This window comes from Leifsonia poae (assembly GCF_027921845.1).
Lineage (GTDB): Bacteria > Actinomycetota > Actinomycetes > Actinomycetales > Microbacteriaceae > Leifsonia > Leifsonia poae.
The window spans coordinates 1-55,658 of sequence record NZ_BSEN01000004.1 but is presented as its reverse complement, the minus strand read 5'-3'; the positions used below and the strand labels follow the sequence as shown (position 1 = coordinate 55,658).

Below are 55,658 nucleotides of genomic sequence, written 5' to 3'. Positions count from 1 at the left end.
AGCGAGGCGGCCGGCGCGGCGCTCAGGGCGTCGGGGAAGTTCGCACCGCTCGCCACGTAGACGACGGGGACCGAGCCGGCCGGGTACGCGGCACGCGAGATCGACACCGCGACGGCGTAGCGGTCGGCCCCTGACGCACGCGAGACCGAGGGCGTCCTGCCGGCGATCGTCGACCCGAACCAGCTGGTGTACGTCCCCCAGAAGTTGCGGTTCCCGTAGCTGGAGCACTTGTCTCCGGTGCCGAAGAAGTTCGCGAGCGCCGCCGCGTTCGGCTGGTAGGGCGTGTAGTAGTAGAGGGCGGCCGTCGCCTTGCTCCAGATCGCGACGGGCGCAGAGCCGCAGTTGAGCGAGGCCTTCTCGGAATAGAGGACATTGGTGACCTTGCCCACCGGAAACCACGTGAAGTAGTTCGAGGTCCCCGCGGGGTTCGCGTAGCGCTTGAACTGCCAGGCGGCTCCGTAGACCTGCGCGAAGAACCCGGCGGTGTCCGGATCGCAGCCGATGCCCGGATCGTCAGGGCACGAGTAGCCCGTGGCGTACGCGTACTGCGTGGCGGAGGGCCAGTCGTCGGTGACGAGGCCCTGCTCCTTCTGCAGGAGGGAGACCAGCACGCCCGGGTTGATCCCGCACGAAGCGGCGACCTTCGTGATGATCACCGATGCCAGTTCGCTGCTGGCCGCCGTGTATCCCTTGCACATCGCGTCGGCGCTGCGCGCCGCGGTGGCCGCCTTGTAGCTCCTCAAGCAGACGTAGCCCGTCTTGCACGTCGGTACCTGCGTGTCGAAAAGGCCCTGGATCTGCCCTTGCGAGAACGCCGTTCCGTTGTAGAACACGGCATCGGTCATCAGGTTGCCTGCGGCGAAATCTGACGCGACCACGGTCGCCGCGGCGGAGAACCGCGAGGAGCCGTCGGGCGCCGCCAGCTCGGGCGCTGTCTTGGCCGCTCGGGTCAGCCCCGTCGCCGCCTCCGCCTTCGCCACCCCGGCGTAATAGGCCTGCGCGGCCGCCGACGACGCGCCGTCGCCCTGATCACCAGGCGAGGCGACCGCTGGCAGCCCTCCTGCGATCAGTGCCGCCCCCGCGACGAAAGTTCCGATGACAATGCTCAGCGCCGAGCGCTTCCCCCATTTGCTCACCCGCCGATCCTAGCGACAGATTCGTGCAGGGGTGCATGATTCGGGAGGTTTGCGCGAAAATCTCTCGGCTAGACTCGTTGCCGATTCTGTCGACAGAAAGCACCCATCACCACATGAAGATTCTTGTCACCGGCGGTGCCGGTTTCATCGGCTCCAACTTCGTCCGCCGCACCCTCCAGGATGCGTACCCCGGGCTCGAAGGCGCCGAGGTCGTCGTCCTCGACGCGCTCACGTACTCAGGAAACCTCGAGAACCTCGCACCGGTCGCCGACTCCCCTCGGTACACCTTCATCAAGGGCGACATCCGCAACGGCGGTCTCCTCGACGAGCTGTTCCCCACGGTCGACGCCGTGGTGCACTTCGCCGCCGAGTCCCACGTCGACCGGTCGGTGCGCGATGCATCGATCTTCGTCGAGACCAACGTGCTCGGAACGCAGCAGCTGCTCGATGCTGCGCTGCGCAACAATCTCAAGCGCTTCGTGCACGTCTCCACCGACGAGGTCTACGGCTCGATCGCCGAGGGATCGTGGGCGGAGGACCGCCCGCTCGAGCCGAACTCCCCGTACTCGGCGTCGAAGGCCGGCAGCGACCTGCTCGCTCGCAGCTACTTCCGCACGCACGGCCTCAACGTCTCGATCACGCGCTGCTCGAACAACTACGGCCCCTACCATTTCCCCGAGAAGGTCATCCCGCTCTTCGTCACGAATCTCATCGACGACAAGCATGTGCCGCTCTACGGCGAGGGCAACAACATCCGCGACTGGCTGCACGTGGACGACCACACGCGCGGCATCGCCATGGTGCTGGTCAACGGCCGCGCCGGCGAGATCTACAACATCGGCGGCGGCACCGAGCTGACGAACAAGGAGCTCACCCAACTGCTCCTCGACGCCACCGGCAAGGACTGGTCGTACGTCGATCGCGTCGCCGACCGTCTCGGCCACGACCTGCGATACTCGGTCGACATCTCCAAGATCCAGAAGGAGCTCGGCTACGAGCCGCTCGTCCCGTTCCAGCAGGGACTGGCCGACGTCGTGCAGTGGTACCGCGACAACCGTGCCTGGTGGGAGCCCCTGAAGGCCCGCGCGGCGCTGGACAACTGAGCGCGATGACCCGCTATCTCATCGCCGGAGCGGCCGGCATGCTCGGTCAGGACCTGCAGCGCGCCCTCGCCGGCCGCGACGTCACCGCGCTCGGCCGCGCCGACCTCGACGTGACCGACAGGGATGCCGTGCTCGCCGCGGTCGCCGGCCACGACGTCGTGATCAACGCGTCGGCGTACACGAGGGTCGACGATGCAGAGACGCACGAAGACGAGGCATACGCGATCAACGCGACAGGCGTGGAGAACCTCGCGGTCGCTGCGCACGAACACGGTGCGAAGCTCGTCACGGTCTCGACCGACTACGTGTTCGACGGCTTCGGAACGTCGCCGTACTCCGAGGGCGCCCCGCGCGACCCGATCAACGCCTACGGCCGCACGAAGGCCGCCGGCGAGGAGCTGGCTCTCGCCGCGCATCCGGACGGCACCTACGTGGTGCGCACCGCCTGGCTGTACGGGGCGGGCGGCGCGAACTTCGCGAAGACGATGGTGAAGCTCGCCGGCAGCCACGAGACCGTCTCGGTGGTCGCCGACCAGCTCGGGCAGCCGACGTGGACCGGTGACCTCGCCGCCCAGATCGTCGCGCTGCTCGATGCGGATGCCCCGGCAGGCATCTATCACGGCACGAACGCCGGGCAGGCGAGCTGGTACGAGTTCGCCAAGGCGGTCTTCAGCCGGGCCGGTTTGAACCCTGATAGGGTCACACCGACCGACAGCTCGCAGTTCGTGCGACCGGCACCTCGGCCCGCGTACTCGGTACTCGGTCACGAGGCCTGGCGTGCCGCCGGCCTCGAGCCCATGCGGGAATGGCAGGATGCGCTGGCCGACGCCGCGCGACACGGAGTTCTGGAGCAGCATGACAACCCTGAGAGTGGTCGTTGATGAGCTCATCGGCGACGCTCCCGGTGGGGCCCGCCGCTACGCCGAGGAACTGACCAGGCAGATCATCGCCACGGCGCCCCCCGGCTGCGAGGTCGAAGGCATCGTCTCGAACGTGCCGCAGGAGACGTTCGACGACGTCGCGTCCCGTCTGCCGGGGCTCGCCCGGCTGATCAAGCTCCCGCTCGCGCGTCGCGAGCTCACCATGGCCTGGCAGTCCGGACTGGCGATGCCGGGCGCGGGCGGCATGATCCACGCCCCGAGCCTCTTCGCGCCGCTGCGCCGCCACGACCGTCTCAACGACGGCGAGCAGATCGCGGTCACCATTCACGACGTCCTCCCCTGGACGTTCCCGGAATCGCTGTCGTCGACGAGTGTGCTGTGGCAGAAGGCGATGGTCAAGCGCGCGCGCAAGCACGCCGACGCGATCGTGGTGCCGACGCACGCCGTCGCGAACCAGCTGTCCGAGGTCGTCGACCTCGGCGATCGCGTCCGGGTCATCGGCGGCGCTCCGGCCACGACGCTGCGGCTTCCGTCGGACGCCGACGAGAGGGCGCACCGGCTCGGGCTGCCCGAACGCTACGCCCTCACGCTGGGGTCGATCATGCCGCGTAAGGGCCTGACCCCGCTCATCCGGGCCATCGCTCGCCCGGAGGCGCAGAGCATCCCCCTGCTGATCGCCGGCCCTGATCGTTTCGGCGACGGCTCGGCGACGGGCGTCGCCGCGGCGGCGGGACTCCCCGAGGATCGCGTGCGCGCGCTCGGCCATCTCGACGACCCCGACCTCGCGGTCGTGCTCGACCGCGCGACCCTCTTCGTCTATCCGAGTCTGGCCGAGGGCTTCGGGCTGCCGATCGTGGAGGCCTTCAAGTTCGGCGCCCCCGTGATCCACTCCGACGATCCCGCCCTGGTCGAGGTAGCCGCCGGCGCCAGCCTGATCGTCGAGCGACCGGAGACGGCCGCTGACACCGACGGGTACGCCGAGCGGCTCGCCGCGGCGATCGGCCGCGTTCTCAGCGACGATGCTCTGCGCACCCGGCTGGGAGTGCTCGCCGCCGACCGCGCGCGGGCGTTCAGCTGGCGCGACTCCGCCGAGCGGGTCTGGCAGCTGCACGCCGACCTGTAGGCGGCCCAGCCCTATCCGGAAGCGCGCCGCGGAAGGCCGATCGGATCAGCTCCGCGCGTCGGCCTTGGCGCGCTCGACCGCCGGCCGATCGGCCGTTCGCTCGGTCTCCGGACGCTCGCCCGGCTCCGCGCGATCCGCCACGACCTCTTCGCGGCCGAACCACGACGCGTAACGCTCCGACGCCCACGCCCCGACCGCGCGCGACCAGCCGTGACTGCGCTTCTCGACGAGCCAGGTGAAGCCGACGGCCACGAGGATGGCGACCGGGACGCCGAAGAGCAGGGGGACGAACCACGGCTGACCGGCGAACAGGTAGGTGCTGAAGATCAGGATCGGCACGTGCACGAGGTACAGGCTGAACGAGATCGTCCCCGCGAACTGCAGCGGGCGCGACTCGAGGAGCAGGTGCAGCGGCTTCCAGCCGATCGCCGCGACGACGATGGCGGCGGCCGCGAGCGGGGCCAGGCCCTTGAGCGCGAAGACGAGCTCCGGAGCGTCTCCGGAGTTCTGGCCCATCAGCCACGGGGCGATCATCAGCATCGAGCCGCCGAAGGCCATCAGGAACCACAGCGGGTGACGCCACCGGCGCCGGTTCATGCGGTCGGCGAACTGGCGCACGGCGTCGAGGCGAACCGCGACGACGGCGCCGACGAAGAAGGCAGGCAGGTAGCTCAGGGCGCCCGAGTCGGTCCGCACCCCGAGCCAGGTGAGCACGGAGGCGGCGATCAGGCCGGCCATCCACCACTTGCGCACCGCGATCGCGGCGATCGCGATGACGGGCAGCGCGAGCGAGAAGACCAGCTCCCAGCGCAGCGACCACAGGGGGTTGTCGATCTGTCCATCGCCACCGAGAAGGTCCCAGGCCTTGACGATGTACTCCCACGAGAAGTTGGGCGTCGAGGAGTCGCTGAGCCAGGTTCCATCGGGCTGGGTCGAACGCTGGGGGATGGCGACCACGAAGGCGGCGGCGACGAGCGCCGCACCCATCACGGGGACCATCAACCGCACCACTCGGCGCGGGAAATAGGCGACCCAGTCGAATCCACGTGAGCGGACGACGGGAAGCGAGACCACCAGACCGGACAGCACGAAGAACACGATCACCGACTCCCAGCCGGCCGTCGCCAGCTTGAGCGGGGTGTAGGTGATCCACCACATCGGCGAGCCGGTCTGAACGTTTCCGGCGCCCGGTGTTCCGGGGAAAGTGGGGTTCGTGTACATGGCGTGATGGGCGAGCACGATCAGCGCCGCAAGGCCGCGCAGGCCATCCAGTGCGGCGAGCCGCCCACCCGTTTTCGTCTTCACATTCACACCAGTACTCGACATAGGCCGACCACGGTAGCCCCGGTACCTCAGAAGATCCTGTGACCTGTTCAGGGGACAGCTGAAGGCGGGTGCCCGATGGCGGCGCTATTTGCCGGTCGGCTTGGGCGTCGCGGGCGCGAGCGACTGCTGCACGAGTTTGTGGATCTGGCCGTAGTCGGGAGAGGTCGGCTCGATCAGAGGAGGCACCAGCTCGAGCTGCTTGACGGGGAGCTTGCGCGTCTTCATCCCGAGATCGACGAAGTAGCCGAGCATCGACTGCGGGATGTCCGTCTTGACCACCTGAGTGCCGGCGTTCGCGATGCCCTGGAACTTCGACACCACGTTGACCGGGTTCACCTGCTTGAGGATCGCATCCTGCAGCTGACGCTGGCGGGCCATCCGGTCGTAGTCGCTCGTGCCGTGGCGCGACCGGGCGTACCACTGGGCGGTGTAGCCGCTCATGTGCTGGGTGCCCGGCTTGATCCACGAGGTCACGTGGTTGAGGTTCTCGTCGCCGCCGATGGGGAGGCGTTCGGAGACCGTGATGTCGACGCCGCCGAGCGTGTCGATCAGGTCGGCGAAGCCCTGCATGTCGATCAGCACGTAGTACTGGATCGTCAGACCGGTCGCACCCTCGAGGGCGTCCCGCATCGACTCGATGCCGGGATCGCTGTGCTCTGCCTTGGCCTTCGGGTACAGCTGCGACTTGTAGAGCGACACCTCGGTGTAGATCGAGTTGAGCTGGCAGACGTCGACGTCGCAGTGGTCGTCGTAGCCGTAGCCGTCGGGGTAGAGCGCGTGCAGCGGGGACGAGGCCGGGAACGGCACGGGATTGAGGTCGCGCGGCAGGCCGATGGTGACCGCCTGGCCCGTGCTGGCGTCGATGCTGACGACCGACATGCTGTCGGGGCGCAGACCGTCCCGGTCGGGGCCGGCGTCGCCGCCCAGCAGCATGATGTTGTACCGGCCGTCGACGGGTGGCTGCGACGGGCCGGCCGAGAAGATGTCACCGAGAGCACCGCGGGCCGATCCGGCGACCAGCGAGGCGTAGCCGGCCGTGCCGGTGATGCCGACGAGCACGATCACGGCGAAGGCGGCGATCCAGCCGCGCGCAGAGGCGCTCGTCTTCACGAGACGAACCAGGCGCAGCGTGTCGAGGGTGAGCACGACCCAGAGCACCGCGTAGGCGATCAGCACCAGCTGGACGACCCAGAGGCTGGCCGCCTGCGTGAACAGGGTATAGAGGGTCTGCGGCGTGACCAGAGAGATCACCAGGGCCGCGATCGCGGCGAGCCACAGGAGCAGGGTCGCCACGATGCCGACCCGGCCGAGGCGGCGGTCGCCGGCGAGCACCTGGGCCGAACCGGGAAGGAGCACGTTGCAGACGACGAGCCACCAGCCGCGCTTGGTCATGGTGTGCGCGGAGGCGGTGTCGGGATGACGGAGGGGGCGGGCGATGGTCATAGGCGGGCTTTGAGTGCGGCGTTCTTCTGTTCGACGGTCGCCTCGAGGTCGGTGGCGTACCGGGCGAGGGCGGCCGTGAGCTCGTCATCGGCCGTCGCCAGGATCTTGATGGCGATCAGCCCGGCGTTCGTGGCGCCGCCGATCGAGACCGTCGCCACGGGGACTCCGGCGGGCATCTGCACGATCGACAGCAGCGAGTCGAGCCCGTCGAGGCGCGAGAGGGGTACGGGCACGCCCACCACAGGGAGCGTGGTGACCGACGCGAGCATCCCCGGCAGGTGTGCCGCTCCTCCGGCGCCGGCGATGATGACCTTGATCCCCCGCGCGGCCGCCTGCTTGCCGAATGCGATCATCTTCTCCGGCGTGCGGTGGGCGGAGACGACCTCGACCTCATGGGCGACGCCGAACTCGGTGAGGATCTGCGACGCGTCCTGCATCACGTTCCAGTCCGAGTCCGACCCCATGACGACGGCGACGCGTGGCTGTTCGGGGGTGGCGGGCATGGCCTCAATGGTAGGGCGCAGCCGGCGGGGAACCCGGCTGCGGCACGCGCCGGACGGGGATCAGCCTTCGAAGAACGCCGCGGCCGCCCTGGCCCGGTAGACCACGTCGTCGAGGTCGTCGCCGGTGACGGTGACGTGCCCGACCTTGCGACCGGGTCGCGGATCCTTGCCGTACCCGTGGAACTTGGCCTCCGGATGCGCGGCGAGCGCGGCCGGATACCGGTCCTGCAGGGTGCCCTCGCTCGGTCCCCCCAGGATGTTCACCATCACGGACCAGTCGTCGCGGGCATCCGGCGCCCCGAGGGGCAGATCGAGCACGGCGCGCAGGTGCTGCTCGAACTGGCTCGTCACAGCACCCTCGATCGACCAGTGGCCGCTGTTGTGCGGGCGCATGGCCAGCTCGTTGACGAGCACGCGCCCGTCCGTCGTCTCGAACATCTCGACCGCGAGCACGCCGGTGACGCCGAGTCCGTCGGCGATGCGACGGGCGATCTCCGCGGCCACCTCGACGACACGCTCGCTGGAGCCCGGCGCCGGGGCGATGACCTCGGCGCAGACACCGTCGCGCTGCACCGTCTCGACGACCGGCCAGACCGCGGTCTGACCGGAGGGCCGCCGCGCGATGAGCTGAGCGAGCTCACGCTGGAACGAGACGAGTTCCTCCACCAGCAGGGCCCCGCCGCGACCGTCTTCGGCGAGCGCGAGGAACCAGTCGTCGGCGCCGGCCGCATCGCTCACGACACGAACCCCTTTGCCGTCGTAGCCGCCACGGGCCGTCTTCACGACCGCGCGACCGCCGTGATCGTCGAGGAAGGCGCCGAGGTCCTCGGCCGATTCGACAGCGGCCCAATCCGGAACCGGGAGGCCCAGCTCGGTGAGCTTGGCGCGCATCTGCAGCTTGTCCTGGGCGTAGAGCAGCGCATCCGGGCCGGGGTGGACCTGCACGCCCCGGTTCACCAGCTCGCGCAGGATGGCGGGCGGAACGTGCTCGTGGTCGAACGTGATCACGTCGACCGTCTCGGCGAAGGCGAGAACGGTGTCGAGGTCGCGGTAGTCGCCGACGGCCGTGGCCGCGAGCTCCGCGCTCATGCCCTCTGCCTCCTCCAGCACCCGGATGTCCACGCCGAGCTCGATCGCCGGGGGGATCATCATCCGTGCCAGCTGGCCCCCGCCGATGACGCCCACCGTGTTCTTTGCCATCTACCGTCCACTCCTCGATGTTCTTCAGGTTAGGCCGGGACAACTCCCAGACTGGGGCTCTTTTTCTCGCGTAAGCTCACGAGCGCATTCTCTATCTTCGCGCATTCGATCCGATTGGAAGCATGAGCATCGACACCCCTGCCGCTCACCGCTCGCGGCTTCTGCCGCAGCTGGTGAAGTTCGGCGCCGTCGGCGCCGTGGGGTTCGTCGTCAACTTCGCCGTGTTCAACGGATTGATGCTCACGGTGTTCGCCAAGCTGCACCACGGCACGATCTTCGCGACGATCATCGCCACGGTCGTGGCCATCGCCACAAACTGGGTCGGCAACCGCTATTGGGCGTTCGCGGCCCAGCGGCAGAGCAACACGGCGCGCGAAGGCATCGAGTTCCTCATCGTGAGCCTGGCCGGAATGGGTATCCCGCTGCTCTGCGTGTGGGTGTCCCACTACCTCCTCGGGTTCACCTCGCTTCTGGCCGACAACATCGCCAACAATGTGATCGGGCTCGCGCTCGGAACGCTCTTCCGTTTCGCGTTCTACCGCTGGTGGGTGTTCTCGCCCGAGCGTGCGGAGCGCACCCGGCTCGCCCGCCAGGCGCGTGAGGCCACGACGACGACCACGTCCATCGACTCAGCGCCGGTCATGGCCACCACGACATCCACGTCGCCCGTTCAGGCGGTCGCGCAGTCGCTACCGCGAACCCCAGACCGTGGTCTCATCGGAGACTGACTCGGTCTGCTGCCGTCGCACCCCGACGACCGTCTGCGAATTCTCCATCAGGTCGTTCAGCGCGCGCTGAACGAGGTCGGCTTTCGGCACGTCCTTCAGCACCACCGGGCGTTCGAGGCCCGAATTGATGCGCACATCCCCCGAGCGGAATGCACTCTGCAGCCAGTTGCGCTTGAGCGAGATGTCGTAACCGCGGCTGTGCAGCAGCTCCTGACGCACCCGGATGAAGAAGCCGTGACGCAGGATGATGCGGCGCGTCGTGATCGTGTAGCGCGTGCTGAGCCAGAAGGCGAGCGGCAGCAGGAAGAGGAGCAGCACGAGTGCGGCCGCCGACGACCAGAGCAGCACGTTCTCCCAGACCTCGTCGAACTGGCCGACGAAGTATCCGAGGGCACCGCACGTCGCGATGAGCACGATGCTCGGCCAGAACAGCGCGCGGGCGTTCGGGCGCAGACGCGCGACGATCCGCTCGGGAGGTGGGGCCGGCACTCCCTCAGGCGTGTTGCTCATGACCCATTAATACCGCAGGTGCGTCACGTCGCCGGCCGCGACAGCCGTGATGCCGGCATCCGACCGCACGATCAGCCGGCCGTCCTCGTCGATCCCCGTCGCCTCGCCGAGAAGCGTCTCCCCGGAGGGCAGCTCGACGCGCACCGCTCGCCCGACCGTGTGGCACGCCTCGACCACCTCGTCGCGCAGTGCGCTGCCCACAGGATCGCCCCCCGCGGTCAGGAACTCGCGGTAGAGCAGCGTGAAGGCGGTGAGGTAGCCGGCGAGCACGGCATCCGGATCGAGGTCGGCGGGAGCTCCGGCGAGTAGCAGCGAGGTCGACGTCTCCGTCGGGAGCTCGTCGCGGCTGAGGGTCAGGTTGAGGCCCGCACCGATCACGACGCCGGAGAGGTCGGGCAGCAGCTCGGCGAGCGTGCCGCTCACCTTGGCGCCGTCGATGAGCACATCGTTCGGCCATTTCACCTCGACGCCGGCCGGGACGACCGTGGCGAGGGCCCTGCTCATCGCGAGGCCGGCGAGCAGCGGGAACCAGCTGTAGCGCTCGAGAGGGAGGCCGACGGGCTTCAGCAGGATCGAGATCGCGAGGGACTTGCCGGCGGGCGACACCCAGGAGCGGCCGAGTCGCCCACGGCCGCCGGTCTGATGCCCCGTGACGATGACCGAGAGATCGGGGAGCCCGGATGCGCGTGCGACCAGCACGTCATTGGTCGATCCGGCCTCCTCGAGGTATTCGAGGACGGGGACGACGGCTCGACTGCGACGGAACTCCATTGCCTCAGTCTGCCAGCGCCGGCCGTCGTTTTTGTAGGGATTCCTCAACGGCACGCCCCAACTTCTGGCCGGTAGAGTGAACGGCGTGACCGACACTGAACCACGCCAGACCCCCGATCTGCATACGACCGCCGGCAAGCTGGCCGACCTGAAGGACCGCTTTCACGAGGCCGTGACGGCGAGCGGACAGGCCGCCATCGAGAAGCAGCACGCGAAGGGCAAGCTCACCGCCCGCGAACGCATCGAGCTGCTGCTCGACCAGGGCTCGTTCGTCGAGTTCGACGAGTTCGTCCGCCACCGCACGCATGCGTTCGGCATGGAGAACAAGCGTCCCTACGGCGACGCCGTTGTGACCGGCGTCGGCACCATCCACGGCCGCAACGTCGCGGTCTACAGCCAGGACTTCACCATCTTCGGCGGTTCGCTCGGCGAGGTCGCCGGCGAGAAGATCATCAAGGTCATGGACCACGCCCTCAAGACCGGCGTGCCGATCATCGGCATCCTCGACTCGGGTGGAGCGCGCATCCAGGAGGGTGTCGTCGCGCTCGGCAAGTACGGCGAGATCTTCCGACGCAACACCGCCGCGTCCGGCGTCATCCCCCAGCTCTCGATCGTGATGGGCCCGGCGGCCGGTGGAGCGGTGTACTCCCCCGCTCTCACCGACTTCGTCATCATGGTCGACAAGTCGAGCCAGATGTTCGTCACCGGCCCCGACGTCATCAAGACCGTCACCGGCGAAGACGTCGGCATGGAGGAACTCGGCGGTGCGCTGACGCACAACAAGATCTCCGGTGTCTCGCACTACCTCGCCAGCGACGAAGAGGACGCCCTCGACTACGCGCGCGCACTCCTCAGCTACCTGCCCCAGAACAACCTCGCCGAGCTTCCCGTCTACGAGGCGGAGCCGGAGCTCGAGACCACGGACGCGGATCGCAAGCTCAACACGATCATCCCGGACTCGCCCAACCAGCCGTACGACGTGAAGTCGATCATCGAGGGCATCGTCGACGACGGTGAGTTCCTCGAGGTGCAGCCGCTGTTCGCCCCCAACATCGTGATCGGCTTCGCGCGCGTCGAGGGCCGCAGCGTCGGCATCGTCGCCAACCAGCCGAACGCGATGGCCGGCACGCTCAACATCGACGCGGGCGAGAAGGCGTCGCGGTTCGTGCGTTTCTGCGACGCGTTCAGCATCCCGATCCTGACGCTCGTCGACGTCCCCGGCTACCTGCCCGGCACCGACCAGGAGTGGACGGGTGTCATCCGCCGTGGCGCGAAGCTGCTGTACGCGTACGCGGAGGCCACTGTGCCGCTCGTCACGATCATCACGCGCAAGGCCTACGGCGGCGCCTACATCGTGATGGGCTCCAAGCAGCTGGGCGCCGACATCAACCTCGCGTGGCCGACGGCCGAGATCGCGGTGATGGGCGGCCAGGGCGCGGTCAACATCCTGTATCGCGGCGAGATCAAGCGCGCCGAGGAGGCGGGCGAGGATGTGGCCGCCGTTCGCACGAAGCTGGCCAACGAGTACACCTACAACGTCGCGAGCCCGTTCCTGGCCGCGGAGCGCGGAGAGCTCGACGGCGTGATCGAGCCGGCCGCCACGCGTGTCTCCGTCATCAAGTCGCTGCGGGCGCTGCGCACCAAGCGCGCGTCGATGCCGCCCAAGAAGCACGGGAACATCCCGCTGTGACCGAGGCCTCGTTCGATCCGGCGCAGCTGCGCATCGTCACGCCGGGCGTGACGCCGGAGGAAGTCGCGGCGCTGACCGCGGTGCTGACCGCGGCGATGGCGGAGCACGAAGAGGCCGCCCGGTCGGCGCGCACGACCGGCGACCCGGATGGCTGGGCTCGCAGCCAGCGCGCCCTCCGCGGGCCGCTCGATGCCGGCAGCGGGGCCTGGCGGTCGTTCTCGGCGTGAGCTCCGCGGCGGATGCTGCGGTGAGCACTGCGGTGGATGCTGCGGTTCGCCCGTGTGGCCTTCGCGATGTGCCCCGGATGGGTGTTGTACCCCGGCTGCGCTGTACCCCGAAAGCGGGGGGCGCGTCAATTCGCGGCAGTGTACGACAGGGATTCCCGCGATTGTCCCCCACGTGTCCTCCAAAATGACGACTTTGCAATTCGAAAGCCCGACGCCAATATTGTTATTGCTAGGTGTCTCTCCTCGTGAGTTACACCGCCAATCACTCGCCGACTAGGGTAAGCGGGCGAGTGTTTTGGGGGCGAGTCAGGGCGATATTCGGGTTGTCGCCCTGACTCGGGGTTTCAGACAGGGGCCGGCCATTCGGGTGCCGGCCCCTTCTGCATGTCCGGGGGACGTCGGGGCTCGGTCGACGGGCGAAGGGCGTGATCGAGCGTCAGTGCTTACGCGTGAGAGCTAGCGCGTCAGGGCTTACGCGTGCGAGCTTGCGCGTCAGTGCCCGCGCGTCAGAGCTCGCGGATGGGGCGCGGGATCTCCAGCCAGAGGTCGACCTCGTCGTCCTCCGTGTCCGCGCCGAGCGCGTTCGCGCTGCCGTCGTCCGACATCCGAAGCCCCACGACCGTCACCGCGGTCTTCGACGATCGGGGAACCGTGCGGACGATGAGCTTGTCGGTCGTCGTCCCCCGGATGGCGTCGGCGAGGCGCTTGAGCACGACCGTCAGCGACCGCTCGTCGAGGTCGTCGATGCCGCCCTCGTCGAGCAGGCTGACGACGACGCCGCGGCGGCGGGCATCCATCACCTGGCGGCGCACATCGTCGTTGAGCAGCCGGCGACCGCGGATCTCATCCCGGATCGCGCCCTCGAGGTACCGGCACTCGCGCCGCTCCGCCTCGGTCAGGTCTCCGCCACGACGCACGATCTCGGCGAGCATCGGGGCCGCGACGCGGTAGGTCTGCCGCAGCCGCATCTGACGCTCCATCACGTGCGCCTCCTGAGCGGCCTGCCACTCGGTGGCCTCCCGTTCGGCGCGGGCGAACTGGAGGGCATCCCGGCCGGCCTTGGCCAGCGACCCCGAGATCACCACGGCGACTCCGACCCAGACGACCGACCCGATCACGCCGAGCCCGGCGAGGGCGGCCACGCCGGCCCAGACGATCGTCTGCACGGCGAGGTAGCCGACGCCCACCCAGGCGGCGAACTGCTGACGGCGAACGGCGACGATGGTCATCAGTGTTCCGACGGCCGCGACGTACCAGGTGGCGTAGCCGTTGTCCTTGGCCGGGTCGAGCTGACTGGTCACGAGGATCGGAATGGCGACGCAGACCGCGAGGTCGAAGGCCGCCAGCCAGAGCGGCATCTTGGTGGGACTGGTCGGCCAGAGGCTGATCACGGTCGCCACCGCGTAGAGGATCATCGCCGCGATGGCCGGTCCGGGGTTCTGCGGGATGGAGAGCGACGAAAGCCCGAGGAAGAGGTGGTAGGCCGAGAACAGGGCTCCGAGGCCGAGGAAGAGGAACCGCGGAAGGGTGATCACGTGAGCACCTCCGGGTCGGTCTCCGACGACGGCCAGAGGATCGTCACGGTGGTTCCGTGTCCGATCTCCGACTCGATGCGGGCGTGCCCGCCGACCTTGGCCAGGCGTTCCCGGATGCTCACCCGCAGCCCGAGCCGCTCCGCCGGCACCTCGGCCGCATCGAAACCGCGACCTTCATCGCGCACGACGATGTGCACCGTCGCCAGCGGGCTGCCGCCTCGGATCGAGAGCGACCGGGCGACCTCGACGCCGCCCGCGTGCTGCATGCTGTTGACCATCGCCTGCACCGTGGCCGAATAGACGGCCTCGGCGACGTTGACCGGAAGGGTGTGCACCTCGATGTCGCGCACGTCGAGTTCGAACGGCGACGAGAAGGCGTTGGCCGCGGTGGTGATCCGCTCGCTGAGGCGGTCGAGCCCGACCAGGCTCTGATCCTCGGGGCTCGAGGCCTCGGCGGCATGCAGGTGGCCGATCGCATCGGAGGCCATGCGCGCGGCAAGCTCCTTGGCCTCCGGCGTGCGGGCGCTGGCGGCGGAGAGCAGTGTGGTGAGGACGCTGTCGTGCACGATCGCGTCGACCTGCACACGCTCCACCTCGGTGGCGTGCTGGCGTACCGCGTTCGCGTACTTGGCCAGGGCCTGGCTCTGCGCCGCGTCCACCGCGGACGCGGCCTGGCGCAGCATGGCGATGATCACGAGGATCACCCCGCCCAGGATGATCGCATAGAGGGCATCCAGGCCGGCGATCTCGGCGCCGACCCCGCCACCGGACGGCAGGGCGCGGATCACGCCGTAGGCGATCGGGACCAGGAACGTGTATGCCGTCGCGAGCCACAGCGGGAAGGCGACCGCCGCGAACGCGGTGAAGACGGAGCAGAGGAACCACACCCACGGCTTCGGTCCGATGGCGTCCGGGTCGATCGCCAGCAGAGGCCACGTGACGATGGCGAAGAAGAACGCCACGGCCAGGAACCCCATCGCGGGCCGCACGAACTTCTGGATGATGGCCAGCAGCACGATCACGGCGAGCCCGACGAAGATCACCAGCACGGTGATCAGGCCCCACGGCTCCTTCACCCCCGACAACTGCGCGAGCGCGGCGGGGAGGGTCTGCAGACCGAACACCAGCCCGAAGGCCGACACACTGCGGCCGGCGATCCTCTCGAAGCGCGCCCGGCTGATGGGGTTGCGCGGCTGGGACGTCCCGGGATGGGGCGGCCGGATGCTCGCGCTAGTTGCGCTCATTGCCCGTTTCCGGGTCGAGACCCGGAAGGATCCCGTCCTCCACAGCACGGCGCAGCAGGTCGACCTTCGTGGGCGCCGGGCGTCCGACCTCCACATACTTCACCCGGATGCGGTCGAGGTATTCGCGGGCGGTCGAGTTGGCGATGCCGAGCTGCGCCGCGACGGCCTTCAGCGGGAGGCCGGAAGCGTAGAGGTGGAGCACGTCGCGCTTCCGGCGGCCGAGCTGCGCCTTCGCGAAGTCGCTGTCGGCGTCGATCGCGGTCGCCCACTCGAGGTTGTTGAGCACGTCGCCGCTCGCGACCGTCTTGATCGCGTTCATGACCGTCGTGGTCGGCGACGATTTCGGGATCACTCCCGCCGCGCCGGCCGCGAGGGCCTCGCGCACGCTGGCCACCCGATCGGCGATGCTGTGCACCAGCACGGCCGCGCCCGTCGCCTGCGCGCGCTTGACGTTGTCCGTCACGCGCGAGCCGTCGCCGAGCGACAGATCGAGCACCACCACGTCGCATTCCTGGCTGCCGAGCAGCGTCACGAATTCGTCCACCGTGGCCGCGGTGACGAGCACCTCGTAGCCCGCGTCCTGGCAGGCTGCCTTCAGCCCGAGACGAACGGACTCGTGATCGTCGACGATTGCCACCCTCACCATGTTCCCCATCGTAGTGGGGCGCGGATTCGTCACGGAGTTCACGGCGCCAGCGTGGCGACGGCCTCGACGTGGTGAGTGTTCGGGAAGAGGTCGAAGGCGCGGAGGGTCCGGAGCGGGTAACCGCGCTCGGCGAACAGGGCGAGGTCGCGGGCGAGCGCCACCGGATCGCAGGCGACGTAGACGATCTGAGCCGGTGCGAGCGAGGCGATCGCCTCGACGACCTGCCGGCCAGCCCCCGATCGCGGCGGGTCGAGGATCACGGTCGCCGCCCGGAGGCGGGCACGCTCGACCGCGGACGACTCCGCCGCCAGCGTGCGCACGTACCGCTCGACTCGCTCCGTGACCGCAGAAGCGCCGAGCCACTCCGCCAGGTTCTCTGCGGCGTTGTCCGTCGCCCCCTCGTCGCTCTCCACCGAAGTGATGCGCAGCGTGCTTCCGAAGCGATCGCCGAGCGCGGCCGCGAGCAGGCCGACGCCGCCGTACAGGTCGAGGTTCGCCGCTCGCGGGTCGAAGAGCGCCTCGTCGACGGCCGACTGCACCGCCTGGGTCAGCGTCGCCGCCGCCTGGCGGTGCACCTGCCAGAAGCCGCGCGCATCCAGCCGGAACTCGCGGTCGCCGACCACTTCGCGGATCGGCACGGGACGCTGGCGCGGACGGATGGTGCGCCGCCCGCGCTTCACTGGCGCCTCGTTGACGAGCACATGTCCGGCGCCGGTGCCCGTCGCGACGACGTCGATCGACTCGGCACCGGGGAACGTCTGCCCGAACGGCGTCGACTCGTTGACCAGCTCGGTCGCGAGCGGAAGGTCGGTCACGGGGACGACGGTGTGCGAGCGCGGCGCGAACGGGCCGATAGTGCCGTCGCGCCCGACCTGGAGACGCACCCGCGTGCGCCATCCCGTGCCGTCGGCGGTCTCGCCCTCGACCGCCTCGACGAAGACATCCCTGTCGAGCTTGGCCATGCGCTGCAGGGCGTCGACGATCACCTGGCGTTTCAGTTCACGCTGGTGTTCGAGCCGGATGTGCCCGAACTCCGCGCCGCCGGCGCGGCTGCCGGGCTCGCGGTCGATGGATGCGGCCGACCAGACGTGCTCCTGCCGCTCGGGGGCGGCATCGAGCACTTCGAGAGCGTCGGCTCGCCAGAAGCTGTCGTGCGTGCGGTCGGTGATGCGGGCGCGGATGCGCTCCCCCGGCATCGTGTCGGGCACGAAGACCACGCGGCCCTCGTGACGTGCGACGAAGACACCGCCGTGGGCGACGTTGGTAATGTCGAGGTCGACCTCATCGTTCTGGGGCATCCGTCGAGCATCCCACAGGAATTCATGCGCCTCTACTTAGCGTCAACCTCGCCCGCTCGGCTCGCGCTCCTGCGTGCCGCCGGCATCGAGCCGATCGTCGTCCCCTCCCACGTCGATGAGACCGCCGCCGTGCTCGCCGCCGAGGCCGAGCACGGCCCGCTGTCGGCGGATGCCATGGTGCAGCTGCTGGCGCGCCTCAAGGCCGAGGCCGTGCGCGGCACCCTCGACGGGGAGCAGCTCGACGGCTTCATCTTCGGTGGCGACTCCGCCTTCGAACTCGACGGTGCGATCTACGGCAAACCCCACGAGCCGGAGGTCGCACGCGAGCGCTGGCTCGCGCAGCGCGGCCGCACCGGCCACCTGCACTCGGGGCACTGGCTGATCGACCACCGGAACGGCGTCGAGAACCAGGCCGTCGGCCGCACCGCTGTCGCCGCCGTCACATTCGCCGACGTCACGGACGCGGAGATCGACGCCTACATCGCAACGGGCGAGCCGCTCGAGGTCGCCGGCGCGTTCACGATCGACAGTCTCGGCGGTCCTTTCATCACGCGGGTCGACGGGGATCCGAGCACCGTGGTGGGCCTCTCGCTCGCGACACTGCGTGTACTGTTCGGTGAACTCGGCGTCGAGTGGCCGAGTCTCTGGAACCGTGCTTTGTAGGCATCCCGTTCCGCCGACCATCCATTTTTGTGGGGTTCGCCCAAAAGGCCGTCCCCACCGAGCAATAGGCTAGAGAACTGTGCCACGTATCACCAAGGTCCTCATCGCAAACCGGGGCGAGATCGCCGTCCGGGTCATCCGTGCAGCGAAGGACAGCGGAATCGCGTCCGTCGCCGTCTATGCAGACCAGGATCGCGACGCCGTTCACGTGAGACTCGCCGACGAGGCCTACGCCCTCGGCGGCACCACGAGCGCCGAGACGTACCTCGTCATCGACAAGCTGCTCTCCGTCGCGCGCCGTTCGGGCGCCGACGCCGTGCACCCCGGATACGGGTTCCTCGCCGAGAACGCCGACTTCGCGCGCGCCGTGATCGGAGCCGGGCTGACGTGGATCGGCCCGTCGCCCGAGGCCATCGAGCGCCTCGGCGACAAGGTCTCCGCCCGTCACGTCGCAGAGAAGGTGGGCGCTCCGCTCGCCCCGGGCACCCTCAACCCCGTCGCCGACGCGTCCGAAGTGCTCGAGTTCGTCGACCAGTACGGCCTCCCGGTCGCCATCAAGGCGGCGTTCGGAGGCGGCGGCCGCGGCCTCAAGGTGGCCCGCACCCGCGACGAGGTCCCCGAACTCTTCGAATCGGCCACCCGCGAGGCCATCGCGGCGTTCGGCCGCGGCGAGTGCTTCGTCGAGAAGTACCTCGACCAGCCCCGCCACGTCGAGACGCAGTGCCTGGCCGACGCCTACGGCAACGTCGTCGTCGTCTCCACCCGCGACTGCTCGCTGCAGCGTCGCCACCAGAAGCTCGTGGAAGAGGCGCCGGCACCGTTCCTCTCCCCCGCCCAGACCGATGCCCTCTACAGCGCGTCCAAGGCCATCCTCAAGGAGGTCGGCTACCAGGGCGCCGGCACCTGCGAGTTCCTGATCGGCAAAGACGGCACCGTCTCCTTCCTCGAGGTGAACACCCGCCTGCAGGTGGAGCACCCCGTCTCTGAGGAGGTCACCGGCATCGATCTCGTGCGCGAGCAGTTCCGTCTCGCCGAGGGTGGCGAGCTCGACTACGACGACCCGATCGCCCGGGGTCACTCGTTCGAGTTCCGCATCAACGGCGAGGACGCCGGGCGCGGGTTCATCCCCTCCCCCGGACCGGTGCACGTGTTCAAGCCCGCCGGCGGCCCCGGCGTGCGCGTCGACAGCGGCATCCAGGCGGGCGACGTCATCAGCGGATCGTTCGACTCCATGCTGGCCAAGCTCATCGTCACCGGCGCCAGCCGCGAGGAGGCGCTCGAGCGCTCCCGTCGCGCGCTGGACGAATTCGAGGTGGCCGGTCTCCCCACCGTGCTCCCCTTCCACCGCGCCATTGTTCGCGACTCCGCCTTCGCGCCGCAGGACGGCGAGCCGTTCTCCATCTACACGCGCTGGATCGAGACGGAGTGGATCAACGAGATCGAGCCGTGGTCGGGCGAGCTCGGCGACGCCTCCCCGGCCGAGCGCCGCAACAGCGTCGTGGTCGAGGTCGAGGGCAAGCGCATCGAGGTCTCCCTTCCTTCCAAGCTCCTCTCCGGCGGAGCCGATACCGGCGCCGCGACCAGCCCGGCGCCGCGACGGCGCGGTGGCGCCCACGCCGTGGACACCGCGACGGGCAACTCGGTCACGGCGCCCATGCAGGCGACCATCGTCAAGCTCGCGGTCTCGGACGGCGACGAGGTCGTGAAGGGTGACCTGGTGCTCGTGCTCGAGGCCATGAAGATGGAGCAGCCGCTCACGGCTCACAAGGACGGAACCATCGCGGGGATCAACGCGAACGTCGGCGAGACCGTCTCGTCCGGTCATCTGCTGCTCAACATCGTCTGATCCCCCGAGGCGCGAAACCGCGGGGTCGCCAGGCTACTTCGCGTCGGAGTTCTCAATCGAGCGCGCTCTTTCGGTGTGCGGTCCGCGAGTTCCGGCTGCACGAATGGCTGGCCGGTCCGCGGACCGGTCACGTCCGGTGCCGCGAGCACGGTTTCGATGATCCGGCCGACGTCGGGCCAGTGCTCGAGCACGTCGCGCGCAGGAAAACGCAACCGGAGAAATCCGTACATCGCCAGGCCGGTGTCTCGCGCACGATCCCGCTCGAATGCTCCGCGGTCGCTGTGCCAGGCATAGCCGTCGATCTCGATGTACAACCGGCCGTCGACCCGCAGGTCGACCCTTCCGACGCCCGCGACTCCGATCTGCTGCTCCACCAGATGACCCGCCTTGGTCAGCCGCTGACGCACGATCGACTCGACACCCGAATCCGATCCGGGACGTGCCTTGGCCGCGACGGCGCGTGCGCGCACGGATTCGCCCGCGAACAGTTCACCGATCGCCTGAAGCGACGTCAGGCCGGCCGAGATCGCCGTATCGAGCACGGCGACCGCCGTCTCCTCGTCGGCGCAGTGCACGACCGAGACCAGACAGTCGTCGATCGAATCGCGCCAGATCTCGCGGCCGGGGCGTTCCGCGGGCATCCAGTGCCGGACAGCGAGGGTGTACGGCAGGCGAGTCGCATGACGCGCGACCCGGATGTGCGTGCGCTGATCGGTCCCCGCCCAGAGTCCGTAGCTTCGCGCAGCACTCACGCAGCACAGGCGTCCGCCCGATCGCGCCGCCTCCAACGCTGCATCCGACGCGGCGAGCGACGCGTAGCTGCCACGACGTGGCCGGAAGAGAAGGCCGGCCCGGACCGCCTCCGTCAATGCGTCCGATGTGGCGCCGGCCGCGAGGAGCTGACGCCGCGAAGCGACGCCACCCAGTGCTGTGAGCTGTTCCATCCAGTGCATGGGACGAGTCTTCCGTCGCCCGGGCGCGCTCGGGCCCGACCAGCGCGATCTGTGGAGAACAGCGGCCTGTGGAGAATACGCAACCCCTGTTGCGGGCGGCACAACTCCGGAACCCCGAGCCGACACGCCGCCGCCGGCCGCACAACTCCGGAACTCCGCGCCGGATCCGGCCGAACATCCGGAATTGCGGACGCGCGACCGGCGAGCAACCGAGCTGCGCCCAGCGACGGCCACCCGCACAACTCCGGAACCCCGAGCCGACACGCCGCCGCCGGCCGCACAACTCCGGAACGCAGCCGCAGATGCGGCTCAGAGCTCCGGAGTTACGCCGGCACGCAGAACCAGCGCCTACAGCAGCGCCCTACAGCACGATGTGCATCGCCCTCGCCGCGTCCGAGATCGACCCGGACAGCGACGGGTACACCGTGAACGCCCGCGCCACCTGGTCGACCGTGAGGCGGTGCTCCACGGCGAGCGCGAGCGGGAAGATCAGTTCCGACGCGCGCGGCGCCACGATGACGCCGCCGATCACGGTGCCGGAGCCGGTGCGCGCGAACAGCTTGACGAACCCGTCTTTGATGCCGAGCATCTTGGCGCGCGGGTTGGACTTCAACGGAAGCTTGTAGATGTCGCCCTGGGCGATGCCGTCCTCGATCTGCTTCTGGTTCCAGCCGACCGTCGCGATCTCGGGCTGCGTGAAGATGTTCGACGTCACATTGCGGAGCTCGAACGGGTTCACCGCGTCGCCCATCGCGTGGAACACCGCCGTGCGGCCCTGCATCGCCGCCACCGAGGCGAGCGGGAGCAGATCCGAGCAGTCGCCTGCCGCGTAGATGTTGGGGATCGAGGTGCGCGCGACGCGGTTCACCCGGATGTGGCCCGACTCCGTCAGCTGCACACCCGCTTCCTCGAGGCCGATGCCGGACGTGTTCGGCACTGAGCCGACCGCCATGAGGCAGTGGCTGCCCTCGACCGTGCGGCCGTCGGACAGCGTCGCCACGACGCCCGTGTCGGTGCGCACCACCGACTGCGCGCGAGATTTGGATAGCACCTGCATGCCGTTGCGCTTGAACACGTTCTCGATGACCCGGGCCGCGTCGGCGTCTTCGCCGGGGAGCACCTGGTCGCGGCTGGAGATCAACGTCACCTTCGAGCCGAGTGCGGTGTAGGCCGAGGCGAATTCGGCGCCGGTCACGCCGGATCCGACCACGATGAGGTGCTCCGGCACGTGGCCGAGGTCGTACAGCTGCGTCCAGGTCAGGATGCGCTCGCCATCCGGTACAGCCGAGGGCAGGATGCGCGGCCGGGCGCCGACCGAGACCACGAACGTGTCGGCCTCGATGCGGTCGAAGTCGGTGCCGGTGTCGCCCTGGGCCGTCGACACGATGATCGCGTTGGAGCCGTCGAGCCGTCCCTCGCCGGTGACGATGCGCACGCCGGCCCGCATGAGCTCGGCCTTCATGTCCTCCGACTGCTGCCGGGCGAGGCCCATCAGCCGCTTGTTGACGGCCGCGAGGTTCACTGCGATGTCGGGACGGACCGGCTTCCCCGACTCGCCGCGGGTGAAGAACTGCACGCCCAGGTCGGCCGCTTCGCCGATGGCGTTGGCTGCCTCCGCGGTGGCGATGAGGCTCTTCGACGGCACCACGTCGGTGATGACGGCCGAGCCGCCGACCCCGGTGCGTTCCACCAGGGTGACATCCGCCCCCAGCTGGGCACCCGCGAGGGCGGCCTCGTATCCACCTGGCCCACCTCCGAGTACAGCGATCCTCTGCTTGCGCTCGAATTCATAGGCCATGCTCCTATTCTCTCGCACCTTGATCGCTCGTCGGTGCACCGATGCGCATCCGCCGGTCGGCCCGCGCACAGGGCGCTCTCACTAGAGTTGGTCCATGCCAGATTCCTTCCAGAACCCGCTCGACGACCCGGCCACCGACCCGTTCGCGGTCGCGAAGCAGGCGGCCGAACAGCTCGCAGAGAAGACCGGCGTCGACCGGCACGACATCGCCCTCACGCTGGGCAGCGGCTGGGGCCGCGCGGCCGATCTCATCGGTGAGACGACCGCGACCGTTCCGGCGACAGAGATCGTCGGCTTCGGCGCTCCCGCGCTGGCGGGCCACGTCGGCACCCTGCGCTCGGTGCTGCTCCCGTCGGGCAAGCGCGCCCTCGTGATCGGCGCCCGCACCCACTACTACGAAGGCCACGGCGTCCGGCGGGTCGTGCACAGTGTGCGCACCGCCGCTGCTGCCGGCGCGACGACGATGGTGCTGACCAACGGGGCCGGCGGCATCAAGGAGACCTGGAAGCCGGGAACGCCCGTGCTGATCAGCGACCACATCAACCTCACCGCCGACTCTCCGCTCGAGGGCGCGACGTTCATCGACCTCACCGACCTGTACTCGAGCCGCCTGCGCGAGCTGGCGAAGAGCATCGAGCCGAGCCTCGACGAGGGCGTGTACACGCAGTTCCGCGGACCCCACTACGAGACACCGGCCGAGGTGCAGATGGCGAAGACGATCGGCGGCCACATCGTCGGCATGTCCACCGCTCTCGAGGCCATCGCCGCACGACAGGCCGGCATGGAGATCCTCGGCATGTCCCTGATCACCAACCTGGCCGCCGGCATCCAGAAGACCCCGCTGAGTCATCAGGAGGTCATCGACGCCGGTCGCGAAGCCGAGCCGGTGATCAGCGCGCTCCTCGCCAAGATCGTGGGCGCGCTGTGAGCGCCGCCGAGGGCGACCGGGTGCTCGACGACGCTGAGCTCCTCGAGCAGGCGCGGGCGTGGGTCGCGCAGGATCCGGATCCCGAGACCCGCGACGAGCTGAACGCGCTCATCGTCGCCGCCGAGGCCGGCTCAGCCGTGGCCATCAGGGACCTGCACGCGCGCTTCGACACCCGCCTCGCCTTCGGCACCGCCGGGCTGCGTGGCGAGATCGCCGCCGGCCCCAACCGGATGAACCGGGTCCTGGTGGCGCAGGCTGCCGCCGGTTTCGCCCGCTATCTCCTCGACCACGCCCACGGCGAGACGCCCTCGGTCGTGATCGGCTACGACGGACGAAAGAACTCCGACGTCTTCGCGCGCGACACCGCCGAGCTGATGGCGGGCGCCGGGGTGCGCGCCGTGCTGCTGCCGCGGATGATGCCGACGCCCGTGCTCGCGTTCGCCGTGCGCCACCTCGACGTCAGCGCCGGCGTGATGGTCACGGCCAGCCACAACCCGCCGAACGACAACGGCTACAAGGTCTACCTCGGCGGCGAGAACCACGGTTCGCAGATCGTCGCTCCCGCCGACTCCGACATCGCCGCGCGCATCCTCGAGGCGGCGAAAGGCAGCGTCAGCGACCTGCCGCGGTCCGAGGCCTACGAGGTCGCGCCTGAGAGTCTCGAAGCGGAGTACATCGCGGCGACCGCCTCCGTGGCGGGCACCTCAGCGCCCCGCGACGCGGTCTCGTTCACGTACACGGCCATGCACGGCGTCGGCTGGCGCACGGCCGCCGCGGTCTTCGCGCGGGCCGGCTTCGCCGAGCCCACCGTCGTCGTCGACCAGATCGATCCCGACGCCGCCTTCCCGACGGTGGCCTTCCCGAACCCGGAGGAGCCGGGCGCGATGGACCTCTCGTTCTCGACGGCGCGTGCGGCCGGGTCCGACCTGATCATCGCCAACGATCCGGATGCCGACCGTCTCGCCGTCGCGATTCCGGACCCCGAGAGCGCCGATGGCTACCGACGGCTCTCCGGCAATGAGGTCGGCGCGTTGCTCGGCTGGCGCGCAGCGCGACTGGCCGACGAGTCCGCCGGCCCCGACGAGGCCCCGTTCGGATCCCTCGCCTGCTCGATCGTGTCGTCCCCGGCCCTCGCCGCCGTCGCCCACCGCTACCGTCTCGACTTCGCGGACACCCTCACCGGCTTCAAGTGGGTCTCCCGCGCGCCCGGGCTCCTCTACGGATTCGAGGAGGCCCTCGGGTATCTGGTGAACCCGGACACGGTGCGCGACAAAGACGGCATCTCCGCGGCGACCGCCTTCCTCGATCTGGCGGCCTCGCTGGCGGCGGAGGGGAAGACCATCCGCACGCATCTCGACGAGTTCGCCCAGACCTTCGGCTACTTCGCGTCCGACCAGATCTCGATCCGGGTCACCGACCTGAGCGAGATCGATCGGGTCATGGCGGCCCTTCGCTCGACGCCGCCGAGCAGGCTCGGTGAGGTCGCCGTCTCCCAGATCGACGACCTGCGGGACGGGTTCGGCCACCTGCCGCCGAGCGACGTGCTGCGCATCCTGCTCGAGGACGGATCGCGCGTGATGGTGCGGCCCAGCGGCACGGAGCCGAAGCTCAAGATCTACATCGACGCGTCGAGCGACGAAGGCTCGGTGGCCGAGCGCGAGGCGACCGCCGTCGCCCGCGTGCGTGCGCTGGCGGACGCCATGCGGGCGCTCACGGCGTAGCCGAGGAGGAACAGCACCAGGGCGAGTGCGGTGACCGCGGCTCCGACGGCGGGCACCGCCTCGGCTCCGCCCAACGAGAGTGCGGCGGACCCGATCGGAGGGGCGATCGCGATTCCGACGTACATCGCGGTCGAGTACCACGACAGCGACAGTGCCGCCGCCTCCGGATCGACCGTGACGAGGCGGTGCTGCACCGGGATCGCGATCGCGAAGGCCGCGACACCCCAGACGGCGAACACGATCAGCGACGCGACGAACGACGACTCCACGAACGGCAGGACCGCCAGCGCCACGATCTGACCGCCGAGCGCCACGATCGCGGTCAACCTGCTGCCGAAGCGGTCGGTGAGGGGACCCGCGACGATGTTGCCGACGACGCCGGCCACGCCGTAGGCGAGCAGCAGGGTCGCGAGCAGGGTTCCCGACCCGCCCGTCGACGCGTGGGTGACGGATGCGCTGAAGATGTACACGATGTTGAAGCCGGCGATCATCAGCAGCGTCGTGCCCAGTGGAGCGAGCACGCGCAGGTCGGCGAGCGGCGCCAATCGCTGCCGGATGGACGCGGCCGGGGCCAGGGGAACGTCGCGCACCACGAACGGGATGGCGACCGCGAGCACGACCGCGATGCCGACGAGGCTCCAGAGAGGCAGACGCCACCCGGCGATCCCGCCGAGAGCAGTGCCGAAGGGGGAACCGACCGCCGTGGCGAGCGTGAAACCGGCACCGACGATCGCCAGCGCCCGGCCGCGCTGGGACGGGCGCGCCAGGGCGGCGGCGGCCGCCGTGGCCGTCGGCACCAGCGCCGCTCCCCCGATGCCGGAGAGCGTGCGCCCGATGAGGAAGACGGGGAGGCCGGTCGCGGAGACCGCGATCGCGCCGCCGATGGCGAACACCGCGAGCCCGGCGGCCATCAGGAGCGCCCGCGGCACGCGCGGAAGCAGCACCGAGATGAGGGGCGCCGCGACCGCGACGACCAGCGAGTACGAGGTGATGGAGTAGCTCACGCCCGTGGGCGTGGTGTTCAGGCTGTCGGCGATGTCGGGAAGGAGACCTGCGATGACGAAGGCGTTCGTGCCGACGACGAACATGGCGAGTGCCAGAACGAGCAGACTCAGAGTCGGCCTGCGATATGATTGTTCGACGGAAGTCATACGATCAAGCTAGAGAATAGTTCGATCCTTGTCAAACTATTTTTTGCCGCCCACCGTCCCCAGACTTACGGAGGAATCATGTCGGCCGAGTTCCCGGCGCCCGAGATGACCGATGTGCAGCTCGTCGACGTGCTGCGCGCGGTGGCCGACCCGATCCGGTTGCAGATCGTCCGCGTGCTGGCCGACGGAGAGCCGCACTCGAAGAGGGAGTCGCAGTGGGGCTTCGACGTTCAGAAGTCGACGCTGTCGCACCACTTCAAGGCCCTTCGCGAGGCCGGGGTGACGTTGACCATCGTGAACGGGCGCACGCACGCGATCCAGTTGCGTCGTCGCGAACTCGACGAGCGCTTCCCCGGTCTCGTCGAGGCACTCATCGCGCCGACGCCGTCCTCGGCGGACTGACCTTCCCAGGTCCCTTCCTCCCCCGCCAGGCGGTCGCCCGAGTGAGTGGTCGCCCGGGTGAGTGGTCGCTAACTGTCGCCCGGAACACCGAATCCGGCTCTCAGGCGACAATTCGTGACTTCTCACCACGCGCGGGCGTGGCGGCACACGCGCGCGTGGCGGCACGCGCGGGCGTGGCGGCACACGCGGGCGTGGCGCGACGAGGCAGAGCCCGGAGCTCAGCCCAGCGCTTCTTCGAGCTTGCGCTCGAGTTCGTCGAGGTCGAAGAAGTTGTCGACGACGACCACGTCGGCGTTCGTGCGGCCGATCGCCTCGACCAGCTCCGGCGACGTCAGGATGACCTGCGCGTCGGCCGCGGCGGTCTCGACATTGGCGACATCCGATGCCGTGACGTCGGCGTCGATATCGAGCCGGTTGAGCACGCGCTCCGCGTTGACCTTCAGGATGCCGGACGTGCCGACGCCGGCGCCGCAGATGGCGACGATCTTCATCGCGGGGCCCCTTCTTCGCTGGCGGCCATGATGCGCTGCACCTCGGCGACGTCGCTCGCGGCGGCGAGCGAGGGGATGGCGCCCGGATCGTTGAAGATGTTGGCGAGCTCAGCGACCGAGGTGACATGCGCATCCGGGGTCGCGACGGCCAGGCCGATCACAACGGCCACCGGATCGTTGTGCGGGTGCCCGAAGACCACCGGCTCAGCGAGCGTCACGACGGAGAGACCGTCCGTCAGCACATCCGGCCCGGGGCGGGCGTGCGCGAGCGCCAGACCGGGTGCGATCACGATGTAGGCGCCGAATTCGTCGATCACCTGGATCATGCGTGCACCGTAGCCCGCCTCGACCGCGCCGGAGCGGGCGAGGGCGGCACCGGCCAGTTCGACCGCCTCGCGCCAGTCGGACGCGTGGGCGCCGACGGTGATGGCGGAATCGGGCAGCGGTGGCAGTGGCATGGTTCCAGCGTATCGTCCGGGGGTCTACGAACCCTCGAAACCTGCTGAGATGATGTCGGCCAACTCTTCGCGTTCCTCCAGCGGGAGGAAGGCGGAAGCGGCGGCGTTGAGCTGGAAGACCTCGAGGTCGGTGCGGTCGTACGCGAACGCGTCCGCCAGGATCGAGAGTTCGCGGGTGAGGGTGGTGCCGCTCATCAGACGGTTGTCGGTGTTCACCGTGACGCGGAAGCCGAGCTGGTAGAGCAGATCGAACGGGTGGTCGATGAGCTCGTCGCCCCACGCGGCGATCGCGCCGGTCTGCAGGTTCGACGTCGGGCTGGTCTCGAGGGCGATCTCGCGATCCTTGACCCACTGCGCGAGCGTGCCGAGCGTGACGTAGGTGTTCTCGTCGTCCTGCCGCTCGATCACGATGTCTTCGGCGATGCGCACACCGTGGCCGAGACGCAGTGCGCGGCCGTCGAGCAGGGCGCTCCGGATGCTGTCGAGCCCGTCGGCCTCACCGGCGTGGACGGTCGCCGGGAAGAACTCGGTGGCGAGGTAGTCGAACGCGGCGCGGTGCTTCGACGGCAGGAAGCCCGCCTCCGGCCCGGCGATGTCGAAGCCGACGACCCCGTTGTCACGGTGGCGCACGGCGAGTTCGGCGATCTCGAGGCCGCGGTCGTTGTGGCGCATGGCCGTGACGAGCTGACCGACCCGGATGGGGCGACCGGCTGCGCGCACATCGGCGATGCCCTGCTCGATGCCGCTCTGCACGGCCTCGACGGTCTGGTCGAGGCTCAGACCGGACCCCAGGTGCTGCTCGGGCGCCCAGCGGATCTCGCCGTAGACGACGCCGTCGGCGCCGAGGTCCTGCACGAACTCGCGGGCGACGCGCTCGAGGCCCGCGCTGGTCTGCATGACCGCCGTGGTCAGGTCGAACGTCTTGAGGTACTCGACCAGCGAGCCCGAGTTGGACTTCTCCGCGAACCAGGCGCCGAGAGCGTCGGCATCGGAGGCCGGCAGTTCGAGGCCGATCTCCGACCCCAGCTCGATGATCGTGGCCGGGCGCAGACCGCCGTCGAGGTGGTCGTGCAGCGACACCTTGGGCAGATCCAGGATGCTCGTGCCGTCGCTCAGAGTGTACGCGTGGTTGTTCTCGCTCATGGCTCTCAATCTATCGGTCGCGCTCAGTCGCGCGCGCGGGGACGGGTAGGGCTCAGCCGATGCGATCGGCGATGAGCGGGCCGCCGTCGAGCACGGGCTCGCCCGGGTCGCCGATGCGGTACGCCCCGGCGACGGCATCGAGGGCGCGCTCGAAGCGAGCGGGCTCGTCGGCTGACAGGGTGAACAGCGGCTGTCCCTCGCGCACGGTGTCGCCCGGCTTGGCGTGCAGGTCGATGCCGGCAGCGTGCTGCACCGGGTCCTGCTTGCGGGCGCGTCCGGCGCCGAGACGCCACGCCCCGATCCCGAACGGCAGCGCCTGCTGCTCCACGAGCACGCCGTCGCGCTCCGCGACCACGGTGTGCGTCTCCTTCGCGACCGGCAGCGGCGCATCCGGGTCGCCGCCCTGGGCCCGGATGACGGCACGCCAGGTGTCCATCGCGCGGCCGTCCTTCAGGGCGCCCTCCACGTCGGCGTCCGGCTGCCCGGCGAGGGCGAGCATCTCGCGCGCGAGCGCGATCGTCAGCTCGACCACGTCGGCGGGACCGCCGCCGGCGAGGACCTCGACCGATTCGCGCACCTCGTTGGCGTTGCCGATGGCGAGGCCGAGCGGCACATTCATGTTGGTGAGCAGCGCAGAGGTGGCGACGCCCGCATCCGTGCCCAGCTCGACCATCGTGCGGGCCAGCTCGCGCGACTTCTCGATGTCTTTCAGGAAGGCGCCGGAGCCGAACTTCACGTCGAGCACCAGAGCGCCGGTGCCCTCCGCGATCTTCTTGCTCATGATCGACGACGCGATGAGCGGGATGGCCTCGACGGTTCCGCTGATGTCGCGCAGGGCGTACAGCTTGCCGTCAGCGGGCGCGAGCCCGGAGCCGGCAGCGCAGATCACACCGCCGACATCGCGCAGCTGGTCGAACATCTCCTGGTTCGTGAGGTTCGCGCGCCAGCCTGGGATGCTCTCGAGCTTGTCGAGCGTTCCGCCGGTGTGGCCGAGACCGCGCCCGGAGAGCTGCGGCACTGCGACGCCGAACGTGGCGACCAGCGGCATGAGCGGCAGGGTGATCTTGTCGCCGACGCCTCCGGTGGAGTGCTTGTCCGTGGTCGGTTTGCCGAGGCCCTCGAAGCTCATCCGCTCGCCGCTGGCGATCATCGCCATCGTGAGGTCGCGGATCTCGCGGCGGGTCATCCCGTTGAGGAAGATCGCCATGGTCATCGCGGACATCTGCTCGTCGCCGACGTAGCCGCGGGTGTACGCATCGATCAGCCAGTCGATCTCGGCGGTGGTGAGCTCGCCGCGGTCGCGCTTGGTGTGGATGAGATCGACGGCGTCGAACGCCTCGATCGCGCCGGAGGTGCTGGTCACGGGAGAATCCTCAATCGTTGTTCTGAGCGGTGCCGCCTGCGGCGGTGCCGCCAGCGGCGGTGTCGCCCGCGTAGTCGGCGAGCTGGCGCGGGCCGAACGCGTCCGGGAGCACCTGGTCGATGGTGCGGATGCCGGAGACGGTCTCCAGCAGCATCCCCTCGGCCGAGTGCTCGTAGAGCAGCTGACGGCAGCGGCCGCACGGCATCAGGATGTTGCCGTGCCCGTCCACGCAGGTGAACGCCACGAGGTGGCCGCCACCCGACAGGTGCAGCGCGGACACCAGGCCGCACTCGGCGCAGAGGGTGACGCCGTAGCTGGCGTTCTCCACGTTGCATCCCGTGATCACACGGCCGTCGTCGACGAGCGCCGCCGCTCCAACCCGGAAGTTCGAGTACGGGGCGTAGGCGTGCGTCATCGCGTCGCGGGCGGCCTCGCGCAGGCCGTCCCAATCGACGGAGGCGGCGTCGGAGCCGGCGGTGCCGTTCGTCATCCCGGCGCTCACGATTTGATGTACGGCTTGCCGTCGGCGGCGGGAGCACGCGAGAGCCCCACCAGACCGGCCACCGCGAAGATCGTGACGACGTAGGGCAGCATCAGCATGAACTCGCTCGGAACCGGCGAGCCGATGATGCCGAGCACGTTCTGCAGGTTCGACGCGAAGCCGAACAGCAGCGCTGCCAGGGTGGCGCGGATCGGGTCCCAGCGGCCGAAGATCACCGCGGCGAGGGCGATGAAGCCCTGACCGGCCGTCATCTCCTTCGAGAAGGCACCGACCGAGCCGAGGGTGAAGTACGCGCCGCCCAGACCGGCGACGGCGCCGGCGAGCGAGACGTTCCAGAACCGCGTGCCGTTGACGTTGATGCCGACCGTGTCGGCGGCCTCCGGATGCTCACCGACCGACCGCAGGCGCAGGCCCCAGCGGGTGTGGAACAGCCCGAACCAGACGGCGAAGATCGCGATGTACATCAGGTACTCGATGATCGACTGGCGGAACAGCACCGGGCCGATGATCGGGATGTCGCTGAGCAGCGGGATCGGCCACTCGGGGAGACGCGGCGGGTGGTTGAGCAGCGTCGGGTTGCCGGCGAGCACCTTGGAGTAGAGGAAGCTCGTGAGGCCGGTGACGAGAACGTTCAGCACGACACCGACGATGACCTGGTCGACGAGGTACTTGATCGAGAACGCAGCCAGCACGAACGACACGAGCACACCGGCGACGAGCGCCGAGATGAGGCCGAGCGCCCAGCTGCCGGTGAGGGTCGCGACCATCGCCGAGACGAAGGCGCCACCGAGCAGCTGACCCTCGATCGCGACGTTCACGACGCCACCGCGCTCCGAGATCACGCCGCCGAGCGCGCCGAAGACGAGCGGCACCGAGAGGCTCACCGTTCCGAGCAGCAGGCCGGTGACCGGCACCGGCAGCTCGCCGGAACCCGCCCAGGCGAGGAAGCCGAACATGAAGATCAGGGCGAACGCGATGACCAGCCAGAGGTTGGCCTTGCGCGCCTGGTAGGCCATCCACACGCTGATCGCCGTCAGGATGACCAGCAGGATCGTGACGACGATGGTGGTGCTGAACGTGTCGACCGTGAGGTTGCCCAGCTTGACCTTGTCGGTGCCCTCGCTGAACCGGAAGGTGCTCTGGCCGTGACGGGGGAAGCCGAAGAACAGGATGATGCTGAGGACGACGAAGACGCCGAACGCGATGGGCATCTTCCAGCTGCGGATGGTCGCCTTCTCGAGGACGATCGGGGACGAGTCGGGGATGACGGGTGTCGCGGTGCTCACTTGGCCTCCACCTCCTTCGTGACGATGGGACCCGGTCTCCGGGGCGTCGACCCCGGGGTGGGCAGACGGAAGATGGCCCGCACGAGCGGCGGCGCCGCGACGAAGAGCACGATGAGGGACTGCACGACGAGCACGATGTCGATCGGGATGTCGTTGGCGGCCTGGATCGTGTAACCGCCCGCCTTCAGGGCACCGAACAGGAGGCCGGCGATGAAGATGCCCCACGGCTTGGATCGGCCGAGCAGGGCGACGGTGATCGCGTCGAACCCGATGCCGGCATCCACGCCCGAACTGATGCCCTGCGGGAAGACGCCGAGCGCCTGACTGGCACCGGCGATGCCGATGAGCCCACCGGCGATGAGCATCGCGTAGAAGTACATGTTCTTGACGTTGATGCCGGCGACGCGTGCGGCGTTGGGGTTCTCGCCGACCGCACGGAACCGGAAGCCGAGGTTCGAGCGGTTGATGAGCCACCAGACGAAGAAGGTGGCCGCGATGACGACCACGAACGCCCAGGTGAGGTTGTACTGCACCCCGAACAGCGGCGGGAAGACCGCGTTGCCGTGGATCGCGGGCGCCTTCGGGTTGTTCGAGCCCGGCGCCTGCAGCAGGCCCTGGGTGCGCAGCATGTACGAGATCAGGTAGAACGCGATGTAGTTGAGCATGATCGTGACGATCACCTCGTGCGCGCCCGTCCTCGCTTTGAGCAGACCGACGATGCCGGCCCAGATCGCTCCGCCGGCGATGCCGGCGACGACCGCCACGACCAGGTGCAGGACCGGCGGCAGGTTGAAGGAGAAGCCCACCCACGCCGAACAGGCGGCGGCGATGAGGATCTGCCCCTGGCCACCGATGTTGAACATGCCGACCCGGAACGCGAGGCCGACGCCGAGACCGCCGACGATGAGCGGCGTCGCGAACGTGAGCGTCTCGGTGAGCGGCCGGATGCCCGCCTCGAAGCTCGGGCGGCGGAAGTTGTAGATCGCGCCCTGGAACATCGAGACGTAGGCGCTCGACACCGAGTTCCACACCGCCGCGATGGTGTCACCTGGGCGGGCGAAGAAATAGCCGGCGGCCTTCTGCACATCCGGGTCGGTGACCGCGATCAGGATGGCGCCGACGATGAGGGCGAGCACGACCGCGAGGATCGAGATGACGACACTGCCGCCCATAATGTCGCGCACTGCCTTGTTCCAGCGCGATGGCTCCTCGCCGGGGGTCTCCTGCTTGGCCAGGCCAGGCGCCGTCTCGGTGCCGGTCATGCTGCTGCTCCTGCATCCGCCGGCAGCTCGCCGGCCATCATGAGGCCGAGCACGTCGCGCGACGTGTCTCCCGGCACGATTCCTACGATCTTCCCCCGGTACATCACGGCGATGCGGTCGGCGAGCGCCGCCACCTCGTCGAGCTCGGTCGAGACCACGATCACCGGGATGCCCGAATCGCGCGTCTCGACGATGCGCTTGTGCACGAACTCGATCGAACCGACGTCGAGTCCGCGCGTCGGCTGGGCCGCGACGAAGAGGCGCAGCTCGCGGCTCAGCTCACGGGCGAGCACGACCTTCTGGGCGTTTCCGCCGGAGAGGCGGCCGACCTTCGTCTCGATGCTCTGGGTGCGCACATCGAACTCGCGCACCTTCTCTTCGGCGAACTCGTTGAGGTAGCCGAGCTGCAGGTTGGCGCCCTTGACGAACGGGGCTCCGCTGGAACGGTCGAGCATCAGGTTCTCGGCGATGCTGAACTCCCCGACGAGACCGTCTTCGTTCCGGTCCTCCGGCACGAAGCCGACACCGGCGTCGAGCACCTTGCGCACGCTGTGCCCGACGATGTTCGTTCCGTCGAGTTCGATCTCGCCCTCGACGCGCGGCTGCAGGCCGAGGATCGCCTCGGTGAGCTCGGTCTGGCCGTTGCCCTGCACACCGGCGATGGCGAGGATCTCGCCCGCCTTCACATCGAAGCTGACGCGGTTGACGACGAGCTGGCCGATCGGGTCGATGACCGACAGGTCGTTCACCACCAGCGCGGGGGCGCCCGGGGTCGCCGCCTGCTTCTCGACCGTGAGCGAGACGGCGCGGCCGACCATCATCGAGGCCATCTCGGGGTTGCTGGCGGTGGGGGCGACCTCGCCGACCACCTTGCCGAGCCGGATGACCGTGATGCGGTCGGCGACCTCGCGCACCTCGCGCAGCTTGTGGGTGATGAAGACGATCGCGGTGCCCTGCTCCTTGAGCTGGCGCATGATCTCCATCAGCTCGTCGGTCTCCTGGGGCGTGAGCACGGCCGTCGGCTCGTCGAAGACGAGGACCTTGGCGTTCTGCGAGAGCGCCTTGATGATCTCCACGCGCTGCTGCACACCGACGGGCAGGTCTTCGACCAGCGCGTCGGGGTCGACGTCGAAGCCGAACCGTGCCGAGATCTCGCGCACGCGCTTGCGGGCGGCGGGAAGGTCGAGGCGGCCGCCGAACTTGGTCTGCTCGTGACCGAGCATCACGTTCTCGGCGACGGTGAAGACGGGGATCAGCATGAAGTGCTGGTGGACCATGCCGATGCCGGACTTCATCGCATCACCGGGGCCGGAGAAGTGCTGGACGACGTCGTCGAGCAGGATCTCCCCCTCGTCGGCCTGGTACAGGCCGTAGAGGACGTTCATGAGGGTGGACTTGCCGGCGCCGTTCTCTCCGAGGAGACAGTGGATCTCGCCTGGCTCGACCGTGAGGTCGATGTGGTCGTTCGCGACCAGGGCACCGAACCGTTTGGTGATGCCGCGAAGTTCGAGCTTCATTCGGGTGGGGTTCCTTCTCTACTCGCCCGGGTGGAGCGATCGCGCGCGGAACGGCAGGTGGGCCTCGATGCGCGTCTTCACACTACCTTTTGCACATATGTCAGTGTGTGCTCACTTGAGCAATCGAGACAAGGGCGAAGGCGATGACGGGGGCAAAAGACCGGGGAGGCCGGCGCGAGCCGACCTCCCCGATTTCATGGGTGGTGCTGGTTACTGCTTGGGCGACGACGGCGACGTGACCGTGATGGATCCGTCGATGATGCCGGCCTTGATCTTGTCGAGCTCACCCTGCAGGCCGCTGTCGACCTTCGAGGAGAAGTCGTGGAACGGGGCCAGGCCGACGCCGTCGTTCTTCAGCGTGCCCACGTACGGGGTGCTGTCGAACTTGCCGGCGGCGGCAGCGGTCACGACGTCGTTCGTGGCCGGCTTCATGCCCTTCATCACCGAGGTGAGGAGCAGGGTCTTCACGCTCGGGTCGGACAGGTAGACGTCGGCGTCGACGCCGATCATCGCGATCGGCTTGCCCGAGTCCTTGATCGCCGCTGCGGCGCTCTGGTAGATCGGACCACCGACGGGCATGATCACATCGGCGTTCTGGTCGATGATGCCCTGAGCCGTGTTCTTGGCGGTCTCGTTGGCGTCGAAGCCACCGGTGAACGCGCCCTTCTGGCTGTCGACGTTCCAGCCGACGACCTTGACCGACTTGCTCTTCTGGTCGTTGAAGTACTTCACGCCATCGGCGAAGCCGTCCATGAAGATGGTGACGGTCGGGATCTGCATGCCGCCGAAGGTGCCGACGACGCCGGTCTTCGAGTAGCTCGCAGCGGTGTAGCCGGCGAGGAACGCGGCCTGCGCCGTGTCGAAGATGATCGGCTTGACGTTCTTCGCGGTGATCGAGCTGTCATCGATGATCGCGAAGTCGACGTCGGGGTTCGCCGCTGCGGCCTTCTTGGTGGCGTCGGCGAGCAGGAAGCCGACGGTCACGACGAGGTTGCAGTTGGCGTCGACCATGCTCTGGATGTTCGGAGCGAAGTCGTTCTCGCTCTTCGACTCGGCCGACTTCGGCTTGACGCCGAGCTTGTCGGCGGCCTGGTTGAGGCCTTCGAAGCCGAGCTGGTTGAACGAGTGGTCGTCGAATCCGCCGGAGTCGGAGACCATGCAGGGCAGGAAGTCGCTCTTCGCGGCCCCGCTGGTCGAGGTGTCCGACGGAGCCGCCGAACAGGCTGCGAGCAGCGACATAACGCCGACCGCCGCCAGGCCGAGCAGGCCGGCCTTACGGGCTGTGATTGTCAAGGTGGTGTCCTCCAAGATGCAGGCCCCGCGGGTAAGGGGGGCCGATTGTGATTCACGTTACCGAATGTGACGAACCGCTCCGTTCGAAAACCCGGCTTCTTCACGTAAGCGTTACAAACGCGCGCGTGATTGGCACCTGCTCATTTGAGCAGGGCTCAGCCGTGCGTTGGGCTCAGAGCCAGCCGCGCTTGCGGAAGATGACGTACAGCGCACTGCTGAGGCCGAACATCGCCAGCACCGCGAGCGGGTAGCCGAGCGGCCATGCCAGTTCGGGCATGTGCACGAAGTTCATCCCGTAGATGCCGGCCACGAGCGACGGAGCGAAGAGGATCGCCGCCCACGACGAGATCTTCTTCACCTGCTCGCCCTGATCGTGCGTCGAGTGCGCGAGCCTCGTCATCTCCTCGTTCTGGCGTTCCGACACCAGCGTGGAGTTCACGGTCAGGATGTCGCGCAGCAGCTGCCGGAAGGCGTCGACGCGCTCATTCACCTGGATGAGGTGGTCGGACACGTCGCGCAGCGCGCGCTGCAGCTCCTGCGTCACTCCGTACTTCGCCGAGCCGTGCTCGAGCGCCACCATCACCGCCGTCAGGGGATGCGTGGCGCGCTGGAAGTCGATGACCTCGCGCGACAGCTCGTAGATACGGCGGGAGACGAGGGCGTCTCCGCCGAAGACCTGCGTCTCGATCTCGTCGATGTCATTGGCGAGGCCGGCGACGACGGGGCTGTAGGCATCCACGACCGCGTCGATGATGGCGTACAGGATGGCCTGGGTCCCCAGGGCGAGCAGCTCCGGCTCGCGCTCCATGCGCTGCCGCACATGGGAGAGGTCGGGCGATTCGCTGTGGCGCACCGTGATGACGAAGTTCGGACCGACGAAGAGGTGCAGCTCGCCGAAGTCGACCTCCTCGGGCACATCGAGGTAGTTGGCCGCCTTCAGCACGACGAAGAGCACGCCGTCGTAGCGCTCCAGCTTGGGGCGCTGGTGGGCGACGATCGCGTCTTCGATGGCCAGCTGGTGGAGTTCGAACTCCTCGGCGAGCGACATGAGCTCCTGCTCGCTCGGCCGGTAGAGGCCGATCCACGCGACACCGCCGGGGGTCGCATCCAGTGCCCGATAGGTCTCGGCCAGGGAGCGCGGCGACGCGACGCGGTGGCCGTCCGAGTAGATGGCGCTGTCGACCATGCTCGGGCGCGGCTCGCGCACCGGTGCGTCCGTGACCTCCGTGGCGACCGATGATGGCGGGTCCACCCGGCGTGTCCGAGAGACGAAGGGCATCGAGATGCCGCGTCGATTGCTGTTGGGGGCCATGGTCACCTCCGGTGGATCCGAGTCAGGAGTGGCCGCGTGAAGGGCCACTCAACTGTACGCGCGCTCGCTGCCGATGCGCTGGACTTCTTCTGCGCGGTCGACGATCACCGTTTCGTAGTGCCCCACGAGCTCGTCGCAGAGCACGGACCAGGAGCGGCCGAGCACCCGGCGGCGGCCGGCCTCGCCCATCCGCAGCCGCAGCGGCACGTCGGCGGCGATCATCCCGACCGCGGCACGAAGGCCCCGCTCGTCGCCGGGCGGGTAGAGCAGTCCGTCGACGCCGTGCTCGACGAGGTCGATGGGCCCACCCGCGCGCGGGGCGACGACGGGGAGTCCGGAGGCGTGCGCCTCCTGGATCGTCTGGCCGAACGTCTCCTCGGTTCCGGTGTGGGCGAAGATGTCGAACGCCGCATACGCCGCAGCGAGCTCCTCTCCCCCGAGACGACCGAGCCAGGTGACCGGCATGCCCCGCAGCGCTCCGGCCACAACCGGCCGGGCGGGACCGTCGCCCACGATCGCGACGCTCACCCCGGGAAGGCCGCGGAGCGCCCGCAACCGTTCCACCTGCTTCTCCGGCGCCACCCGGCCGACGTAGCCGACGACGAGCTCGCCGTCGGGAGACAGCTGCTCGCGCAACTCCTTGGCGCGCGCGCCGCGGCGATGGTTCGGGTGGTAGCGCTCGATGTCGACTCCGCGTCCCCAGCGCGCGAGACGCTGCACACCGGCCGTGCGGAGGTCGTACTCCGACGCCGACGACGGCACGAGCGTCAGGTCGGCACCGTCGTGCACCCACCGCACGTACTTCCAGGCGAGGGCCGACGTGATGCCGAGCCCGTTGCTGCGCGCGTAGCCGGCGACATCCGTCTGATAGACGGCGACGGACGGGATGCCCATCCGGTTCGCCGCCGCGATCCCCTGCGCTCCCAGCAGGAACGGGGACGCCGCATGCAGCACGTCCGGCCCGAACCGGGCGAGGATGCGCTGCACCTGGGGACTCGGCAGGCCGACGGGGAACTGCCGGTAGGCGAACGACGGGACCTGGTGCACGGGGAATCCCGCGTACGTGGCCGGGGCGCCGGCATCGGGGCAGATCACGATGGCCTCGTGCCCGGATGCCGCGAGGTGCTCCAGCACCCGGCACACGCTCGTTGTCACTCCGTTGACGGTGGGGAGGAAGCTTTCGCTGACGACCGCGATCCGCATGCTCCGACGCTACGAGCCGGGAGTGACCGCACCGTGAACGGCCGATGACGAGCACGGCTCTGTATCCTTTCGACATGGCTCGCACACCGAAAACGCTCGACCGCTTCTACAGCGTCATCCCGGCCGGCGGCATCGGTTCCCGGCTCTGGCCGCTGTCCCGTGCCGACGCCCCCAAGTTCCTGCACGACCTCACCGGATCGGGGCAGACGCTGCTGCGCGACACCTGGGACCGGCTCGTGCCGCTGTCGGGCGAGCAGCGCATCATGGTCGTGACCGGGCGGGCGCACCGCGCGGCCGTCGAAGCGCAGCTGCCGGCGCTCACCGACGAGAACATCGTGCTCGAGTCGGAGCCGCGCGACTCCACCGCGGCGATCGGCCTCGCGGCCGCCATCCTGGAGCGCCGGGAGCCCGGCGTGATCATCGGGTCGTTCGCCGCCGACCACGTCATCAAGAACCACGCCCTGTTCCTCTCGGCGGTCACCGAGGCTGTCGCGGCCGCCGACGCCGGCTACATCACGACCATCGGCATCTCGCCGACCGAGCCCGCGATCGGCTTCGGCTACATCCGGAGTGCCGGTCCCCTCGACATCGGCGGGGCGCCGAGCGCGCTGACGGTCACCGAGTTCGTCGAGAAACCCGACCTCGAGACGGCCGAGCGTTACGTCGCCAGCGGCAACTACCTCTGGAACGCCAGCATGTTCATCACCAGGGCCGATCGCCTGCTCGAGGAGATCGGCCGCTCGCAGCCCGAGCTGCTCGCCGGGCTGCTCGAGCTCGCCGAGGCGTGGGACGACCCGGCGACGCGCGGACCGGCCGTCGACCGCATCTGGCCCAACCTCACCAAGATCGCGATCGACTACGCCGTGGCCGAACCCGCCGCCGCAGCCGGCAAGCTGGCCGTCATCCCCGGCTACTTCGACTGGGACGACGTCGGCGACTTCGCCTCCCTCGCCAAGCTGAACTCGGGCGGCCGCAAGTCGGACCTCGCCATCCTCGGCGAGAACGCGCGCGTGCTCTCCGACGCGTCGAGCGGCATCGTCGTCAGCCAGTCCGGCCGTGTGATCAGCCTGATCGGCGTCAAGGACATCGTCGTGGTCGACACTCCGGATGCGCTGCTGGTCACGACGAGCGAGAACGCCCAGCGGGTCAAGGCCGTCGTCGACGCGCTCAAGCTCACCGGCTCGAGCGACGTCCTCTAGCCGGCCCGGCCGGCTGCCGACCGGTCAGTCCACCTGCGACGGCCGCTGCTGCACGTCGCGCGCGAGCCGCGAGACCTCCTCGTCGTCAGAGGCGATGCCCGCGTCGTCCAAGCGCTGCTTGAGGAGCTTCTCACTGTCCTCCTGCGGCCGCAGCTGCATATCCGCCGTCAGCTGCTCGACGATGCCGCGCACCTTCTCGTCGCGGCTCGCCTCGTCACTTCCGCTCATCACGGGTTCGTCTTGAGTCATGCCGCGGACGGTACCCCGCCTGTCTGCGCGGTCAACCGCTGAGAACTCCTACAGCGACCTTCGCCCGGCTCTCATGCTGGTTCCCTAGCGTTCCCTCCGGCAGCAGCCCGCTCATGAACTGCAAAGGGGAGAAGTGCTCGACGCGCTCTGGAGGACCGACATCGTCGAAGGTCCCGTCATCTACCTGGTCTTCTCACTCGCCGCAGCCGGGGCGGTGTTCCTGCTGCTGCGCCGTCCCACGCCGAGGTGGCTGCTGACCGTCGCGATCGCCCTCGGTGCTGGGCTCGTCGCGGCGGTCGTCACGTGGTTCGTGGCGATCCGCACCCTCAACCTGTTCGGCATGGGTCTCGGAATGCGCAACTACGTCTGGATCGCCGCCACGTTCTGCGGGGTGTTCCTGGCGGTCGCGAGCCTCTGGCGCTCGCGCTGGTGGCGCACGCTGGTGGCCGCCGTCTGCATCCCCCTGTTCGCGATCGCCGGAACCGTCGCGATCAACGCCGACTACGGCCTCGATCGCACCCTGGGCAGTCTGGTCGGAGTGCCGACCGATCCGACCATCCAGCTCGCGGGCACCACCGCGACCAGTGACCTCTCCACCCTCTGGAAGACGTGGAAGGCGCCCGCCGACATGCCGGCCACCGGTCGCGCGGGTGTGCAGGTCATCCCGAACACCCGCAGCGGGTTCCACGCGCGCCCGGCCGGCATCTACCTGCCACCGGCCGCGCTGGTCGAGAACCCGCCGCGCCTGCCGCTGCTGGTCATGATGATGGGCCAGCCCGGACACCCGGACCCCGGCCTGATCGCGAGCATCCTGGACCCGATCGCCGCCCGTCATCACGGACTGGCGCCCATCGTCGTCATGCCGGACCAGCTGGGCGAGCCGACGCAGGATCCGCTCTGCCTGAACACCGCGCGCTACGGCGACGCGCAGACCTACCTCGCCCGCGACGTGCCCGACTGGGCGCTGAAGCACCTCAACATCAGCCGCGATCACCGGGAGTGGACGGTCGCCGGGTTCTCGAACGGCGGCGAGTGCGCGCTCGCGCTCACCGTCACCTACCCGACGCTGTTCGGAAACCTCATCGACCTGGCGGGTGAGGCCTTCCCCGCCGCCGAAGTGCCCGGGCCCGTGCTGGCGAACGTCTTCCACGGCGATCAGTCGGCGTACGACAGGATCAAACCGCTGAACATGATGGCGGGGAAGCGCTACTCACGGATCAACGCGGTCTTCGCCGTCGGGCAGTTCGACCCCTACTACCCGCCGATCTCGCACCGGATGGCCCAGGCCGCCCGCGCACACGGGATGCGCGTCTGGGACGAGGTCGTCCCCGGGGCCGATCACAGCGCCGCGACCGTTATCGACGGCCTTCCCGTCGGCCTGCGCGACCTGTACCCGTCCCTCGGCCTCAGCGCCCCGGATGCCGGCTGAACTGTCTCGATATCGAGACAGTTAGGCGCACCTAACCAGCACCGGACGTTTCACCGGCATAGACTGTAAAAGCGCTTCTCGCGCGTTCTTTGCGATCACAACCAGGGAGGGTTGTTCGTGCCAGACCAAGCGGCAGGAACCCTGCAGCCGACCAAGAACAGGCCGGGCGGAACACTGTACCGGGGCCGAGAAGGAATGTGGTCGTGGGTGCTGCACCGCATCACCGGCGTCGCCATCTTCTTCTTCCTCCTCGTCCACGTTCTCGACACCTCACTCATCCGGGTGAGCCCCGAGGCGTACAACGCGGTGATCGGAACCTACAAGAACCCGATCATGGGGTTCGGTGAGATCGCCCTCGTCGGCGCCATCACCTTCCACGCCTTCAACGGACTGCGCATCATCCTGATCGACTTCTGGAGCAAGGGCGTCAAGTACCAGAAGATCATGTTCTGGATCGTCATCGTGATCTGGGTCGTGCTGATGGCCGGCTTCGTCCCGGTGCAACTCGTCCACATCTTCGGGGAGGCCGGCTGATCATGACCACCATCGACGCTCCCCGCACACCGGCCCGTCCCGTTCGCCGCAAAGGCACGAACTGGGAGAAGTGGGGCTGGATCTACATGCGGGTCTCCGGAGTCCTGCTCGTCATCCTGATCTTCGGTCACCTCTTCGTGAACCTGGTCCTCGGCCAGGGCGTGAAGCAGATCGACTTCGCGTTCATCGGCGGCAAGTACGCCACCCCGTTCTGGCAGGTCTGGGATCTGCTGATGCTGTGGCTGGCGCTCATCCACGGCGGCAACGGGATGCGCACCCTCGTGAACGACTACGCCTACAACAAGACGGTCAACCGCATCCTCAAGTGGGCCATCCTGGCGGCCGTCGTCGTGCTGGTCGTGCTCGGCACCCTCGTGATCTTCACCTTCGAACCGTGCCCCGCAGGCGCCCCGGCCGATCTGCTGCCGTCGTTCTGCCCGGTCAAGTAATTCGCCGACTAGTAGCCAATGACTACGGAAATCCCTGTGACTGAATCCAACGAATCCACCGTCATCGACGGCGTCCATTACCACGAGTTCGACATCGTGATCGTCGGCGCCGGTGGCGCCGGCATGCGCGCGGCCATCGAGGCCGGGCCGCACGCCAAGACGGCCGTCATCTCGAAGCTCTACCCCACGCGTTCCCACACGGGCGCTGCGCAGGGCGGCATGGCCGCCGCGCTCGCCAACGTGGAGGAGGACAACTGGGAGTGGCACACCTTCGACACGGTCAAGGGCGGCGACTACCTCGTCGACCAGGACGCGGCCGAGATCCTCGCGAAAGAGGCGATCGACGCGGTCATCGACCTCGAGAACATGGGTCTGCCCTTCAACCGCACGCCGGAAGGCAAGATCGACCAGCGCCGGTTCGGCGGTCACACCCGCGATCACGGCAAGGCGCCCGTGCGCCGTGCCTGCTACGCGGCCGACCGCACCGGCCACATGATCCTGCAGACGCTGTTCCAGAACTGCGTCCGGCTCGGCATCAACTTCTTCAACGAGTTCTACGTGCTCGACGTGATCATGAACGAGGTCGACGGCGTCGAACAGCCCGCGGGCGTCGTGGCCTACGAGCTCGCGACCGGCGAACTGCACGTCTTCCACTCGAAGGCGATCATCTTCGCCACGGGTGGTTTCGGCAAGATCTTCAAGACGACCTCGAACGCGCACACCCTCACCGGTGACGGCGTCGGCATCATCTGGCGCAAGAAGCTCCCGCTCGAAGACATGGAGTTCTTCCAGTTCCACCCGACCGGCCTCGCCGGGCTGGGCATCCTGCTCACCGAGGGCGCTCGCGGTGAGGGCGCCATCCTCCGCAACGCGAGCGGTGAGCGCTTCATGGAGCGCTACGCCCCGACGATCAAGGACCTCGCACCACGCGACATCGTCGCCAGGTGCATGGTGCAGGAGGTGGCGGAAGGTCGCGGCGCCGGGCCGCACAAGGACTACGTGCTGCTCGACTGCACCCACCTGGGTGCCGAGGTGCTCGAGACCAAGCTGCCCGACATCACGGAGTTCGCCCGGACCTACCTCGGCGTCGACCCGGTCGTCGAGCCCGTGCCGGTCATGCCCACCGCGCACTACGCGATGGGCGGCATCCCGACCAACAACAACGCCGAGGTGCTGCGCGACAACACGACCGTCGTCCCCGGCCTCTACGCCGCGGGCGAGTGCGCCTGCGTCTCGGTGCACGGCTCCAACCGGCTCGGCACCAACTCGCTGCTCGACATCAACGTGTTCGGCAAGCGCGCGGGCAACAACGCCGTCGAGTTCGTCAAGACCGCCACGGCCGTTCCGCTGCCGGAAGACCCTGCTGCGTTCGTCCGCGGACTGATCGACGACCTCCGCACCGGTACGGGCACCGAGCGCATCGCGGCCATCCGCAAGGAGCTGCAGGACGAGATGGACAAGAACGCCCAGGTGTTCCGCACCGACGAATCCCTCGCCCAGGTGACCGAGACCATCCACGGCCTGCGCGAGCGCTACAAGAACATCGTGGTGCAAGACAAGGGCAAGCGGTTCAACACCGATCTGCTCGAGGCCGTCGAACTCGGCTTCCTGCTCGACCTCGCCGAGGTCGTCGTCTTCTCGGCCCGCAATCGCAAGGAGAGCCGCGGCGGCCACATGCGCGACGACTTCCCCAAGCGCGACGACGAGAATTACATGAAGCACACCATGGCCTACCTGTCGGGCGACCCGCACTCGTCCGACGCAGCCGATCACATTCGTCTCGACTGGAAGCCGGTCGTGATGACCCGCTACGAGCCGATGGAGAGGAAGTACTGATGTCGAACGCCGTCCTCGAGACTCCCCCCGCCCCTGAGGCGCCGATCCAGTCGTTCACGGTCACCCTGATCATCCGCCGGTTCGACCCGGACGTCGACACCGAGCCGCGCTGGCAGGACTTCGACGTGGAGATGTTCCCGACAGACCGCATCCTCGATGCGCTCCACAAGATCAAGTGGGAGCAGGACGGCTCGCTGACCTTCCGCCGGTCGTGCGCGCACGGTATCTGCGGCTCCGACGCCATGCGCATCAACGGCCGCAACCGCCTCGCCTGCAAGACCCTGATCAAAGACCTCGACATCACCAAGCCGATCTACGTCGAGGCGATCAAGGGCCTGCCGCTCGAGAAGGACCTCATCGTCGACATGGAGCCGTTCTTCGCCTCCTACCGCGAGGTGCAGCCCTTCCTCGTCGCCAACTCGACGCCGCCGAAGGACAAGGAGCGCATCCAGTCCGTGGCCGACCGCGCACGCTTCGACGACACGACCAAGTGCATCCTGTGCGCCGCCTGCACCTCGTCGTGCCCGGTGTTCTGGACCGACGGGCAGTACTTCGGCCCGGCCGCGATCGTCAATGCGCACCGCTTCATCTTCGACTCGCGCGACGACAACTCGCAGGTGCGCCTCGACATCCTCAACGACAAAGAGGGCGTGTGGCGTTGCCGCACCACCTTCAACTGCACGGATGCCTGCCCTCGCGGCATCCAGGTGACCCAGGCGATCGCCGAGGTCAAGCAGGCGATCATGCGCGGCAAGCGCTGAGCGCAGCCGACTCGATGTGAAATGCCCCCGGTCGCAGGACCGGGGGCATTTCTTCTCTCGCTAGGCTGAGGCCGTGGCCGCCAAGAAGTCGAAGGATGTGCGCGCGGTGCGTCCTGATCCGTCGCTTCAGCGCGCCGGGGGAACGGTGGAGCCCGTCGACAAGGAGTCGCTGAAAGAGCGCGTCACCGACGCCGCCGAGCCGTTGCGCGAGCGGTTTGAGAAGCCGGTCGCCACCGTCACCGGATGGGCGAAATGGGTGAAGGCCCTGCGGCCGTACCGCGTCTACATGAACTTCTCCTACAGCGATGGCAACCTCCGCGCGGCCGGCATGGGTTATCAGAGCCTGTTCGCCGTATTCGCCGCCCTCTGGGTCGCGTTCTCCGTCGCCGGCCTGTGGCTGACGGGCAACCCCCAGGTGTTCGAGGCGCTCATCGAACTCATCAACCGGGCGGTGCCGGGACTGATCGCCGTCGACGGAGAGCCGGGCGCGATCGACGTCGCTCAGCTCGAGAACGCGACCTCGTTCGGCTGGACGGGGATCATCGCGGCCATCGGCTTGCTCTGGACCGCCATCGGATGGCTGTACTACACCCGCCAGGCGGTGCGAGCCGTGTTCGGGCTGACGCGCGACACCACCAACTACGTGCTGCAGAAGGTCCGCGATCTCGGCCTCGCCCTGCTCTTCGGCGTGGTCCTCCTGGTCTCGGCCATCCTCACGATCTTCAGCACCGAGGCCCTCACCTTCCTCCTGCAGCTGTTCGGGCTCGAGGACACTCTGCTGACGACCGTCGTCACCCGGATCTCCGGACTCTTCGTCTCTGTCGTGCTCAACATCGTGACGCTCGGAGCGATGTTCCGGGTGCTCGCGCGCGTCGCCATCCCGTGGCGCAACCTGTTCTTCGGCGCCCTGCTCGGCAGCGCTGCCCTCGCCGGCCTGAGTGCGCTCGCCGGCCTGTTCCTGGGCAGCGCGACCAACAACCCGCTGCTGGCCACCTTCGCGGTCTTCATCGGTCTGCTGCTCTGGTTCAACCTGGTCTCCCGGGTGATGCTGCTCTCGGCCTCGTGGATCGCGGTCGGGATGTTCGACCGCGGGCTCTCGCCGCGCGTGGTCACCGCCGAGCAGGCGGCCGCCGAGAAGGCAGCCGCAGAGTACGACGCCCGCGTGCTGGTGGCGCGCTCCGAGCTGGAGGAGGCAAAGAGCCAGTTGGCGCACTCCCGCTGGTACAACCGGCTGCAGGCCCAGTGGGCTGTGGAGCGCGCGCAGAACGCGTTGAACGATGTGCTCGACGAGGGGACCGTCGGCCGCTCCCGGTAGGCTTGATGCATGCCTGCAAAGCCCTTGCGAATCGCCACGATCAACACCAACGGCATCCGCGCCGCGTATCGAAAAGGCATGGGCGCGTGGCTCGACGAGCGTGACATCGACATCCTGGCGATCCAGGAGGTGCGAGCCAGCACCGAAGACGTTCAGCAGCTGCTCGGCGACGAGTGGGACATCCTGCACGACCCCGCGACCGCCAAGGGACGCGCGGGCGTCGCCATCGCGAGCCGCGACAAGGCGTCCATCCACCGGGTCGTCCTCGGCCCCGACGACTTCGACAGCGCCGGCCGGTGGCTCGAGGCCGACTACGAGGTCAACGGTTCGATCGTCACGGTGGTCAGCGCCTACGTGCACTCGGGCGAGGCCGACAGCCCCAAGCAGGTGGAGAAGTACAAGTTCCTCGACGCTGTGGAGGCGCGGTTGCCCGAACTGCAGAAGCACAGCGACTACGCCGTGGTGATGGGCGACCTCAACGTCGGGCACCGCACGCTCGACATCCGCAACTGGAAGGGCAACGTCAAGCGCGCCGGGTTCCTGCCCGACGAGCGGGCGTACTTCGACCGGTTCGTGGGCGCCGAAGGCGACGCCGACTACAACGCCGGCGGCGGCCTGGGCTGGGTCGACGTGGGCCGTAAGTGGGCCGGTGACGTCGACGGGCCGTACACGTGGTGGTCCTGGCGCGGGCAGGCCTTCGACAACGACACGGGCTGGCGCATCGACTACCAGCTCGCCACCCCTGCCCTCGCGGCGACCGTCACGAATGTCGCGGTCGATCGGGCTTCGGCCTACGACGAGCGATGGTCCGATCACACGCCAGTGGTCGTCGACTACGCCGTCTGAATCATCCGCACACTTCCTCGAGGTAGACCCATGACGAAACTCCCCCGCCTGTACTCGGGCATGCAGCCGTCCGCCGACTCGCTGCAGCTCGGCAACTACATCGGCGCGCTCCTGCAGTGGAAAGACCTGCAGGCCTCTCACGACGCGTTCTTCTCCGTCGTCGACATGCACGCCATCACCGTCGCGCAAGACCCGCACGAGCTGCGCGAGAAGACCCGCCGCACGGCAGCGCAGTACATCGCCGCCGGCATCGACCCGTCCGCGTCGACGCTCTACGTGCAGTCGCACGTCCCGGCGCACGCCGAGCTCGCCTGGGTGCTGAACACCATCACCGGCTTCGGTGAGGCCGCGCGCATGACCCAGTTCAAAGACAAGTCGGCCAAGCAGGGCACCGAGGCGACGTCGGTCGGTCTGTTCGCCTATCCCGTGCTGATGGCCGCCGACATCCTGCTGTACGACGCCGAGATCGTCCCCGTCGGCGACGACCAGCGGCAGCACGTCGAGCTCACCCGCGACCTCGCCGAGCGGTTCAACAGCCGGTTCGGCGACACCTTCGTGGTGCCGCAGGCGATGATCCTCAAAGAGAGCGCCCGCGTCTACGACCTGCAGAGCCCGACGTCGAAGATGTCGAAGTCGGCCGAGTCGCACGCCGGCGTCGTGTGGCTGCTCGACGAGCCCTCGGTGACGCGCAAGAAGATCATGCGCGCCGTGACCGACACGGACGGGGTCGTGTCGTTCGACCGCGACGGCAAGCCGGGCATCTCGAACCTGCTCACCATCTACGCGTCGCTGACCGGCCGCTCGATCGAGTCAATCGAGCTCGAGTACGACGGCAAGGGCTACGGCGACTTCAAGAAGGGTCTCGCCGAGGTCGTCGTCGAGACCTTCGCGCCCGTGCGCGAGCGTGCCCTCGAACTGCTGTCCGACCCGGCCGAACTCGACCGCATCCTCGCACGCAACGCCGACCGTGCCAGCGAGGTGGCCGAGGCGACCATGGAGAAGGCCTACGACCGCATCGGCTTCCTCCGCCGCGCGCGATGACGCTGGCCGTGCCGCGTGAGCCCGTCGTGCTGACGGGCTCACGCGTGGTGCTCTCGGTTCCGGTCGCGTCCGACCTCGACCGGGTCACCGAACTGTGCCAGGGGAAGGCCGTGGCGGCCTGGACCACCGTGCCCTCGCCGTACACGCGCACCGACGCCGAGACGTTCGTGCTCGGGCTCGTCGTGGAGGGATGGGCCAACGCCACGTCGTGCACGTGGGGACTGCGCCTCTCGCCGGACGGCGAACTGAACGGGATGGTCGGGCTCGACGGCATCCGCGACGGCGAGGCGGAGCTCGGCTACTGGCTGGCCCCCGAGCTCCGGGGCACCGGCCTGATGTCGGAGGCGGTCGCCGCCGTGCTCGAGTACGCCTTCGCCCCCACTGGACAGGACGGTCTCGGCCTCGAACGCGTCGTCTGGCACGCGTTCACCGGCAATGCCGCATCGGCGGCGGTCGCGCGCCGGGCGGGATTCCGGTTCGAGGGGCTGCGACGCCGGGGCGGGACCCAGCGCGGTCGGCGCCTCGACGACTGGCAGGCCGGCCTGCTCCGTGACGACCAACGCGTTCCGGCGGCGGGATGGCCGGACGAGACGTTCGTGCAGCGCGATCCGGAGCTGCGGTGACCGGCATCCGGGTCGTGCTCTTCGACCTCGACGACACCCTTTTCGCCCATCGGGCCGCCGTCGCCCGCGGCATCGAGGCGCATGTCGCGACGCTCGGTGAGCCCTATGGTTCGCTCGACACTGCATCCGTCGTCTCGCTCTGGCACGACCTCGAGGAGCACCACTACCACTCCTACCTGGCCGGCCGGCTCGACTTCGAGGGACAGCGGCAGGCGCGCGCCCGCGACTTCGCCGCCCGGCACGGCGTGACCCTCGACGACGACGCGGCCAGTCTCTGGTTCGCCACCTACTTCGAGCGCTACGTCGAGAGCTGGCGGCTGCACGATGACGCGCTCCCCTGTCTCGATGCGCTCGCCCGGCGCATCCCGGGTGTGCGCTTCGGATTGATCACCAACGGCGACCTCGCCTTCCAGACCCGCAAGATCACCACCGTCGGCCTCGACACCCGCGTCGAGCACGTCATCGCCTCGGGCGAGGTCGGTGTCGTCAAGCCGGATGCGCGGATCTTCCGCCATGCATGCGACGTGTTCGGTGTGGAGCCCCGCGCGGCCGCGTACGTCGGCGATCGTCTCCGCACCGACGCGATCGGCGCCGCTCAGGCCGGGCTGACCGGGATCTGGCTGAACCGCACGGGCGCCATCGCGTCAGACGACGACGCCGCGGACGCGCGTGCTGCCGGTGTGCTCGAGATCGCGTCGCTCGACGAACTCGCGGCGCTGCTCGGCTAGTCGGCGCTGCGCTGCGCTGCGCGGGGCTGCTCGGTTGGTCGGCGCGTTTCCCTCGGCACGCGCAAGCGCCGCCCGGCGAACCGGGCGGCGCTTCGTGATGATGCGTCAGAGCATCGGGTCAGGCGTTGCGCACGTCGTCGTCCACCCAGTCGAAGGTCCGCGTGACGGCCTTCTTCCAGAGGCGGATCTGACGGTCGCGCTCCTCCTCGTCCATCTGCGGGGTCCAGCGGCTGTCCTCCTGCCAGTTCTTGCGCAGGTCGTCCAGGTTCTCCCAGAAGCCCGTCGCAAGACCCGCGGCGTACGCGGCGCCCAGCGCGGTCGTCTCCGCGACAACCGGGCGAACGACGGGGACGCCGAGGATGTCGGCCTGGAACTGCATCAGGGTGTTGTTGGCGATCATGCCGCCGTCCACCTTGAGTTCGGTCAGGTCGACGCCCGAGTCCGCGTTGACGGCCTCGAGCACCTCACGGGTCTGGAACGCCGTGGCCTCCAGAACCGCGCGGGCGATGTGGCCCTTGTTCACGTAGCGGGTGAGGCCCACGAGAGCACCACGCGCATCGGAGCGCCAGTACGGAGCGAACAGGCCCGAGAACGCCGGCACGAAGTAGGCGCCGCCGTTGTCGTCGACCGTCTTGGCCAGGTCCTCGATCTCCGGAGCGCTCTTGATGATGCCCAGGTTGTCACGCAGCCACTGCACGAGCGAGCCGGTGACGGCGATCGAACCCTCGAGCGCGTAGTGCGGGGCGGCGTCGCCGAGCTTGTAGCCCAGAGTCGTCAGCAGACCGTTCTTGGAGTGGACGATCTCCTCACCCGTGTTGAAGATGAGGAAGTTGCCGGTGCCGTACGTGTTCTTGGACTCGCCGGTGTCGAACGCGGCCTGACCGAACGTCGCGGCCTGCTGGTCGCCGAGGATGCCGGCGACCGGCACCTCGCGCAGCAGGCTGGACGCCTCCACCTGACCGTAGACCTCGGACGAGCTCTTGATCTCGGGGAGCATCGACTTCGGAACCCCGAAGACCTCCAGGATGTCGTCGCGCCAGCTCAGCGTCTCGAGATCCATGAACAGGGTGCGCGACGCGTTGGTGACATCCGTCGCGTGAACGCCGCCGTCCGGACCGCCCGTGAGGTTCCACAGGACCCAGGAGTCGGTCGTGCCGAACAGCAGGTCGCCCGCTTCCGCCTTCTCGCGCGCGCCCTCGACGTTCTCCAGGATCCAGACGATCTTGGTGCCGGAGAAGTACGTCGCGAGGGGCAGACCCACGATCTGCTTGAACCGCTCGACGCCTCCGTCGGCCGCCAGCCGGTCGACGATCGGCTGCGTGCGGGTGTCCTGCCAGACGATGGCGTTGTACACCGGCTGACCGGTGTTCTTGTCCCAGACGACGGCCGTCTCACGCTGGTTGGTGATGCCGACGGCAGCGATGTCGTGGCGGGTGAGGTCTGCCTTCGACAGCGCCTGTCCGATCACCTCGCGGGTGTTGTTCCAGATCTCGATCGGGTCGTGCTCGACCCAGCCCGCCTTCGGGAAGATCTGCTCGTGCTCGAGTTGGCCGGAGGAGACGATCGATCCGGACTTGTCGAAGATGATCGCCCGGGTACTCGTGGTGCCCTGGTCGATGGCGACAACGTAGTCGGCCATAGGTAACTCCTTTGTTTTGGGGTGGGGCTGTGCGCGCCGGTCCCGCCGATCGGGACCGGCGCGCAGTACAGGGTGTTACTTGATGAGGGGAAGCAGGACGAGCGCGAGCCATCCGGCGATGAGTCCACCGATGATCGGTCCGACGACGGGGACCCACGAGTACGACCAGTCGCTCGAGCCCTTGCCCTTGATGGGTAGGACAGCGTGCGCGATGCGCGGACCGAGGTCACGTGCAGGGTTGATGGCGTACCCGGTAGGACCACCGAGGCTGGCACCGATGCCGGTCACCAGGAGCGCTACGGGAAGCGCGCCGAGTGCCGCGAGGCCGGCCGCCTGGCCGGGCTGGTGGCCGAACGCGATGACGACGAACACCAGCACGAACGTGCCGATGACCTCCGTGACCAGGTTCCAGCCGTAGCTGCGGATCGCAGGGCCGGTCGAGAACACACCGAGCTTGTTGGCCGGCTCCGGCTCCTCGTCGAAGTGCTGCCTGTACGCGAGCCAGGTGAAGACGGCACCGATGAAGGCACCGATCAACTGAGCGAGGATGTACAGCAGCACCGTGACGAAGTTCACCGGTACCAGGGTGTGCGCGGCAGCCGAACCGAACGCTGGAGCCCCGTTCGCGACCAGGCCGAGCGTCACGGCCGGGTTCAGGTGCGCGCCCGAGTTGTAGGCGACCACCACACCCGAGAAGACCGCGATGCCCCAGCCGAAGTTCACCATCAGGAACCCGCCGTTGAAGCCCTTGGTTTTGATGAGTGCGACGTTAGCCACGACGCCGGTACCGAGGAGGACGAGCAATGCCGTGCCCACCAACTCCGACAGGAAATCTACACCGATATTGTCCACGTTGACCTTCCAGTTGTTCAGTTGATCCGCACCCTGTTGTGCGTTTATCGATGGTTCTCGTCAGGGTGGGCAATTGAACGCTATTAGCGTCCGGCCCACCGGGACAAGGACCGTGCTATGCACGTCTGTGCATTATCGGAGCGCTGCGGCTTCGCTGCCGTCCTCCGATTCGAGGTGCACCCGGTGGGCGTCGGCGAGTTCCGCTATGAATGCATCTTCCTCCTCCGACCGCCGATTTGGCGACCATCCGAGTGCCGTGGCTGCGATTTCGCCGATCTCACGCACCAGCGACCCCGAGATACCGCCGGTGAAGGCCAGGCTCGTGCGGCGCAGGAAGATGTCGGAGAGGTGCACCACGTGCTCCGTGCGCACCAGGTACTCGACCTCCGAGCGGGAGTATCCCGGCGCGGCCTCGAGAGGTCGGTCCGCATCCGCGCCGGTGATCGCGTCGATCACGAACGCCGCCTTCGTGCCGTAGCGGTGAAGGAGTGCGGCGGCGCGCTCCGTCCCCACGTCGGCGCCGTAGCGGGCGACCCAGTCGCGTTCGGCACGTGACGTCGTGGGGAATCCTGCACCGCCGCCGATCGCCAGACCCGCCGTCGACACCGAGCGCTGCATCCCGAGCGCCTGGAGCGTCTCGTTCGCGAGGTGCTCGCTGAGCGCGCGGAACGTCGTCCACTTGCCGCCGACCAGGCTCAGCACCGTCGTCGTGCCAAGGCCGTCGATCGTTCCCGGCACGATGCGGTAGTCGCGGGACACGAAGCCGGGCTGTGTGTCGTCGTGGTGCGGAAGGGGCCGAACTCCCGAGAAGCTGTAGACGATCTGCGCACGCGTGACCGGGATGGCTGGGAATACGTGCGATACCAGCTCGATGAAGTAGTCGATCTCGTCTTCCGTGATGACCGCCCGCTCGGACATGTCCGCCTCGAGGTCCGTGGTGCCGACCATCACGCGGCCCTTGAGCGGGTAGATGAGCACGATGCGGCCGTCGTTGTTCTCGAAGAACATCTCGCGGCCCATGCACGCCTCGAGCAATGCCGGGTTGTCGAGCACGATGTGCGAGCCCTTCGTGCCGCCCATGTACTGCGTCTCGCGCCCGAGAGCCTCGTTGGTGAGGTCCGTCCACGGCCCGGATGCGTTGACCACCACATCGGCGACGATCGGGAACTGCACACCTGTCTCGCGGTCGCGCACCAGCACCCCGCCATCCGCCGTGCCCACTGCTTCGACGTAGTTCACGGCGCGGGCGTGCGGGCCGGCTGCCAGAGCGTCGGCGAGCACGTCGAGCGCGAGGCGCTCCGGGTCGTGCACCGACGCGTCGAAGTACGTCGCGGTGTACTTGATGCCCGGGTTCAGCTCGGGCTGGGTCTTCAGCGACTTCGTGCGGCCGTGGAACTGGTGGCGGGGGACGCTGCCGCCGTCGCGCGAGAACGAGTCGTAGATGGTGAGGCCGGTCTTGATCAGGAACGCGCCGCGCTCCTTCGGCTTGCCCTGCTTGTGCGTGAGGAAGCGGAGCGGGGCCGACAGGATGCCCGAGAACGTCGAGAAGATCGGGATGGTCGTCTGCAACGGCTTGACGTAGTGCGGAGCGACCTTGAGTAGACCGTTGCGCTCGGTCACCGACTCCTTCACCAAACGGAACTCGCCGTTCTCGAGGTAGCGGACGCCGCCGTGGATCATGTGGCTCGATGCGGCCGACGCGCCCGAGATGAAGTCATTGCGCTCGACGAGCACCACGTCCACGCCCTGGAGGGCGAGATCGCGGAAGGTGCCGAGGCCGTTGATGCCACCGCCGATGATGAGCACCTGTGCGTTCGGACGTTCCTGCAGGCGTGCGACCTCGCTGCGAGTCTCGGCGGCGTTCGACTTCGTCGTCACGGTAGTTCCTCTGTTTCTGTCGTTCTGTGGTGATTCCGGCTGTGCTGGTGCAGGTGCCGGCAGGTTCCGATGCTGATGCTGGCGTTGCCTGCAAAGCAGGGCGGCTGCGTGTGTTCTGCGTGTAGCTACGCGTGCTCGCGCCTGCGCGTCTGCGGGTCGTTCTGTTGGTGTCGTTCTCGTGCAGCTATAGTTTTCGATGTACCGACCTTTTGTTCAAGCCGTATGCACATACGTGCAAGGAGACCCCCGTGGTTCAGCCCGAGACCGAGAACCTCCCCGAGAAGACCCGCGACGCCCTCAAGGCGGGTCACCTCTATTACATGCAGGACCTCACCATGGAGGCCATCGCGCACGAGATGCACACCTCGCGCTCCAGCGTCTCCCGCTTGTTGAGCTATGCGCGCGCCTCGGGGCTGGTGACCATCCAGATCGCCACACCGCATGAAGGCGCGTCGCGCATCCAGCAGGACATCCACGAGCGCTACGGCATCGCCGCCCACATCGTGCCCATGCCGAGCGCCATCAGCGACGTCGATCGCCTGGAGCGCGTCGCCATCTCCGCTGCACGAATTCTCGACCGTTTCATCGACTCGAACATGACCGTCGGGCTCGCCTGGGGTTCTACCATGAGCGCTCTCAGCCGACACCTCATCCCCAAAGATCTGCACAACGTCGAGTTCGTACAGCTCAACGGCGCCGGCAACACCTATACGACCGGTGTGCTCTATGCGAGCGAGATCCTGCGCCGGTTCGGGGACACCTTCTCGGGCACCATCCAGGAGTTCCCCGTGCCCGCCCTGTTCGACGACCCGCAGACCAAGGCCGCCATGTGGCACGAGCGGAGCACCCGGCGCATCCTCGACATCCAGGAGCGGATGGACGCCGCGATCTTCGGACTGGGGTCGCCGTTCTCCGAGGTCCGTTCGCACGTGTACGCCGGCGGATACCTCGACCAGGCGGACTACGCCTCGCTGGACGAGTCCGGCGTCGTGGGCGACGTCGCCACCGTCTTCTTCCGCGAGGACGGCAGCCATCACGGCATCCCACTGAACGAGCGCGCCAGCGGACCGGACATCGACCTCATCAAGAGGGTTCCGCGGCGCGTGTGCGTCGTCTCCGGGCCGTCGAAGGTGCACAGCCTGCGCGGTGCACTCGCGGCGAATCTGATCACCGACCTCATCGTCGACGAAGGGACCGCTCGGGCGCTCGTCGCCCTGGCCGAATGAGTCCCGCCCGGCATTGAACGATGCTGTGCGGCGGTGAACGGCGCACGGGCCTGTCCTGCGTTGCGAGACGTGAATGACGCTGGCGCTGCGCGTTGCGCGTTGCGCGTTGCGCGTTGCGCGTTGCGCGTTGCGCGTTGCGCGTTGCGCGTTGCGCGTTGCGCGTTGCGCGTTGCCCAAGGCTGCCAGCTATTGAACGGCGCTGCCACATCGAACGGCGCTGCGGGTCGAACGGCGCTGCGGGGTCGGGCGGCGCTGCGGGGTCGCGCGGCGCTGCGGGGTCGCGCGGCAAACGCGGCGTCATGCGGCGCGTTCGCTGGGGTCGGTGAGCGTGCTGGTGGTGCCGGTGGTGGGGCGTCCGCCGGGGCGGGGTCGGCGGTGGGGGTCGATGTGTGGTGGC

The 55,658-nt window shown here is 68.5% G+C and carries 52 protein-coding genes; 23 read left to right on the top strand and 29 right to left on the bottom strand.

What is annotated here, in order from left to right; all coding sequences use genetic code 11:
• Window positions 1-1,136: cell wall-binding repeat-containing protein (locus tag PKE84_RS05580; protein WP_271176235.1), on the bottom strand; the 1,136-nt coding region annotated here is incomplete at its 3' end.
• 113 nt (window positions 1,137-1,249) lie between these two features.
• Here PKE84_RS05580 and rfbB point away from each other — a divergent pair.
• The 3 genes from rfbB to PKE84_RS05565 are packed head-to-tail and all read left to right on the top strand — an operon-like array spanning window position 1,250 to window position 4,243.
• Entirely contained in the window at window positions 1,250-2,239 is a 990-nt protein-coding gene (gene rfbB, locus PKE84_RS05575) for a dTDP-glucose 4,6-dehydratase (RefSeq protein WP_271176234.1), read from the top strand.
• Window positions 2,240-2,244: 5 nt separating this feature from the next.
• Window positions 2,245-3,120 carry a dTDP-4-dehydrorhamnose reductase gene (gene rfbD, locus PKE84_RS05570; protein WP_271176233.1) on the top strand — a complete coding sequence of 292 codons (876 nt, stop codon included), beginning with the start codon at window positions 2,245-2,247 and terminating at the stop codon, window positions 3,118-3,120.
• Window positions 3,095-4,243 carry a glycosyltransferase family 4 protein gene (locus PKE84_RS05565; RefSeq protein ID WP_271176232.1) on the top strand — a complete coding sequence of 383 codons (1,149 nt, stop codon included), beginning with the start codon at window positions 3,095-3,097 and terminating at the stop codon, window positions 4,241-4,243. Before rfbD ends, PKE84_RS05565 begins: the two co-directional genes overlap by 26 nt.
• A 45-nt stretch (window positions 4,244-4,288) precedes the next feature.
• On the opposite strand, the gene PKE84_RS05560 is transcribed toward PKE84_RS05565, so the two are convergent.
• The 4 genes from PKE84_RS05560 to PKE84_RS05545 all read right to left on the bottom strand — a co-directional run bounded on the left by PKE84_RS05560 (window position 4,289) and on the right by PKE84_RS05545 (window position 8,715).
• Complete coding sequence (locus tag PKE84_RS05560) at window positions 4,289-5,548, bottom strand: acyltransferase family protein (RefSeq protein WP_271176231.1); 1,260 nt, start codon at window positions 5,546-5,548, stop codon at window positions 4,289-4,291.
• 105 nt (window positions 5,549-5,653) lie between these two features.
• Window positions 5,654-7,012 carry an LCP family protein gene (locus PKE84_RS05555; protein WP_271176230.1) on the bottom strand — a complete coding sequence of 453 codons (1,359 nt, stop codon included), beginning with the start codon at window positions 7,010-7,012 and terminating at the stop codon, window positions 5,654-5,656.
• Entirely contained in the window at window positions 7,009-7,515 is a 507-nt protein-coding gene (purE, locus tag PKE84_RS05550) for a 5-(carboxyamino)imidazole ribonucleotide mutase (RefSeq protein WP_271176229.1), read from the bottom strand. The genes PKE84_RS05555 and purE overlap by 4 nt, the downstream gene beginning before the upstream one ends.
• Window positions 7,516-7,575: 60 nt before the next feature.
• Complete coding sequence (locus tag PKE84_RS05545; protein WP_271176228.1) at window positions 7,576-8,715, bottom strand: 5-(carboxyamino)imidazole ribonucleotide synthase; 1,140 nt, start codon at window positions 8,713-8,715, stop codon at window positions 7,576-7,578.
• Between the two features lie 122 nt (window positions 8,716-8,837).
• Between PKE84_RS05545 and PKE84_RS05540 the strand changes: the two genes are divergently transcribed.
• Window positions 8,838-9,443 carry a GtrA family protein gene (locus tag PKE84_RS05540; protein ID WP_271176227.1) on the top strand — a complete coding sequence of 202 codons (606 nt, stop codon included), beginning with the start codon at window positions 8,838-8,840 and terminating at the stop codon, window positions 9,441-9,443.
• Here the strand turns inward: PKE84_RS05540 and PKE84_RS05535 are convergent.
• Together PKE84_RS05535 and PKE84_RS05530 are read right to left on the bottom strand one after the other, a co-directional pair.
• On the bottom strand, window positions 9,405-9,953 hold the full coding sequence (locus PKE84_RS05535; protein WP_271176226.1) for a PH domain-containing protein: 549 nt from the start codon (window positions 9,951-9,953) through the stop codon (window positions 9,405-9,407). The genes PKE84_RS05540 and PKE84_RS05535 overlap by 39 nt on opposite strands.
• Before the next feature lie 6 nt (window positions 9,954-9,959).
• Window positions 9,960-10,724 carry a biotin--[acetyl-CoA-carboxylase] ligase gene (locus tag PKE84_RS05530; RefSeq protein WP_271176225.1) on the bottom strand — a complete coding sequence of 255 codons (765 nt, stop codon included), beginning with the start codon at window positions 10,722-10,724 and terminating at the stop codon, window positions 9,960-9,962.
• A 76-nt stretch (window positions 10,725-10,800) separates the two neighbouring features.
• Here PKE84_RS05530 and PKE84_RS05525 point away from each other — a divergent pair, with 76 nt between their 5' ends.
• Both PKE84_RS05525 and PKE84_RS05520 read left to right on the top strand, forming a co-directional pair.
• Window positions 10,801-12,414 (top strand): acyl-CoA carboxylase subunit beta, encoded by a 1,614-nt coding sequence (locus tag PKE84_RS05525; RefSeq protein WP_271176224.1) that lies wholly within the window; start codon window positions 10,801-10,803, stop codon window positions 12,412-12,414.
• Window positions 12,411-12,641: an acyl-CoA carboxylase epsilon subunit gene (locus PKE84_RS05520; protein ID WP_271176223.1), complete on the top strand. Its 231-nt coding sequence runs from the start codon at window positions 12,411-12,413 to the stop codon at window positions 12,639-12,641. Before PKE84_RS05525 ends, PKE84_RS05520 begins: the two co-directional genes overlap by 4 nt.
• Window positions 12,642-13,147: 506 nt before the next feature.
• Here the strand turns inward: PKE84_RS05520 and PKE84_RS05515 are convergent.
• The 4 genes from PKE84_RS05515 to PKE84_RS05500 are packed head-to-tail and all read right to left on the bottom strand — an operon-like array spanning window position 13,148 to window position 17,364.
• Window positions 13,148-14,176: a DUF8320 family protein gene (locus PKE84_RS05515; RefSeq protein ID WP_271176222.1), complete on the bottom strand. Its 1,029-nt coding sequence runs from the start codon at window positions 14,174-14,176 to the stop codon at window positions 13,148-13,150.
• Window positions 14,173-15,420, bottom strand: coding sequence for a sensor histidine kinase (locus tag PKE84_RS05510; protein WP_271176221.1), 1,248 nt, complete (start codon window positions 15,418-15,420; stop codon window positions 14,173-14,175). Before PKE84_RS05510 ends, PKE84_RS05515 begins: the two co-directional genes overlap by 4 nt.
• Window positions 15,407-16,066, bottom strand: coding sequence for a response regulator transcription factor (locus PKE84_RS05505; RefSeq protein ID WP_271176220.1), 660 nt, complete (start codon window positions 16,064-16,066; stop codon window positions 15,407-15,409). Before PKE84_RS05505 ends, PKE84_RS05510 begins: the two co-directional genes overlap by 14 nt.
• Window positions 16,067-16,104: 38 nt before the next feature.
• A complete protein-coding gene (locus PKE84_RS05500; protein WP_271176219.1) occupies window positions 16,105-17,364 on the bottom strand; it encodes a class I SAM-dependent RNA methyltransferase in 1,260 nt (419 codons plus the stop codon).
• Window positions 17,365-17,388: 24 nt separating this feature from the next.
• On the opposite strand from PKE84_RS05500, the gene PKE84_RS05495 reads away from it, so the two are divergent.
• A complete protein-coding gene (locus PKE84_RS05495; RefSeq protein WP_271176218.1) occupies window positions 17,389-18,027 on the top strand; it encodes a Maf family protein in 639 nt (212 codons plus the stop codon).
• A gap of 79 nt (window positions 18,028-18,106) precedes the next feature.
• On the top strand, window positions 18,107-19,873 hold the full coding sequence (locus PKE84_RS05490; protein WP_271176217.1) for an acetyl/propionyl/methylcrotonyl-CoA carboxylase subunit alpha: 1,767 nt from the start codon (window positions 18,107-18,109) through the stop codon (window positions 19,871-19,873).
• Here PKE84_RS05490 and PKE84_RS05485 read toward each other — a convergent pair.
• The gene (locus PKE84_RS05485; RefSeq protein WP_271176216.1) at window positions 19,849-20,415 is read right to left on the bottom strand and encodes an endonuclease domain-containing protein; all 567 of its coding nucleotides are present in this window, start codon (window positions 20,413-20,415) and stop codon (window positions 19,849-19,851) included. The genes PKE84_RS05490 and PKE84_RS05485 overlap by 25 nt on opposite strands.
• 772 nt (window positions 20,416-21,187) lie before the next feature.
• Window positions 21,188-22,624 carry an NAD(P)H-quinone dehydrogenase gene (locus PKE84_RS05480; RefSeq protein ID WP_271176215.1) on the bottom strand — a complete coding sequence of 479 codons (1,437 nt, stop codon included), beginning with the start codon at window positions 22,622-22,624 and terminating at the stop codon, window positions 21,188-21,190.
• Between the two features lie 94 nt (window positions 22,625-22,718).
• Between PKE84_RS05480 and PKE84_RS05475 the strand changes: the two genes are divergently transcribed.
• Together PKE84_RS05475 and PKE84_RS05470 are read left to right on the top strand one after the other, a co-directional pair.
• On the top strand, window positions 22,719-23,552 hold the full coding sequence (locus PKE84_RS05475; protein ID WP_271176214.1) for a purine-nucleoside phosphorylase: 834 nt from the start codon (window positions 22,719-22,721) through the stop codon (window positions 23,550-23,552).
• A complete protein-coding gene (locus tag PKE84_RS05470) occupies window positions 23,549-25,273 on the top strand; it encodes a phospho-sugar mutase (protein ID WP_271176213.1) in 1,725 nt (574 codons plus the stop codon). The genes PKE84_RS05475 and PKE84_RS05470 overlap by 4 nt, the downstream gene beginning before the upstream one ends.
• Here the strand turns inward: PKE84_RS05470 and PKE84_RS05465 are convergent.
• Window positions 25,168-26,424 carry an MFS transporter gene (locus PKE84_RS05465; protein ID WP_271176212.1) on the bottom strand — a complete coding sequence of 419 codons (1,257 nt, stop codon included), beginning with the start codon at window positions 26,422-26,424 and terminating at the stop codon, window positions 25,168-25,170. The genes PKE84_RS05470 and PKE84_RS05465 overlap by 106 nt on opposite strands.
• Window positions 26,425-26,502: 78 nt before the next feature.
• Here PKE84_RS05465 and PKE84_RS05460 point away from each other — a divergent pair, with 78 nt between their 5' ends.
• Window positions 26,503-26,826 (top strand): ArsR/SmtB family transcription factor, encoded by a 324-nt coding sequence (locus tag PKE84_RS05460; protein ID WP_271176211.1) that lies wholly within the window; start codon window positions 26,503-26,505, stop codon window positions 26,824-26,826.
• A 218-nt stretch (window positions 26,827-27,044) separates the two neighbouring features.
• Here the strand turns inward: PKE84_RS05460 and PKE84_RS05455 are convergent, their stop codons facing one another.
• The 11 genes from PKE84_RS05455 to PKE84_RS05405 form a co-directional block, all read right to left on the bottom strand.
• On the bottom strand, window positions 27,045-27,317 hold the full coding sequence (locus PKE84_RS05455) for a PTS sugar transporter subunit IIB (RefSeq protein ID WP_271176210.1): 273 nt from the start codon (window positions 27,315-27,317) through the stop codon (window positions 27,045-27,047).
• A complete protein-coding gene (locus PKE84_RS05450; RefSeq protein WP_271176209.1) occupies window positions 27,314-27,775 on the bottom strand; it encodes a PTS sugar transporter subunit IIA in 462 nt (153 codons plus the stop codon). The genes PKE84_RS05455 and PKE84_RS05450 overlap by 4 nt, the downstream gene beginning before the upstream one ends.
• A 24-nt stretch (window positions 27,776-27,799) precedes the next feature.
• A complete protein-coding gene (locus PKE84_RS05445) occupies window positions 27,800-28,918 on the bottom strand; it encodes an adenosine deaminase (protein ID WP_271176208.1) in 1,119 nt (372 codons plus the stop codon).
• A 52-nt stretch (window positions 28,919-28,970) separates the two neighbouring features.
• Window positions 28,971-30,281 carry a thymidine phosphorylase gene (locus PKE84_RS05440; RefSeq protein WP_271176207.1) on the bottom strand — a complete coding sequence of 437 codons (1,311 nt, stop codon included), beginning with the start codon at window positions 30,279-30,281 and terminating at the stop codon, window positions 28,971-28,973.
• 10 nt (window positions 30,282-30,291) lie between these two features.
• A complete protein-coding gene (locus PKE84_RS05435) occupies window positions 30,292-30,771 on the bottom strand; it encodes a cytidine deaminase (protein WP_271176206.1) in 480 nt (159 codons plus the stop codon).
• An 8-nt stretch (window positions 30,772-30,779) separates the two neighbouring features.
• Window positions 30,780-32,069, bottom strand: coding sequence for an ABC transporter permease (locus PKE84_RS05430; protein ID WP_271176205.1), 1,290 nt, complete (start codon window positions 32,067-32,069; stop codon window positions 30,780-30,782).
• Window positions 32,066-33,331 (bottom strand): ABC transporter permease, encoded by a 1,266-nt coding sequence (locus PKE84_RS05425; protein WP_271176204.1) that lies wholly within the window; start codon window positions 33,329-33,331, stop codon window positions 32,066-32,068. The genes PKE84_RS05430 and PKE84_RS05425 overlap by 4 nt, the downstream gene beginning before the upstream one ends.
• Window positions 33,328-34,848 carry an ABC transporter ATP-binding protein gene (locus tag PKE84_RS05420; protein WP_271176203.1) on the bottom strand — a complete coding sequence of 507 codons (1,521 nt, stop codon included), beginning with the start codon at window positions 34,846-34,848 and terminating at the stop codon, window positions 33,328-33,330. Before PKE84_RS05420 ends, PKE84_RS05425 begins: the two co-directional genes overlap by 4 nt.
• A 210-nt stretch (window positions 34,849-35,058) precedes the next feature.
• Complete coding sequence (locus tag PKE84_RS05415; RefSeq protein WP_271176202.1) at window positions 35,059-36,141, bottom strand: BMP family lipoprotein; 1,083 nt, start codon at window positions 36,139-36,141, stop codon at window positions 35,059-35,061.
• Between the two features lie 172 nt (window positions 36,142-36,313).
• Window positions 36,314-37,453 carry a magnesium and cobalt transport protein CorA gene (locus PKE84_RS05410; RefSeq protein ID WP_271176201.1) on the bottom strand — a complete coding sequence of 380 codons (1,140 nt, stop codon included), beginning with the start codon at window positions 37,451-37,453 and terminating at the stop codon, window positions 36,314-36,316.
• Window positions 37,454-37,501: 48 nt separating this feature from the next.
• Window positions 37,502-38,656, bottom strand: a complete 1,155-nt coding sequence (locus tag PKE84_RS05405; protein WP_271176200.1) for a glycosyltransferase family 4 protein — start codon at window positions 38,654-38,656, stop codon at window positions 37,502-37,504.
• Window positions 38,657-38,730: 74 nt separating this feature from the next.
• Here PKE84_RS05405 and PKE84_RS05400 point away from each other — a divergent pair, with 74 nt between their 5' ends.
• Window positions 38,731-39,855 carry a mannose-1-phosphate guanylyltransferase gene (locus PKE84_RS05400; protein WP_271176199.1) on the top strand — a complete coding sequence of 375 codons (1,125 nt, stop codon included), beginning with the start codon at window positions 38,731-38,733 and terminating at the stop codon, window positions 39,853-39,855.
• Window positions 39,856-39,879: 24 nt separating this feature from the next.
• On the opposite strand, the gene PKE84_RS05395 is transcribed toward PKE84_RS05400, so the two are convergent.
• Window positions 39,880-40,104 (bottom strand): hypothetical protein, encoded by a 225-nt coding sequence (locus PKE84_RS05395; RefSeq protein WP_271176198.1) that lies wholly within the window; start codon window positions 40,102-40,104, stop codon window positions 39,880-39,882.
• Between the two features lie 133 nt (window positions 40,105-40,237).
• Here PKE84_RS05395 and PKE84_RS05390 point away from each other — a divergent pair, with 133 nt between their 5' ends.
• The 10 genes from PKE84_RS05390 (at window position 40,238) to PKE84_RS05345 (ending at window position 49,666) form a co-directional block, all read left to right on the top strand.
• Window positions 40,238-41,533 (top strand): alpha/beta hydrolase, encoded by a 1,296-nt coding sequence (locus PKE84_RS05390; protein ID WP_271176197.1) that lies wholly within the window; start codon window positions 40,238-40,240, stop codon window positions 41,531-41,533.
• A 195-nt stretch (window positions 41,534-41,728) separates the two neighbouring features.
• Entirely contained in the window at window positions 41,729-42,067 is a 339-nt protein-coding gene (gene sdhC, locus PKE84_RS05385; protein WP_373877116.1) for a succinate dehydrogenase, cytochrome b556 subunit, read from the top strand.
• A 2-nt stretch (window positions 42,068-42,069) separates the two neighbouring features.
• Complete coding sequence (locus PKE84_RS05380) at window positions 42,070-42,516, top strand: succinate dehydrogenase hydrophobic membrane anchor subunit (RefSeq protein ID WP_271176195.1); 447 nt, start codon at window positions 42,070-42,072, stop codon at window positions 42,514-42,516.
• A 36-nt stretch (window positions 42,517-42,552) separates the two neighbouring features.
• The gene (sdhA, locus tag PKE84_RS05375) at window positions 42,553-44,352 is read left to right on the top strand and encodes a succinate dehydrogenase flavoprotein subunit (protein WP_373877114.1); all 1,800 of its coding nucleotides are present in this window, start codon (window positions 42,553-42,555) and stop codon (window positions 44,350-44,352) included.
• Window positions 44,352-45,113 (top strand): succinate dehydrogenase iron-sulfur subunit, encoded by a 762-nt coding sequence (locus tag PKE84_RS05370; RefSeq protein ID WP_271176193.1) that lies wholly within the window; start codon window positions 44,352-44,354, stop codon window positions 45,111-45,113. The genes sdhA and PKE84_RS05370 overlap by 1 nt, the downstream gene beginning before the upstream one ends.
• A 73-nt stretch (window positions 45,114-45,186) precedes the next feature.
• The gene (locus tag PKE84_RS05365) at window positions 45,187-46,428 is read left to right on the top strand and encodes a YihY/virulence factor BrkB family protein (RefSeq protein WP_271176192.1); all 1,242 of its coding nucleotides are present in this window, start codon (window positions 45,187-45,189) and stop codon (window positions 46,426-46,428) included.
• A 9-nt stretch (window positions 46,429-46,437) separates the two neighbouring features.
• Window positions 46,438-47,274: an exodeoxyribonuclease III gene (locus PKE84_RS05360; protein WP_271176191.1), complete on the top strand. Its 837-nt coding sequence runs from the start codon at window positions 46,438-46,440 to the stop codon at window positions 47,272-47,274.
• A 30-nt stretch (window positions 47,275-47,304) separates the two neighbouring features.
• Window positions 47,305-48,315, top strand: a complete 1,011-nt coding sequence (trpS, locus tag PKE84_RS05355) for a tryptophan--tRNA ligase (RefSeq protein WP_271176190.1) — start codon at window positions 47,305-47,307, stop codon at window positions 48,313-48,315.
• A gap of 8 nt (window positions 48,316-48,323) precedes the next feature.
• Window positions 48,324-48,938 (top strand): GNAT family N-acetyltransferase, encoded by a 615-nt coding sequence (locus PKE84_RS05350; RefSeq protein WP_271176189.1) that lies wholly within the window; start codon window positions 48,324-48,326, stop codon window positions 48,936-48,938.
• The gene (locus PKE84_RS05345) at window positions 48,935-49,666 is read left to right on the top strand and encodes an HAD family hydrolase (protein ID WP_271176188.1); all 732 of its coding nucleotides are present in this window, start codon (window positions 48,935-48,937) and stop codon (window positions 49,664-49,666) included. The genes PKE84_RS05350 and PKE84_RS05345 overlap by 4 nt, the downstream gene beginning before the upstream one ends.
• Before the next feature lie 118 nt (window positions 49,667-49,784).
• On the opposite strand, the gene glpK is transcribed toward PKE84_RS05345, so the two are convergent.
• From glpK to PKE84_RS05330, 3 genes are all read right to left on the bottom strand, one after another.
• Complete coding sequence (gene glpK / locus PKE84_RS05340; RefSeq protein ID WP_271176187.1) at window positions 49,785-51,305, bottom strand: glycerol kinase GlpK; 1,521 nt, start codon at window positions 51,303-51,305, stop codon at window positions 49,785-49,787.
• Window positions 51,306-51,380: 75 nt separating this feature from the next.
• On the bottom strand, window positions 51,381-52,109 hold the full coding sequence (locus PKE84_RS05335) for an MIP/aquaporin family protein (protein ID WP_373877115.1): 729 nt from the start codon (window positions 52,107-52,109) through the stop codon (window positions 51,381-51,383).
• 180 nt (window positions 52,110-52,289) lie between these two features.
• Entirely contained in the window at window positions 52,290-54,035 is a 1,746-nt protein-coding gene (locus PKE84_RS05330; RefSeq protein ID WP_271176185.1) for a glycerol-3-phosphate dehydrogenase/oxidase, read from the bottom strand.
• Window positions 54,036-54,283: 248 nt separating this feature from the next.
• On the opposite strand from PKE84_RS05330, the gene PKE84_RS05325 reads away from it, so the two are divergent.
• Complete coding sequence (locus PKE84_RS05325; protein WP_271176184.1) at window positions 54,284-55,261, top strand: sugar-binding transcriptional regulator; 978 nt, start codon at window positions 54,284-54,286, stop codon at window positions 55,259-55,261.
• Window positions 55,262-55,658: the final 397 nt, after the last annotated feature.

Excerpts from the sequence above, each read along its gene's own strand:
- rfbB (WP_271176234.1), top strand. The coding sequence starts at position 1,250 with ATGAAGATTCTTGTCACCGGCGGTGCCGGTTTCATCGGCTCCAACTTC.
- rfbD (WP_271176233.1), top strand. The coding sequence starts at position 2,245 with ATGACCCGCTATCTCATCGCCGGAGCGGCCGGCATGCTCGGTCAGGAC.
- PKE84_RS05565 (WP_271176232.1), top strand. The coding sequence starts at position 3,095 with ATGACAACCCTGAGAGTGGTCGTTGATGAGCTCATCGGCGACGCTCCC.
- PKE84_RS05555 (WP_271176230.1), bottom strand. The coding sequence starts at position 7,012 with ATGACCATCGCCCGCCCCCTCCGTCATCCCGACACCGCCTCCGCGCAC.
- purE (WP_271176229.1), bottom strand. The coding sequence starts at position 7,515 with ATGCCCGCCACCCCCGAACAGCCACGCGTCGCCGTCGTCATGGGGTCG.
- PKE84_RS05545 (WP_271176228.1), bottom strand. The coding sequence starts at position 8,715 with ATGGCAAAGAACACGGTGGGCGTCATCGGCGGGGGCCAGCTGGCACGG.
- PKE84_RS05540 (WP_271176227.1), top strand. The coding sequence starts at position 8,838 with ATGAGCATCGACACCCCTGCCGCTCACCGCTCGCGGCTTCTGCCGCAG.
- PKE84_RS05535 (WP_271176226.1), bottom strand. The coding sequence starts at position 9,953 with ATGAGCAACACGCCTGAGGGAGTGCCGGCCCCACCTCCCGAGCGGATC.
- PKE84_RS05530 (WP_271176225.1), bottom strand. The coding sequence starts at position 10,724 with ATGGAGTTCCGTCGCAGTCGAGCCGTCGTCCCCGTCCTCGAATACCTC.
- PKE84_RS05510 (WP_271176221.1), bottom strand. The coding sequence starts at position 15,420 with ATGAGCGCAACTAGCGCGAGCATCCGGCCGCCCCATCCCGGGACGTCC.
- PKE84_RS05505 (WP_271176220.1), bottom strand. The coding sequence starts at position 16,066 with ATGGTGAGGGTGGCAATCGTCGACGATCACGAGTCCGTTCGTCTCGGG.
- PKE84_RS05500 (WP_271176219.1), bottom strand. The coding sequence starts at position 17,364 with ATGCCCCAGAACGATGAGGTCGACCTCGACATTACCAACGTCGCCCAC.
- PKE84_RS05495 (WP_271176218.1), top strand. The coding sequence starts at position 17,389 with ATGCGCCTCTACTTAGCGTCAACCTCGCCCGCTCGGCTCGCGCTCCTG.
- PKE84_RS05480 (WP_271176215.1), bottom strand. The coding sequence starts at position 22,624 with ATGGCCTATGAATTCGAGCGCAAGCAGAGGATCGCTGTACTCGGAGGT.
- PKE84_RS05475 (WP_271176214.1), top strand. The coding sequence starts at position 22,719 with ATGCCAGATTCCTTCCAGAACCCGCTCGACGACCCGGCCACCGACCCG.
- PKE84_RS05465 (WP_271176212.1), bottom strand. The coding sequence starts at position 26,424 with ATGACTTCCGTCGAACAATCATATCGCAGGCCGACTCTGAGTCTGCTC.
- PKE84_RS05460 (WP_271176211.1), top strand. The coding sequence starts at position 26,503 with ATGTCGGCCGAGTTCCCGGCGCCCGAGATGACCGATGTGCAGCTCGTC.
- PKE84_RS05455 (WP_271176210.1), bottom strand. The coding sequence starts at position 27,317 with ATGAAGATCGTCGCCATCTGCGGCGCCGGCGTCGGCACGTCCGGCATC.
- PKE84_RS05450 (WP_271176209.1), bottom strand. The coding sequence starts at position 27,775 with ATGCCACTGCCACCGCTGCCCGATTCCGCCATCACCGTCGGCGCCCAC.
- PKE84_RS05445 (WP_271176208.1), bottom strand. The coding sequence starts at position 28,918 with ATGAGCGAGAACAACCACGCGTACACTCTGAGCGACGGCACGAGCATC.
- PKE84_RS05435 (WP_271176206.1), bottom strand. The coding sequence starts at position 30,771 with ATGACGAACGGCACCGCCGGCTCCGACGCCGCCTCCGTCGATTGGGAC.
- PKE84_RS05425 (WP_271176204.1), bottom strand. The coding sequence starts at position 33,331 with ATGACCGGCACCGAGACGGCGCCTGGCCTGGCCAAGCAGGAGACCCCC.
- PKE84_RS05420 (WP_271176203.1), bottom strand. The coding sequence starts at position 34,848 with ATGAAGCTCGAACTTCGCGGCATCACCAAACGGTTCGGTGCCCTGGTC.
- PKE84_RS05410 (WP_271176201.1), bottom strand. The coding sequence starts at position 37,453 with ATGGCCCCCAACAGCAATCGACGCGGCATCTCGATGCCCTTCGTCTCT.
- PKE84_RS05405 (WP_271176200.1), bottom strand. The coding sequence starts at position 38,656 with ATGCGGATCGCGGTCGTCAGCGAAAGCTTCCTCCCCACCGTCAACGGA.
- PKE84_RS05400 (WP_271176199.1), top strand. The coding sequence starts at position 38,731 with ATGGCTCGCACACCGAAAACGCTCGACCGCTTCTACAGCGTCATCCCG.
- PKE84_RS05395 (WP_271176198.1), bottom strand. The coding sequence starts at position 40,104 with ATGACTCAAGACGAACCCGTGATGAGCGGAAGTGACGAGGCGAGCCGC.
- sdhC (WP_373877116.1), top strand. The coding sequence starts at position 41,729 with ATGTGGTCGTGGGTGCTGCACCGCATCACCGGCGTCGCCATCTTCTTC.
- PKE84_RS05380 (WP_271176195.1), top strand. The coding sequence starts at position 42,070 with ATGACCACCATCGACGCTCCCCGCACACCGGCCCGTCCCGTTCGCCGC.
- PKE84_RS05370 (WP_271176193.1), top strand. The coding sequence starts at position 44,352 with ATGTCGAACGCCGTCCTCGAGACTCCCCCCGCCCCTGAGGCGCCGATC.
- PKE84_RS05360 (WP_271176191.1), top strand. The coding sequence starts at position 46,438 with ATGCCTGCAAAGCCCTTGCGAATCGCCACGATCAACACCAACGGCATC.
- trpS (WP_271176190.1), top strand. The coding sequence starts at position 47,305 with ATGACGAAACTCCCCCGCCTGTACTCGGGCATGCAGCCGTCCGCCGAC.
- glpK (WP_271176187.1), bottom strand. The coding sequence starts at position 51,305 with ATGGCCGACTACGTTGTCGCCATCGACCAGGGCACCACGAGTACCCGG.